Annotated in this window: 54 protein-coding genes (1 of these 54 cut by a window edge); 23 read left to right on the plus strand and 31 right to left on the minus strand. The window is 73.3% G+C overall.

What is annotated here, in order from left to right:
- Positions 1–66: 66 nt before the first annotated feature.
- From MRBLMG1_RS22635 to MRBLMG1_RS22645, 3 genes are all read right to left on the minus strand, one after another.
- Positions 67–798 (minus strand): class III extradiol dioxygenase subunit B-like domain-containing protein, encoded by a 732-nt coding sequence (locus MRBLMG1_RS22635; RefSeq protein ID WP_367825922.1) that lies wholly within the window; start codon positions 796–798, stop codon positions 67–69.
- Positions 799–965: 167 nt separating this feature from the next.
- Entirely contained in the window at positions 966–2489 is a 1524-nt protein-coding gene (miaB, locus tag MRBLMG1_RS22640) for a tRNA (N6-isopentenyl adenosine(37)-C2)-methylthiotransferase MiaB (protein WP_367825923.1), read from the minus strand.
- Positions 2449–2739, minus strand: a complete 291-nt coding sequence (locus MRBLMG1_RS22645; RefSeq protein WP_367825924.1) for a hypothetical protein — start codon at positions 2737–2739, stop codon at positions 2449–2451. Before MRBLMG1_RS22645 ends, miaB begins: the two co-directional genes overlap by 41 nt.
- Before the next feature lie 247 nt (positions 2740–2986).
- Between MRBLMG1_RS22645 and MRBLMG1_RS22650 the strand changes: the two genes are divergently transcribed.
- The 3 genes from MRBLMG1_RS22650 (at position 2987) to MRBLMG1_RS22660 (ending at position 5664) form a co-directional block, all read left to right on the plus strand.
- Positions 2987–3661 carry a DedA family protein gene (locus tag MRBLMG1_RS22650; RefSeq protein ID WP_367825982.1) on the plus strand — a complete coding sequence of 225 codons (675 nt, stop codon included), beginning with the start codon at positions 2987–2989 and terminating at the stop codon, positions 3659–3661.
- A gap of 192 nt (positions 3662–3853) precedes the next feature.
- Complete coding sequence (locus MRBLMG1_RS22655; RefSeq protein ID WP_367825925.1) at positions 3854–5029, plus strand: sensor histidine kinase; 1176 nt, start codon at positions 3854–3856, stop codon at positions 5027–5029.
- Positions 5020–5664, plus strand: a complete 645-nt coding sequence (locus tag MRBLMG1_RS22660) for a response regulator transcription factor (RefSeq protein WP_367825926.1) — start codon at positions 5020–5022, stop codon at positions 5662–5664. Before MRBLMG1_RS22655 ends, MRBLMG1_RS22660 begins: the two co-directional genes overlap by 10 nt.
- Positions 5665–5683: 19 nt before the next feature.
- On the opposite strand, the gene MRBLMG1_RS22665 is transcribed toward MRBLMG1_RS22660, so the two are convergent.
- A complete protein-coding gene (locus MRBLMG1_RS22665) occupies positions 5684–6784 on the minus strand; it encodes a CaiB/BaiF CoA transferase family protein (protein WP_367825927.1) in 1101 nt (366 codons plus the stop codon).
- 164 nt (positions 6785–6948) lie between these two features.
- On the opposite strand from MRBLMG1_RS22665, the gene MRBLMG1_RS22670 reads away from it, so the two are divergent.
- Positions 6949–7365: an organic hydroperoxide resistance protein gene (locus tag MRBLMG1_RS22670; RefSeq protein WP_367825928.1), complete on the plus strand. Its 417-nt coding sequence runs from the start codon at positions 6949–6951 to the stop codon at positions 7363–7365.
- A 68-nt stretch (positions 7366–7433) separates the two neighbouring features.
- On the opposite strand, the gene hemL is transcribed toward MRBLMG1_RS22670, so the two are convergent.
- The 13 genes from hemL to MRBLMG1_RS22735 form a co-directional block, all read right to left on the minus strand.
- A complete protein-coding gene (gene hemL, locus MRBLMG1_RS22675) occupies positions 7434–8735 on the minus strand; it encodes a glutamate-1-semialdehyde 2,1-aminomutase (RefSeq protein ID WP_367825929.1) in 1302 nt (433 codons plus the stop codon).
- Positions 8732–10786, minus strand: a complete 2055-nt coding sequence (locus tag MRBLMG1_RS22680; protein ID WP_367825930.1) for an acetate--CoA ligase family protein — start codon at positions 10784–10786, stop codon at positions 8732–8734. The genes hemL and MRBLMG1_RS22680 overlap by 4 nt, the downstream gene beginning before the upstream one ends.
- Complete coding sequence (gene hemA, locus MRBLMG1_RS22685) at positions 10783–12273, minus strand: glutamyl-tRNA reductase (RefSeq protein WP_367825931.1); 1491 nt, start codon at positions 12271–12273, stop codon at positions 10783–10785. Before hemA ends, MRBLMG1_RS22680 begins: the two co-directional genes overlap by 4 nt.
- A gap of 4 nt (positions 12274–12277) precedes the next feature.
- Positions 12278–13297: a porphobilinogen synthase gene (hemB, locus tag MRBLMG1_RS22690; RefSeq protein WP_367825932.1), complete on the minus strand. Its 1020-nt coding sequence runs from the start codon at positions 13295–13297 to the stop codon at positions 12278–12280.
- A 61-nt stretch (positions 13298–13358) separates the two neighbouring features.
- On the minus strand, positions 13359–14159 hold the full coding sequence (locus MRBLMG1_RS22695) for an aspartate/glutamate racemase family protein (RefSeq protein ID WP_017237779.1): 801 nt from the start codon (positions 14157–14159) through the stop codon (positions 13359–13361).
- A complete protein-coding gene (locus MRBLMG1_RS22700; RefSeq protein ID WP_367825933.1) occupies positions 14128–15420 on the minus strand; it encodes an FAD-dependent oxidoreductase in 1293 nt (430 codons plus the stop codon). The genes MRBLMG1_RS22695 and MRBLMG1_RS22700 overlap by 32 nt, the downstream gene beginning before the upstream one ends.
- Positions 15417–16202 (minus strand): maleate cis-trans isomerase family protein, encoded by a 786-nt coding sequence (locus tag MRBLMG1_RS22705; RefSeq protein ID WP_367825934.1) that lies wholly within the window; start codon positions 16200–16202, stop codon positions 15417–15419. Before MRBLMG1_RS22705 ends, MRBLMG1_RS22700 begins: the two co-directional genes overlap by 4 nt.
- Positions 16203–16382: 180 nt before the next feature.
- Positions 16383–16802, minus strand: a complete 420-nt coding sequence (locus tag MRBLMG1_RS22710; RefSeq protein WP_367825935.1) for a tautomerase family protein — start codon at positions 16800–16802, stop codon at positions 16383–16385.
- Positions 16803–16850: 48 nt separating this feature from the next.
- Complete coding sequence (locus MRBLMG1_RS22715) at positions 16851–17441, minus strand: LuxR C-terminal-related transcriptional regulator (protein ID WP_367825936.1); 591 nt, start codon at positions 17439–17441, stop codon at positions 16851–16853.
- Between the two features lie 200 nt (positions 17442–17641).
- Positions 17642–18574 carry a DMT family transporter gene (locus MRBLMG1_RS22720; RefSeq protein WP_367825937.1) on the minus strand — a complete coding sequence of 311 codons (933 nt, stop codon included), beginning with the start codon at positions 18572–18574 and terminating at the stop codon, positions 17642–17644.
- Between the two features lie 166 nt (positions 18575–18740).
- Positions 18741–19709, minus strand: a complete 969-nt coding sequence (locus MRBLMG1_RS22725; RefSeq protein ID WP_367825938.1) for a LysR family transcriptional regulator — start codon at positions 19707–19709, stop codon at positions 18741–18743.
- Complete coding sequence (locus tag MRBLMG1_RS22730; protein WP_367825939.1) at positions 19706–20623, minus strand: TIGR03619 family F420-dependent LLM class oxidoreductase; 918 nt, start codon at positions 20621–20623, stop codon at positions 19706–19708. The genes MRBLMG1_RS22725 and MRBLMG1_RS22730 overlap by 4 nt, the downstream gene beginning before the upstream one ends.
- Complete coding sequence (locus MRBLMG1_RS22735) at positions 20620–21879, minus strand: MFS transporter (protein WP_367825940.1); 1260 nt, start codon at positions 21877–21879, stop codon at positions 20620–20622. The genes MRBLMG1_RS22730 and MRBLMG1_RS22735 overlap by 4 nt, the downstream gene beginning before the upstream one ends.
- 195 nt (positions 21880–22074) lie before the next feature.
- On the opposite strand from MRBLMG1_RS22735, the gene MRBLMG1_RS22740 reads away from it, so the two are divergent.
- Entirely contained in the window at positions 22075–23724 is a 1650-nt protein-coding gene (locus tag MRBLMG1_RS22740; protein WP_367825941.1) for a glutamate--tRNA ligase, read from the plus strand.
- Positions 23725–23746: 22 nt separating this feature from the next.
- Here MRBLMG1_RS22740 and MRBLMG1_RS22745 read toward each other — a convergent pair whose 3' ends face one another.
- The 3 genes from MRBLMG1_RS22745 to MRBLMG1_RS22755 all read right to left on the minus strand — a co-directional run bounded on the left by MRBLMG1_RS22745 (position 23747) and on the right by MRBLMG1_RS22755 (position 26766).
- A complete protein-coding gene (locus MRBLMG1_RS22745) occupies positions 23747–25132 on the minus strand; it encodes a hypothetical protein (RefSeq protein WP_367825942.1) in 1386 nt (461 codons plus the stop codon).
- 18 nt (positions 25133–25150) lie between these two features.
- Positions 25151–26116: a hypothetical protein gene (locus MRBLMG1_RS22750; protein WP_367825943.1), complete on the minus strand. Its 966-nt coding sequence runs from the start codon at positions 26114–26116 to the stop codon at positions 25151–25153.
- A gap of 164 nt (positions 26117–26280) precedes the next feature.
- The gene (locus MRBLMG1_RS22755) at positions 26281–26766 is read right to left on the minus strand and encodes a hypothetical protein (RefSeq protein WP_367825944.1); all 486 of its coding nucleotides are present in this window, start codon (positions 26764–26766) and stop codon (positions 26281–26283) included.
- A 663-nt stretch (positions 26767–27429) separates the two neighbouring features.
- Between MRBLMG1_RS22755 and MRBLMG1_RS22760 the strand changes: the two genes are divergently transcribed.
- From MRBLMG1_RS22760 to MRBLMG1_RS22775, 4 genes are all read left to right on the plus strand, one after another.
- The gene (locus MRBLMG1_RS22760) at positions 27430–28668 is read left to right on the plus strand and encodes an RCC1-like domain-containing protein (RefSeq protein WP_367825945.1); all 1239 of its coding nucleotides are present in this window, start codon (positions 27430–27432) and stop codon (positions 28666–28668) included.
- 16 nt (positions 28669–28684) lie between these two features.
- Positions 28685–29851, plus strand: coding sequence for an RCC1 domain-containing protein (locus tag MRBLMG1_RS22765; protein WP_367825946.1), 1167 nt, complete (start codon positions 28685–28687; stop codon positions 29849–29851).
- A 19-nt stretch (positions 29852–29870) separates the two neighbouring features.
- On the plus strand, positions 29871–31055 hold the full coding sequence (locus MRBLMG1_RS22770; RefSeq protein ID WP_367825947.1) for an RCC1 domain-containing protein: 1185 nt from the start codon (positions 29871–29873) through the stop codon (positions 31053–31055).
- A gap of 123 nt (positions 31056–31178) precedes the next feature.
- Positions 31179–32177: a TAXI family TRAP transporter solute-binding subunit gene (locus MRBLMG1_RS22775; RefSeq protein ID WP_367825983.1), complete on the plus strand. Its 999-nt coding sequence runs from the start codon at positions 31179–31181 to the stop codon at positions 32175–32177.
- Between the two features lie 24 nt (positions 32178–32201).
- Here MRBLMG1_RS22775 and MRBLMG1_RS22780 read toward each other — a convergent pair whose 3' ends face one another.
- A complete protein-coding gene (locus tag MRBLMG1_RS22780) occupies positions 32202–33623 on the minus strand; it encodes a sensor histidine kinase (protein ID WP_367825948.1) in 1422 nt (473 codons plus the stop codon).
- Positions 33624–33641: 18 nt separating this feature from the next.
- Positions 33642–34355: a response regulator transcription factor gene (locus tag MRBLMG1_RS22785; RefSeq protein WP_367825949.1), complete on the minus strand. Its 714-nt coding sequence runs from the start codon at positions 34353–34355 to the stop codon at positions 33642–33644.
- A 274-nt stretch (positions 34356–34629) separates the two neighbouring features.
- Here MRBLMG1_RS22785 and MRBLMG1_RS22790 point away from each other — a divergent pair, with 274 nt between their 5' ends.
- The 8 genes from MRBLMG1_RS22790 (at position 34630) to MRBLMG1_RS22825 (ending at position 41166) form a co-directional block, all read left to right on the plus strand.
- Positions 34630–35415 carry an amino acid ABC transporter ATP-binding protein gene (locus MRBLMG1_RS22790; protein WP_367825950.1) on the plus strand — a complete coding sequence of 262 codons (786 nt, stop codon included), beginning with the start codon at positions 34630–34632 and terminating at the stop codon, positions 35413–35415.
- Positions 35416–35468: 53 nt separating this feature from the next.
- Positions 35469–36290: a glutamate ABC transporter substrate-binding protein gene (locus MRBLMG1_RS22795; protein ID WP_367825951.1), complete on the plus strand. Its 822-nt coding sequence runs from the start codon at positions 35469–35471 to the stop codon at positions 36288–36290.
- 120 nt (positions 36291–36410) lie between these two features.
- Positions 36411–37085 (plus strand): amino acid ABC transporter permease, encoded by a 675-nt coding sequence (locus MRBLMG1_RS22800; RefSeq protein WP_367825952.1) that lies wholly within the window; start codon positions 36411–36413, stop codon positions 37083–37085.
- On the plus strand, positions 37082–37972 hold the full coding sequence (locus MRBLMG1_RS22805; RefSeq protein ID WP_367825953.1) for an amino acid ABC transporter permease: 891 nt from the start codon (positions 37082–37084) through the stop codon (positions 37970–37972). Before MRBLMG1_RS22800 ends, MRBLMG1_RS22805 begins: the two co-directional genes overlap by 4 nt.
- 192 nt (positions 37973–38164) lie before the next feature.
- Complete coding sequence (locus MRBLMG1_RS22810; protein WP_367825954.1) at positions 38165–39844, plus strand: FAD-dependent monooxygenase; 1680 nt, start codon at positions 38165–38167, stop codon at positions 39842–39844.
- 32 nt (positions 39845–39876) lie between these two features.
- A complete protein-coding gene (locus MRBLMG1_RS22815; protein ID WP_315986099.1) occupies positions 39877–39963 on the plus strand; it encodes a putative leader peptide in 87 nt (28 codons plus the stop codon).
- A gap of 103 nt (positions 39964–40066) precedes the next feature.
- A complete protein-coding gene (locus MRBLMG1_RS22820; protein ID WP_367825955.1) occupies positions 40067–40627 on the plus strand; it encodes a cysteine dioxygenase in 561 nt (186 codons plus the stop codon).
- A gap of 131 nt (positions 40628–40758) precedes the next feature.
- Entirely contained in the window at positions 40759–41166 is a 408-nt protein-coding gene (locus MRBLMG1_RS22825; protein ID WP_367825984.1) for a rhodanese-like domain-containing protein, read from the plus strand.
- A 320-nt stretch (positions 41167–41486) separates the two neighbouring features.
- Here MRBLMG1_RS22825 and recX read toward each other — a convergent pair whose 3' ends face one another.
- The 4 genes from recX to MRBLMG1_RS22845 form a co-directional block, all read right to left on the minus strand.
- Positions 41487–42053: a recombination regulator RecX gene (gene recX / locus MRBLMG1_RS22830; protein ID WP_367825956.1), complete on the minus strand. Its 567-nt coding sequence runs from the start codon at positions 42051–42053 to the stop codon at positions 41487–41489.
- Between the two features lie 4 nt (positions 42054–42057).
- Positions 42058–43191, minus strand: a complete 1134-nt coding sequence (recA, locus tag MRBLMG1_RS22835) for a recombinase RecA (RefSeq protein ID WP_367825957.1) — start codon at positions 43189–43191, stop codon at positions 42058–42060.
- A 287-nt stretch (positions 43192–43478) separates the two neighbouring features.
- Entirely contained in the window at positions 43479–44501 is a 1023-nt protein-coding gene (locus MRBLMG1_RS22840; RefSeq protein ID WP_367825958.1) for a zinc-dependent alcohol dehydrogenase family protein, read from the minus strand.
- A gap of 128 nt (positions 44502–44629) precedes the next feature.
- Entirely contained in the window at positions 44630–45859 is a 1230-nt protein-coding gene (locus MRBLMG1_RS22845) for an MFS transporter (RefSeq protein ID WP_367825959.1), read from the minus strand.
- A gap of 136 nt (positions 45860–45995) precedes the next feature.
- Here MRBLMG1_RS22845 and MRBLMG1_RS22850 point away from each other — a divergent pair, with 136 nt between their 5' ends.
- The 5 genes from MRBLMG1_RS22850 (at position 45996) to MRBLMG1_RS22870 (ending at position 51277) form a co-directional block, all read left to right on the plus strand.
- Complete coding sequence (locus MRBLMG1_RS22850) at positions 45996–46985, plus strand: helix-turn-helix domain-containing protein (protein WP_367825960.1); 990 nt, start codon at positions 45996–45998, stop codon at positions 46983–46985.
- 44 nt (positions 46986–47029) lie between these two features.
- Positions 47030–48316 carry a sensor histidine kinase gene (locus tag MRBLMG1_RS22855; protein WP_367825961.1) on the plus strand — a complete coding sequence of 429 codons (1287 nt, stop codon included), beginning with the start codon at positions 47030–47032 and terminating at the stop codon, positions 48314–48316.
- Positions 48313–48981, plus strand: a complete 669-nt coding sequence (locus MRBLMG1_RS22860) for a response regulator (RefSeq protein ID WP_367825962.1) — start codon at positions 48313–48315, stop codon at positions 48979–48981. The genes MRBLMG1_RS22855 and MRBLMG1_RS22860 overlap by 4 nt, the downstream gene beginning before the upstream one ends.
- Positions 48982–49156: 175 nt before the next feature.
- Positions 49157–50458, plus strand: coding sequence for a cytochrome ubiquinol oxidase subunit I (locus MRBLMG1_RS22865; RefSeq protein WP_367825963.1), 1302 nt, complete (start codon positions 49157–49159; stop codon positions 50456–50458).
- Positions 50459–50497: 39 nt separating this feature from the next.
- Positions 50498–51277, plus strand: coding sequence for a cytochrome d ubiquinol oxidase subunit II (locus MRBLMG1_RS22870; RefSeq protein WP_367825964.1), 780 nt, complete (start codon positions 50498–50500; stop codon positions 51275–51277).
- A 20-nt stretch (positions 51278–51297) separates the two neighbouring features.
- Here the strand turns inward: MRBLMG1_RS22870 and MRBLMG1_RS22875 are convergent, their stop codons facing one another.
- Both MRBLMG1_RS22875 and MRBLMG1_RS22880 read right to left on the minus strand, forming a co-directional pair.
- Positions 51298–52428 carry an AI-2E family transporter gene (locus MRBLMG1_RS22875; protein WP_414721628.1) on the minus strand — a complete coding sequence of 377 codons (1131 nt, stop codon included), beginning with the start codon at positions 52426–52428 and terminating at the stop codon, positions 51298–51300.
- Positions 52429–52876: 448 nt separating this feature from the next.
- Entirely contained in the window at positions 52877–53071 is a 195-nt protein-coding gene (locus MRBLMG1_RS22880; RefSeq protein ID WP_367825965.1) for a DUF3046 domain-containing protein, read from the minus strand.
- A gap of 79 nt (positions 53072–53150) precedes the next feature.
- Between MRBLMG1_RS22880 and MRBLMG1_RS22885 the strand changes: the two genes are divergently transcribed.
- Complete coding sequence (locus tag MRBLMG1_RS22885) at positions 53151–54080, plus strand: hypothetical protein (RefSeq protein WP_367825966.1); 930 nt, start codon at positions 53151–53153, stop codon at positions 54078–54080.
- 100 nt (positions 54081–54180) lie between these two features.
- Here the strand turns inward: MRBLMG1_RS22885 and MRBLMG1_RS22890 are convergent, their stop codons facing one another.
- The 3 genes in view from MRBLMG1_RS22890 to MRBLMG1_RS22900 are tightly spaced (at most 58 nt apart) and all read right to left on the minus strand, a layout consistent with a single transcriptional unit that may run on beyond the window.
- Positions 54181–54489 carry an AzlD domain-containing protein gene (locus tag MRBLMG1_RS22890; protein ID WP_367825967.1) on the minus strand — a complete coding sequence of 103 codons (309 nt, stop codon included), beginning with the start codon at positions 54487–54489 and terminating at the stop codon, positions 54181–54183.
- A complete protein-coding gene (locus tag MRBLMG1_RS22895) occupies positions 54486–55253 on the minus strand; it encodes an AzlC family ABC transporter permease (RefSeq protein WP_367825968.1) in 768 nt (255 codons plus the stop codon). The genes MRBLMG1_RS22890 and MRBLMG1_RS22895 overlap by 4 nt, the downstream gene beginning before the upstream one ends.
- A gap of 58 nt (positions 55254–55311) precedes the next feature.
- Positions 55312–55705, minus strand: partial view of an AraC family transcriptional regulator gene (locus MRBLMG1_RS22900; protein ID WP_367825969.1) — the end only. Its footprint extends 473 nt past the window's final position; only the last 394 of its 867 coding nucleotides appear in the window; its start codon lies beyond the right edge, outside the window — the gene reads right to left on this strand; the stop codon is at positions 55312–55314.

Below are 55705 nucleotides of genomic sequence, written 5' to 3' on the forward strand. Positions count from 1 at the left end.
GACGGCCGCGGAGCATCTCGCTCCGCGGCCGTCCGCCGTTTCCGTGCCCAGGGCCCGCGACCCGTGTCAGGACCAGGCCGCGACGAAGTACCCCACCCCGTACGGCGCGGCCTCGAAGAGCAGGCGCCCGTCGAGCCCCGCGCCCTCCGCCGCGCCCGCGAGGACCTGCCAGGGGGCCCGGCCCGCTGCCTTCAGCTCGTACGCGAGCTCCGTGTCCATCGCGAGGAGGGCGGCCACGTCGGCCGTGCCCAGAGCCCGGCCGGCCGCCGCGTCGAACCCCTCGGCCCGCTCGTCCAGGTAGCCCGGCGCCTTCACCGTCCGGCACGCGCTGCCGTCGCCCATCACCAGCAGCGCGACCCTCCCGGCCGAGTCCGCCAGCCCGCGGCCGAGTCCCGCGCAGACGTCGGGCGTCGCCGTCTCCTCGACCGCCAGGCCCTCGATCGGCGCGGCGGCCCATCGGGCGCGGTCGAGCAGCCAGGCGCCGACGGTGAGGGAGGCGGGCAGGGGCCGGTGGCCATCGGCAGCCGCTGCTCCGCCGCCGGTCGGGCGTTCGCCGAGCCGTACGGAGACGTCGACGCCGAACCCCGCGAACGATCCCGCCGAGCCCGCCGGGTACACGCCGTGGCCGCCCTCGGGCACCGCGCCGACGACGTAGAGCCGGTCGGGGCGGGCCGCGGCGAGCAGCCCCACCGCGTCGGCGCACGCCGCCCTCGCGGCGTCCAGCTCTTGGGCGGCGCCCGTCGCGACCTCGGGCACGAGGAGCGGGGGGCAGGGGCAGACGGCTGCGGCGACAAGCATGATCGGCAGCCTACTGCGCGGGGGTGCCGCGGTCGGGGTGCGGCTCGGAACCGGCGGGGGCCCGTCGGGAAAGTCGAGCCGGACGGACTCTCCGGACAGGGGTCGCCTCGCGACCTGCCGGGGCGCGCACCCACCGGGGTGGGCGCGCGCTCGGGGCGGGGGTGGTGTCAGTGGGCGCCGCAGGCGGGGGCGTCGGCCGCGGGCAGGGGGGCGGGGGCGCCGATCCCGGGGAGGCCCAGGAGGACACCGGTGGGCTTGGGGGCGGAGGTGCGGCGCTCCCAGGCGTCGCCGGCGCGGGTGCGGCGGACGGAGCCGACGGGGCCCTCGGCGAGCAGGTGGTGGGGGGCGGCGTAGGTGATCTCGACGGTGACGACGTCGCCGGGGCGGACGTCCTCGTCGGGCTTGGTGAAGTGGACGAGGCGGTTGTCGGGGGCGCGGCCGGAGAGGCGGTGGGTGGCGCCGTCCTTGCGGCCCTCGCCCTCGGCGACCATGACCTCGAGGGTGCGGCCGACCTGCTTCTTGTTCTCGTCCCAGGAGATCTCCTCCTGGAGGGCGACGAGGCGGAGGTAGCGCTCCTGGACGACCTCCTTGGGGATCTGGTCGTCCATGTCGGCGGCCGGGGTGCCGGGGCGCTTGGAGTACTGGAAGGTGAAGGCGTTCGCGAAGCGGGCCTCGCGGACCGCGTGCATGGTCTGCTGGAAGTCCTCTTCGGTCTCGCCCGGGAAGCCGACGATGATGTCGGTGGAGATGGCCGCGTGCGGGATGGCCGCGCGGACCTTCTCGAGGATCCCGAGGAAACGCTCCTGCCGGTAGGAGCGGCGCATCGCCCGGAGGATGGTGTCCGAGCCGGACTGCATGGGCATGTGCAGCTGCGGCATGACGTTCGGGGTCTCGGCCATGGCGGCGATCACGTCGTCGGTGAAGTCGCGGGGGTGCGGCGAGGTGAAGCGGACGCGCTCCAGGCCCTCGATCTGCCCGCAGGCGCGCAGGAGCTTGGAGAAGGCCTCGCGGTCGCCGAGGTCGGAGCCGTACGCGTTGACGTTCTGGCCGAGCAGGGTGATCTCGGAGACGCCTTCGGCGACGAGCGCCTCGATCTCGGCGAGGATGTCGCCGGGACGGCGGTCCTCCTCCTTGCCGCGCAGGGCGGGGACGATGCAGAACGTGCAGGTGTTGTTGCAGCCGACGGAGATCGAGACCCAGGCGGCGTAGGCGGACTCGCGGCGGGTCGGCAGAGTGGAGGGGAAGGCCTCCAGGGATTCGGCGATCTCGATCTGCGCCTCCTCCTGGACGCGGGCGCGCTCCAGGAGGACCGGCAGCTTGCCGATGTTGTGCGTGCCGAAGACCACGTCGACCCAGGGGGCCTTCTTGACGATGGTGTCGCGGTCCTTCTGGGCCAGGCAGCCGCCGACGGCGATCTGCATGCCGGGCCGGGTGGTCTTCATCGGGGCGAGCCGGCCGAGGTTGCCGTACAGCTTGTTGTCGGCGTTCTCGCGGACCGCGCAGGTGTTGAAGACGACGACGTCGGCGTCGCCGTCGGCACCCTTGGGGGCCCGGACGTAACCCGCCTCTTCCAGCAGACCGGAGAGCCGCTCGGAGTCGTGGACGTTCATCTGGCACCCGTAGGTGCGAACTTCGTAGGTCTTGGATCCGTCAACGCTCACTGCGGTGCTCCGGTCGCTGCTGCTCGTCATGCCTCCAAGGGTAGGCGGTCCGCGGAGAGCCCCCGCCCGCGCGAGCGCTCCCCGGGGCCGTGGTGGCCGGCGGGGTGGGGGCGGGGTCCGGGGCGAAGGGGCCGGCGCGGTTCCCCATGAGCAGGAGCATGACGAAGACGAGGACGACCGTGAGGACGATGAGGGCGAGGCCGACGGGGTTGTCCGCGTTGTAGACGTAGCGGCTGGTGCCCCAGCGGCTCTTCCTGAAGACGGGCTCGTCGCCGTTCACGCGGCGCGGCCCTTCGTGGCCCGGCGGCGTCGGCTTCCCGCTGTCCGGTCGTTCATGGCTCCCCCTCGGTGTTCGTCGAACGCTCCGGCCGACCCTAGGGGGCGTCGTCGGGGCCCCGCCTGCGGTTTTCCGCAGGGTGGCCGGGTGGGAAGCCCCGTACCGGCGGGGAGCCGTGATTCCTAGCGTGAAGGGGTGCCGGGGCGAGGGGCCCCGGGACCCCGTCCACCACCTGGAGGCCACCGTGCCGATCACCGCGCTCGTCCCCCGTACGACCCTGGCCCTGGCCGGGGAGCCCGCCGACGGGTTCGCCGGGTGGGCCGCGGGGCTCGTCGACACGATGGGCGGGCCGGGGGCCGGGCTCGCCATCGCGCTCGAGAACCTGTTCCCGCCGCTGCCGAGCGAGGTGATCCTGCCGCTCACGGGCTTCGCGGCCGGTCAGGGCGTGCTGAGCCTGGCGTCGGCGCTGTTCTGGACGACACTCGGATCCGTGGTCGGCGCGGTCGCGCTGTACTGGATCGGGGCGCTGTTCGGCCGGCAGCGGATGCACGCGCTGTGGGCGCGGCTGCCGCTGGTGAAGGTGTCGGATCTGGAACGCACCGAGCGGTGGTTCGCGCGGCACGGCACCAAGGCGGTGTTCCTGGGCCGGATGGTGCCGATCTTCCGGAGCCTGATCTCCGTGCCGGCCGGTGTCGAGCGGATGCCGATGCCCGTCTTCCTGATGCTGACGACGCTCGGCAGCCTCGTGTGGAACAGCGTGCTCGTGCTGGCCGGGTACTGGCTGGGGGACGGCTGGGACGTGGTCGAGGGGTACGTGGGCGTGCTGTCGAAGGCCGTCCTCGCGCTGGTCGTCGTGGGGCTGGCCGCCTTCCTCGCGGTACGTCTCCGGGGGCGGGGGCGCGCCCAGCACCGCCGCACCTCGTGACGGCACGCGGGGCGGGGACGCACCCGGCACGGCCGCTCGTCGTGACGGGCACGGGGGGCCGGGACGCACCCGGCACCACCGCACGTCGTGACAAGCACGGGGGCCGGGACGCACCCGGCACCGCCGCACGTCGGGACGAGCACGCCGGACCGGGCGCCGCGCGGTGCCGTGCCGGCGTTAGGGTCGGTAACCGTGGGGGATGACGAACGGGCCGGTGGCAGGGCCCACTTGACGGGGCTGCGGGCCGCCGGTGTCGTACTCGGGTGCCTCAGCGCCCTGCTGGGCGCCGGGTACTTCCTGGTCGTGGGAACGGCCCTCGGGCCCTTTCTGCTGTGGCCGCGCACCCGGCCGCACGCCCTGGAGATCCTGGTGGCCGGGGCCCGGCGGCTGACGTCGCTGGAGCGGACGCGGCGGTCCGCCTTCTTCGGGGACCGCTTCCCCGGGTCGTACGAGATCCCCGGCCCGCGGCTGCTGCGCCATCTGGCGCTCCGCAGCTGGACGGGGCTCGTGTGCGGGGTCGTGCTCGGGCTCCTGGGCTTCGGCGTCGTGCTGGCCGGGCTGCTGGCCCGGGGCGTCGTCCGGGGGACGCTCGGCTGGGAGGAGCTGCTCACGCAGGTGCTGCTCGGCGGGGTCCTGCTCTTCCTCGACGTGCAGGGGCTGTACGCGCTGGCGGGCCTCGACGCCCGGCTCGCCCGGGAGTACCTCGGGCCCTCCGAGCGGGAGCTGCTGCGGCGCCGGGTCGAGGAGCTGGCCGTCAGCCGGGCCGCGGTGCTCCAGGCCGTGGACGCCGAGCGCCGGCGGATCGAGCGCGACCTCCACGACGGCGTCCAGCAGCGGCTGGTGGCCCTGGCGGTGCTGCTCGGGCGGGCACGCCGGAGCAGGGACGGCGAGCGGGACCCCGGGCGGGCGGACGAGCTGCTGCGGCAGGCGCACCAGGAGGCCCGGGACGTGCTGACCGAGCTGCGGGAGGTGGCCTGGCGGGCGTACCCGTCGGCGCTCGACTCCCTGGGGCTCGAAGAGGCGCTGGGCGGGGTGGCGCAGCGCTGTTCCGTCCCGCTGCGCCTCCGGTACGAGGTGGGGGACGCGCCGCTGCCCCGGCCGGTGGAGACGGCCGCCTACTTCGTGGTGTCCGAAGCGGTCACGAACGCCGCCAAGCACGCCTCGGCCTCGGCCGTCGCCGTGCGGGTGTCCCGCTCCGGCCCCCTGCTCACCGTGCGCGTCGAGGACGACGGCACGGGCGGCGCGGACCCGGCGGGCAGCGGGCTGACCGGGCTGCGCATCCGGGTCGCCGCGCTCGACGGCGTTCTGCGCGTCGACAGCCCTCTCGGGGGTCCCACCACTCTTGTCGCGGAGCTGCCGTGCGCCTGATCCTCGCCGAGGACTCGACCCTGCTGCGGGAGGGCCTGGTCCGGCTGCTCGCCGAGGAGGGCCACGAGGTCCTCGCCGCGCTCGGCGACGCGGAGACGCTGGTCGCCGAGGTCGAGGCGCTGCGGCCGGACGTCGTCGTCGCCGACATCCGGATGCCGCCGACCCACACCGACGAGGGGCTGAGGGCGGCCGTGGAGATCCGCGAGCGGCTGCCGCAGACGGGGGTGCTGGTCCTCTCGCAGCACGTCGAGCGGAGTTACGCGGCCCGGCTCCTCGCCTCCGGCGCGGAGCGCGTCGGCTATCTCCTCAAGGACCGGGTGGCCCAGGTCGAGGAGTTCCTCGACGCGCTCGACCGGATCCACGGGGGCGGCGCGGCGATCGACCCGGAGGTCGTGCGGCAGCTGGTCGTCCGCAGCGCCCGCGCCGATCCGCTGGCCCGCCTCACCCCGCGCGAACGGGAGGTCCTCGAGGTGCTGGCCCAGGGGTACACGAACGCGGCCATCGGGCGGCAGCTGCACCTTTCGCAGAGCGCGGTGGAGAAGTACCTCAACTCCGTCTTCGACAAACTGGAGTTGCCCAGGACCGACGGCTACAGCCGCCGGATCCTGGCCGTACTGCGCTATCTGGAGGCCTAGGACACTTGGCCGCGGAGGCCTAGGGGATTTTCGGAAAGTCCCGCCACTCGGCGAGGACCTCGTCGGTGTGTTCGCCGGGGAGCGGGGCGCGGGCGGGGGTGGCGGTGGGGGTGGTGCCGAAGCGGGAGGCGGGGGCGGGTTGGAGGGTGTCGCCGATCGCGACGAAGGCGCCGCGGGCGGCGAGCTGGTGGTGTTCGGCGGCCTCGGCGGCGGTGAGGACGGGGGCGACGCCGGCGTCGACGGCGTCGAAGAGCTTCACCCAGTGCTCGCGGTCGCGGGCCGCGAAGCGGGCGGCGATGAGGGTGCGCAGCGCGGGCCAGGCGGCCGGGTCGGCACGGTCGGGGAGGTCCTCGGTACCGGTGAGGCCCAGTTGGTCGAGGAGGTGGGCGTAGAGCCGGGGTTCGATGGCGGCCACGGCCAGGTACCGGTCGTCGGCGGTGCGGTAGAGGGAGTAGTGCGGGGCGTCGGTGACGGTGTGGTTGCCGGGGACCTCCCGCCACTGGTGGACGAGGGTGGAGATCAGGGCGGCGCCGTCCGCGAGGGCGGTGTCGACGACCTGGCCGCGTCCGGAGCGCTCGCGGGCGTGGAGCGCGGCGAGCAGCGCGTGGACGTGGGCGTTGGCGCCGCCGGCGAAGCTGGAGAGGTACGCGGTCGGCGGCGGCACGGGGGCTCCCGTGGCCGGGTCGGTGTCGAGGGCGCCGGTCAGGGCGAGGACCGCGAGGTCGTGGGCGGCGCGCCCGGCCCACTCGCCCTGCTGGCCCCAGCCGCTGATCCGGCCGTACACGAGGCGGGGGTTGCGGGCGAGGGCCGCTTCCGGGCCGATGCCGAGGCGGTCGGCGACGCCGGGGCGGAATCCCTCGACGAGGAGGTCGGCGTGCTCGGCGAGGGAGAGCGCGTGCTCCACGCCTTCCGGGCTCTTGAGGTCGAGGGCGACCGAACGGCGGCCCCGGGACAGGGGGTTCTCGGGTGCGCGGTCGCCGCCGGGCTCCGGTGCGGTGGCGGGAGTCCGGTCGACGCGTACGACGTCGGCGCCGAGGTCGGCCAGGACGGTGCCGACGAACGCGGTGGGCGCCGAGCCCGCGAATTCCAGTACCCGTAGTCCGGTCAGCGGTCCCGCCATGGCCAACTCCCTTTGATTTACCGGTTTTCGATGACGTCCACGGTAATTCGGCGGCCTTCGGAGAGGACTGCGGAATTCCGTAGCGCCCGGAATTCGGCGGCGTTCGAGACTGGCGGGAAGGCTGGGGGAATCTCCCCCTTCTCCGATTCGGAAAGGCAGGACACATGGCCGTCGTCTACACCGCCGAGGTCGCCTCCACCGGAGACGGGCGCAACGGCGCCGTGCGCTCCTCCGACGGGCTCCTCGACCTTCCGCTGTCGAGCCCGAAGGCCGTGGGCGGTTCCGGCACCGCCACCAACCCCGAGCAGCTCTTCGCCGCCGGCTACGCGGCCTGCTTCCACAGCGCGCTCCGGGTCTCCGCCCGCGAGTCGCGGATCGCCATCGCGGACGACACCGTCACCGCCGAGGTGGCCCTGCACAAGGAGGCGGACGGATTCCGCCTCTCGGTGGTCCTCACCGTCGAACTGCCGGGTCTCGACGCCGTCGAGGCGCGGCGCCTCGCCGACGCCGCGCACGGGCGGTGCCCGTACTCCAAGGCGGTCCGCGGGAATGTCGAGGTGCTCGTGCACCTGGCCGCGTAGGCGAGGGGAAGGGGAATGCCCCCGTGGTCCAAGACCACGGGGGCATTCCCCTTCCCGCGTCCCCGGCGTCAGGGTTTCCCGGCCGCGGCGGCGGCCGCGGCGGCCGGGAGTGCCTCCACGACGCGGCTCACGGCGCGGTCGTCGTGCGCGGCCGAGACGAACCAGGCCTCGAAGGGCGAGGGCGGCAGATAGACGCCGCGCCGGAGCAGTTCGTGGAAGAAGGGCGCGTAGCGGTACGACTCGGTGGCGCGGACGCCTTCGAAGTCGACGACCTCGTCCTCGGTGAAGAAGACCGAGAACATGGTGCCGGAGTACTGGACCCGGTGCGCCACGCCCTCCTTGGCGAGGGCGGCGGACACCTCCCGGCCGAGGGTGTCCGAGACGTGGTCGAGCCGCGCGTACACCTCGGGGGTGGTGTGCCGGAGGGTGGCGAGGCCGGCGGCGGTGGCGACCGGGTTCCCCGAGAGGGTGCCCGCCTGGTAGACGGGTCCGGCAGGAGCGAGGTGGGCCATGACGTCCGCGCGGCCGCCGAAGGCCGCGGCCGGGAAGCCGCCGCCCATGACCTTGCCGAAGGTGAGCAGGTCGGGGGCGACGCCGTCCCGGCCATACCAGCCGGAGCGGCTGGCCCGGAAGCCGGTCATGACCTCGTCGGAGAGGAACAGCGCGCCGTGGCGGGCGGTGATCTTCTTGAGGCCGGCGTTGAAGCCGGGCAGGGGCGGGACGGCGCCCATGTTGCCCGGGGCGGCCTCCGTGATCACGGCGGCGATCTCGTCGCCGATCTCGGCGAACACCTTCTCGACGGCCGCCAGGTCGTTGTAGGGCAGGACGATGGTGTCGCTCGCCTGGGCGCCGGTGACGCCGGGGGTGTCGGGCAGCGCGAAGGTGGCGAGGCCGGAGCCGGCCGAGGCGAGGAGGGCGTCGACGTGGCCGTGGTAGCAGCCGGCGAACTTCACGATCTTGCCGCGGCCCGTGAAGCCGCGGGCGAGGCGGATCGCCGACATCGTGGCCTCGGTGCCGGAGCTGACGAGCCGCACCTGCTCGACGGGGTCGACCCGGTCGACGATCTCCTCGGCGAGTTCGACCTCTCCGGTGGACGGCGCCCCGAAGGAGGTGCCGTTCTCCAGGGACCGGGTGACGGCCTCGACGACGGCGGGGTGCCGGTGGCCGAGGATCATCGGGCCCCAGGAGCAGATGAGGTCGACGTACTCGTTGCCGTCGCTGTCGGTGAGGTACGGGCCCTGGGCCGAGGCGATGAAGCGCGGGGTGCCGCCGACGGCGCCGAAGGCGCGGACCGGGGAGTTGACGCCACCGGGGGTGACCTTGCGGGCGCGCTCGAAGAGCGCCTTGCTGCGGGTCTCCGCGCCGCTCATCGGCCGGCCTCCTCGGGGGCGTCGAAGGTGAGCGCCGCGTCCAGGACGACGGCGCCGTCCGGCAGGACGCGCACCGGGTTGAGGTCGAGGGCGAAGCCGGCGGGCCAGTCCTGGACGAGCTCGCCGACCCTGTGCAGGAGTGCGGCGGCGGCCTCCACGTCGGCGGCGGCCCGGCCCCGCGCCCCGGCGAGGATCTTCGCGCCGCGCAGCCCGGCGAGGAGCTCGGCGCCCTCTCCGGGGGCCAGCGGCAGGAGGCGGTGGCCGACGTCGTCGAGGACCTCGGTGAAGATCCCGCCGAGTCCGGCGGTCAGTACGGGGCCCAGGTCGGTGGTGTGGACGCCGACGATCAACTCCACTCCGTCGCCGACGAGTTCCTCGACGAGCACCTGACCGCCGAGCGCGGCGAGCCGCGCGTACGCCTCGGGTGCGGTGTCGGCGGTGACGCCGATCTCGACCCCGCCGGCCTCGGTCTTGTGGAGGAGGCCGGGGACCACGGCCTTGAGCACCGCCGTACCGCCCGCCTCGGTCACGGCACGGGCCGCGTCCTCGGCGGACTCGGCGATCCGGCCCTTCGGCACGGCGATGCCGGCCTCGGCGAGGAGCCGCTTGAGCTCGGGCTCGGTCGCCTCCGCGCCCGGGCCGGGAACGGTCCCGGGGCGCGGGGCGTCCGGCAGCGTCCGGGGGCGGCTGACCTCCCAGAGGGCGGCGGCGGCGCGCAGGGCGCGGGCCGGCGTCGGGTACTCGGGGAGTCCGGCCTCGCGCAGGTCGCGGGGGGCGTCGGGGGCGAGGAAGTCGGCGCCGGTGCGGGCGACGAGGATGGGCTTGCCGCCCTTCTGGGCGGCCCGGGAGAGGGCGTTGACGGCCTTCTCGACGTCGGGTCCGGCCATCACGCAGAAGGCGGCGACGATGATGTCGACGGTGTCGTCGGCTATCAGGACGTCCAGGGAGCGGTCGTAGAGCGAGGGGTCGCTGAGGACCGTGGCCGTGATGTCGACGGGGTTGTCGATGGCCCCGAAGGCGGGGACGATCTCGGCGAGCGCCTCCTTGCTGCGGGGTTCGAGGGCGCTGAGCTCCAGGCCGTGGGCCTCGACGGCGTCGGCGGCGAGGATGCCGGAGCCGCCGGAGGTGGTGACGACGGCGACGCGGTTGCCGGTGGGCCGCCGCTCCGACTCGAAGACCCGGGCCACGTCGAGGAGTTCGTCGATGTCGTCGACGCGGACGATGCCGAGGCCGCGCAGGGCGGCGTCCAGGACCCGGTCGTCGGTGGCGAGGGCTCCGGTGTGCGAGGCGGCGGCGCGGCCGCCGGCTTCGGTTCGGCCCGACTTGAGGAGGGCGACGGGCTTGCCGGAGCCGGCCAGGGCGCGGAGGGTCCCGATGTCCGGGGTGTCCTCCAGGTAGCCGAGGAGGCCGGTGACGTCGGGGACGGCGGCGAGTTCGCGGAGGACTTCGAGCGCGGTGACGTCGGCGTCGTTGCCGGTGCTGACCACCCAGCCGGGGCGCAGGCCCCGTTCCAGGGCGAGGCTGGCGGCGCCGAAGCCGAGGGCGCCGCTCTGGCTGACGAAGGCGAGGGTGCCGGGCTCGAAGGGCACGGAGTCGGCGCCGAAGAGGGGGCTGAAGGTGGCGAGGACGCGGTTCTCGTAGCCGACGGCGCCGATGCAGTTGGGGCCGATGATCCGCAGGCCTCCGGCGCGGGCCCTGGCGACGACGTCGGCCTGGAGGCGGGCACCGTCCTCGCCGGTCTCGGCGAAGCCGGAGGAGGCGATGACGGCGAGCTTGACGCCGGCGGCGACGCAGTCGTCGACGGCGCCGGGGACCCGCTCGGCGGAGACCATGATCAGCGCCAGGTCGACGGGGCCGGGGGCGTCCTTGACGCTGGGGTACGCGGGGACGCCGAGGATCTCCGGGGAGCGCGGGTTCACCGGCAGGATGCGGCCCTTGTAGCCGTACCGGAGGAGGTAGTCGAGCGGCTTGCGGCCCAGGGCGCCGGGGCGCTCGCTGGCGCCGATGACGGCGATGGATTCGGCTTCCCAGAGGGCCGAGATGTCACTCATGCGATGGCCTCGATCTTCTTGTCGTTCGTCGCGTTCTTGTCGTTCTTGTCGCTCTTGTCGCTCTTCGCGTTCGTGCCGTAGGCGTCGTTCGCGTCGTTCGCGTTGTTCACGTCATTCGCGTCGTTCGTGGCGTCGGTGCGGTCGCGTCCGTCGCCACCGCCGCCGTCGCCACCGCCACCCCCGCCGTCGCCCTCGGCGGCGGCGAAGAGGCGGGTGAAGGCGGCGATGTGCCGGGCTCCGTCGGGATCGGCGGCCAGTTCCCTGACGAGGACGGTCGGTTGGTGCAGTGCCTTGTCGACGATCCGCCGCACGCTGCGGCCGATCTCCTGCCGTGCGGCGCCGTCGAGCCCTTCGAGGCGGCGTACGAGCCGGTCGAGTTCGGCCTCCGCCGCCTCGGTGGCGGCGGTGCGGAGCGCGGTGAGGACGGGCTTGGCGCCGGCGAGGCGGAGGCCGGTGCGGAACTGCTCGACCTCGGCGTCGATCAGTTCGTGCGCGGCCTGGACGCTGGCCGCCGAGATCTCGTCCTCCTGGCCCTCCTCCGCGATCCGGCGCAGGTCGACGAAGGTGACGCCGGGCAGTTCGGCCGATCCGGGGGCGATGTTGTGCGGCAGCGACAGGTCGAGCAGGAACAGTTCGCGGCCGTCGCGGGCGGCGAGCGCCTCCTCGACCTGCCGGGCGGTGACGAGGTGGCCGGTGGCGGCGGTGGCGCCGACGACCACGTCGACCTCGGTGAGCAGCCGGGGTACGTCCTCCAGGCCGTAACCCGCTCCCCCGGTGGTGTCGGCGAGGCGCTGGGCCTTGTCCGGGGTGCGGTTGGCGACGTGGACCCGGTCGAGGCCCGAGCGGCGCAATGCGGCGACGACGACCCCGGCGAAGGCGCCGGCGCCGATGACCAGGGCGGTCTTGCCGTGCAGCGAGCCGACCTCGCGTTCGAAGAACCCGAGTCCGGCGGTGGCGAGCGAGCGGCCGGCCTCGTTGAGTCCGGTCTCGTTGCGGGCTCGTTTGCCGACGCGCAGGGCGGTCTGGACGGCCTTGGCGAGGACCCGGCCGGTCCGGTCGAGCCGCTGGGACCGTTCGAGGCCGAGCTTCACCTGGCCGAGGATCTGGTCCTCGCCGACGACGACCGATTCGAGTCCGGAGGCCACGGCGAAGAGGTGGCGTACGGCTCCGTCGGCGTGGTGGCTGTAGAGGTGCGGGGCGATCTCCTCGCGGTCGACGCCGGTGTGCTGGGCGAACAGCTCGCCGAGGTCGCCGTGGACGGAGGAGAAGGGGTCGCCGGGTCCCGATGCGCCGCCGCGGGTCTCGGCGTAGATCTCCAGGCGGTTGCAGGTGGAGACGACGACGGCGGCGTCGATGCCGTCGACCGAGGTCGCGTCGGAGACGAGGTCCTCGGCGGGCCGGTCGGTGCCGGCGAGTCTCTCCAGGAGGTCGAGCGGGGCGCTGGCGTGGCTGATGCCGAGGACCAGCATGGTGGCGGACGAGGTCACCGGGTCACCGGTCCAGACTCTGGGCGAACTCGGAGGCCCAGTAGGTGATGATCTGCGTGGCGCCCGCGCGGTGGATGGAGGCGAGGCTCTCGCGGACGACCTGGTCGCGGTCGATCCAGCCCTTGGCGGCGGCGGCCTCGACCATGGAGTACTCGCCGGAGACCTGGTAGGCGGCGACGGGCACCTGGACGTGGTCGGCGATGAGCCGGACGATGTCGAGGTAGGCGAGGGCGGGCTTGACCATGACCAGGTCGGCGCCCTCGGCCACGTCCAGCGACACCTCGAGGAGGGATTCGCGGATGTTGCCGGGGAACTGCTGGTAGCCCTTGCGGTCCCCGCGCAGGGTGGACTCGACGGCGTCGCGGAAGGGTCCGTAGAAGTGCGAGGCGTACTTGGCGGAGTAGCCGAGGATGGCCACGGACTGGTGGCCGGCCCGGTCGAGGGCCTCCCGGATGCGGCGGACCTGGCCGTCCATCATGCCGCTGGGGGCGACGATCTGGGCGCCGGCGTCGGCCTGGACGACGGCGGCCTGTGCGTACAGCTCGATGCTGGCGTCGTTGTCGACGTCTCCGTGCGCGTCCAGGACGCCGGTGTGGCCGTGGTCGGTGTACTCGTCGAGGTTGATGTCGCCGATGATCACCGTGGAGTCGCCGACCTCGGCGACGACGTCGCGCAGGGCGACCTGGAGGATGCCGTCGGGGTCGACGGCGCCGGTGCCGGTGGGGTCCTTGTGCTCGGGGATGCCGAAGAGGATGAGTCCGCCGACGCCGTTCGCGACCGCCTCGGCGGCGGCTTTGCGGAGGGTGTCCCGGGTGTGCTGGTGGACGCCCGGCATGGAGGGGATCTCCCGCGGTGCGGTGAGGCCCTCGCGGAGGAACAGCGGCTGCACGAGGTTGGCGGGCCCGACCCTGGTCTCGGCGGCGAAGCGGCGCAGCGCGGGCGTGCGGCGCAGCCTGCGGGGGCGGTAGTAGGGGGCGGCGGGGTCGGTGGCGGCGGTGTTGCGGCCGTAGGCGTCGTACGTCATGGGCGTGACTCCTTCGAGGGCGTGGCGGCGAGCGGGTCTCGGTGCGGGGACACGGCATCTCCTAGAGGGCCTCGCCGAGGAAGACCTGCTCCAGGTGCTTGGCGACGGGCTCCTCGGGGCGGCTGAACCAGTAGCCGTGGCCGCTGCGCTGGAAGAGCTTCAGCTCGCCCAGCTGGACGAGGGTTTCGGCGAGCTTGACGGCGAGGCCGGCGGGGTCGATGACCGGGAGACCGTGGAGTTCGTGGATGCCGAGGTGCCAGAGGATCTCGTTGGGGATGCCCTCGGCGGGGATGATGACCTCGGCGCCGGCGCGGGCGGCCCGCTCGGCGGCGGCCGAGTAGACCTCGACGAACTCGTCGAAGTCCCCTTCGAGGGAGCGGTGTACGGAGTCCCAGCCGCCGGGGACGACCTCGTAGGAGCTGAGCGAGGACTCCAGGCGGTAGTGGCGGATGTTGGCCCGGATGGGCTCCTCCAGGGGCGGCATGAAGCCGAGGACGCCGAAGCGCTGCCCGGTGAGCGCGGAGAGGAAGAAGGCCGTCTCGCCGTAGCCGAGGGTCGGGATGGAGGCGAGGTGGCGGGCGTCGCGCAGGCCGGGGTCCTGGCCGGCGGCGATCACCCAGGCGTCGTAGCCCTCCCGCTCCGCGACGAGCGCGGACTCGGAGAAGTGGCGGCTGAAGAGGACCTGGGCGGAGTGGTGGCCGACCAGGCCGAACGGCGTGCGGTCGGGGTACGTGTCGGCGGGGAGGGTCTTGATGTCGACGGTGGTGCCGGGTGCGGCGATGGCGTCGAGGTGTTCCCGGTACCACTGGTCGAGGAGCGGCAGGCGTCCTTCAACGGTGTGCTTGTGAAACCAGATCCGCATGTGCGTCACCTTTCAGGGGTCGTGGTGCGACGTCGAGAAGTGATGCCTTGATCAGGTAGTCGGCGGCCGAGCGGGGGTCGGCGGCGGTGCGCCGCAGGGCGGCGAGCCCGGCGGGGAGGGCCCCGGGCTCGGCGAGGCCGGCGGTACGGGCCTCGCTGCGCGGGATGACCGCCGTCTCGACGACGGTGCGCCGCCGCTCCAGGGCCTCGTCGAGGAGGGCCTCGCCGCCGGTGTCGCCGCGCAGGACGGCGGCGAGGGCCCGGCCGGTCTCCACCGCGTCGTGCAGACCGCAGTTCATGTTCATGCCGCCCGCGGTGGAGGTCAGATGGGCCGCGTCGCCGGCGAAGAGCACCCGGCCGGCCCGGTAGCGGGGCAGCAGGAACCGGGCGAGCCGGTAGGTGTGCGCGTCGGCGACCCGTACGGCCCGCCCGGCGGCGCCCGGCAGGGCCTGGGCGACCCGGGCCCGTACGGCGTCCGGGTCGAGCACCCCGGCCCGTTCGGTGCCGCGGGGGATGCGGAAGATCAGCCGCCAGTGGTCGGGCATCCCGAGCACGCTGTACGAGGCCCGCGGGTCGCGGACGTACGCCAACGGGGCGAGTCCCGGCACCAGTTCGTCGAGCGGGGTGTCGGTGACCACCCGGAGCGCGTAGTCCGGGTACTCCTCGGCCGTCCCCGGGAGCCCGGCGAGCTCGCGCAGCCGGCTGCGGCTCCCGTCGGCCGCGAGGACGTACGGGTGGTCGGTGCGGGTGACCCGTCCCGTCGCGTCCTCGGCGCGCAGCCGCACCCCGCCGCCGGTCTCCTCGGCGCCGGTGACGGTGGCGCCGAACCGCACGTCGGCGAGGCCGGTGGCGGTCAGCTCGGCGAGCAGCAGCGGGGTGAGCCTGGCCTGTTCGACGTGGAGGCGGTACGGGTGGCCGGTGTGCCCGGCGAGCACCGCGTAGTCGAGCTCCGCGTGGACGCCGCCGTCCAGGTCGCGCCACTGGACGCGGTCGACGGTACGGCCCTGGCGGCGCAGGGCGGCCGCGACGCCGAGTTCGTCGAGGAGGTCGAGGGTGGCGGGGTGGAAGGTGGAGGCGCGGGATTCGGTGGCCGGCTCCTCCCGTGCCTCGAACACGGTCACCGGTGTCCCGGACCGGGCCAGGACGAGGGCGGCGGTGAGCCCCACCGGGCCGGCGCCGACGACGGCGACCGGCGCGTGGGCTCCGGGGCGGCCACCTTCCGGCGCGCCGGGCGCGCCCGCCGGACCGGGCCGGCCGCTCACGGCGTCGCCACGGCGACCGGGGCCGCGCCGGGGGCACCGGTACGGGTCCCGGTCCGCTCGGCGAGCCGGTGGAGCAGCGGGTGGGTGTCCGGGCCGTCCGCCGGGATCCCGAGGGCGTCCCGGGCCCACCAGGCGCTGGCCAGGTTGGAGGTGAGGAGGGTGTGTCCGCCGTCCCGGCCGAGTTCGGCCAGCGCGTCGAAGGTGAACATGCCGGTGCCGGTGAACAGCAGCAGCGCGTCCTCGGGCAGTTCGGCCTCCCGGACCTGTGCGACGAGTTCGTCGGTGGTCACGTCGTACGGGGAGAAGCGGGCGCCGGCCCGGATCTTGACGACCCGGTCGACGGTGAGGCCGGCCGACTCCCAGTAGGCCCGGGACAGCTCGGTGAGCCAGGGTTCGTACGGGGAGATCAGGACCAGCCGCTCCGCGTCCAGGGCCCGCGCGGTGTCGAGGATGGCCAGCGCGGCGGACCGCACGGGCGCTCCGAACCGCTCGGAGAGTTCCGCGCAGAGTGCCAGGTCGCCGTCCGGCGTGAGGAGGTAGTGGGATCCGGTGCAGGAGACGACGGCCGCGTCGAGGCGCAGTCCGCCGAAATTCCCGAGCACTTCGGGAAGCACGTCGTTGTACGTCTCCAGGCGGCCGCGCAGGTCTTTTCCGGGAAGCACGGGAAATCGCGAGGTGTGCACGTTGAATGCGGGGCTGACGAGGCTGCCGATCTCGGGTTCGGCTGCGGCATTTCCCGAGGGAACCACCACGCCGAGTCGCGGCGCCGAATGCAGAGCCATGAACGAGTCCCTCCCGTCCGTCGTTGTCGATGACACGACCGTACGGCCGGAACGGCCCGTCCATCGATACGGGATTCCGCACCCGCCCCCACACCCGGGAATGCGGAAATACGGAAGGCGCCGCACCGTGGATACGGTGCGGCGCCGGATAACGCCGAAGTGGTCTGCGAAAAGCGGAATTCAGTGGGCCCGGGCGGCCTCGGCGACGAACTCGTCGATCTTCGCGCGGCGGGTCAGTCCGCCGTTCACGGCCCAGTTCCCCTCCGGGACCTCGTGGACGACGAACCAGACGACGGTGTCGGGCCCCGTGGCGTCCCGGACCTGGCGGGTGACCTCGGCGGAGAGCACCTCGTTCCGCTCGGGGGTGAGGAAGCCCTCCAGCGGGGTGACCACGACCAGGACGCCCGGGGGCGTGCCGGCACCGGTGGTCGCGAGGCCCTTGGCGGCCTCGCGGACGTAGACCCAGGTGGCGGCGGCGAAGAAGTCGGTGCGGGGCAGTTCCATGGCCGTCAGCACGGAGTCGGCGACCTGCTGTTGCAGGACTCCGGCGGCGGCTTCGGAGAGGGTGCCCTCGGGAACGGTTATCTCGACCAGTGGCATGGTGACTCCCATCGTGCGTGCGGGGTGGGTGCGAGGAGAAGGAGACGGTCAGCAGGCCAGTGCGGCTTCGAACCGGTCTATGGCGGCGGCCAGTTGGGCGCGCCGGCGGATGTCGAGCTTGCGGTAGATCCGGGTGATGTGCAGCTCCACGGCCCGGGTCGACACCGTGAAGGACTCGGCGATCTGCTTGTTGGTCAGACCGTCGAGCATCATCGTGGCGATGCGGCGCTCGTGGGCGGTCAGTTCCTCACGGGCGCGTGCCGGGACGATCGGTGCGACGGGCGCCGGGACGCCCCCGCGTATTCGCTCGTGGGTGCCGGCCCCGCCGGTGGAGCGCTCCAGGCCGGCGAGCACCACGTGCCCCATGACCGCGTTCCATTCCCGGACCCGCAGCTCCCCGATGACCTGGGCCTGCGCGTACGGGTCGGCGTACAGCACCCGTAAGAGGGTGCGGCGGTCGGGGGACTCACAGACGAGGAGTTCGCCGGTGCCGTCCCGCCAGGGTCCGCCACCGAGCAGGATGCCCCGCGCGGCCATCCTTTTCCAGTAGGTCCGGTGCGCCTCTCCGAAACTCAACCGGTCCGTCTCATTGCCACGGAAAACGAGTTCGACCACAAAAGCCACGTGCGACTCCCCCATAAAGGCCGGGTGTTTCCGTTTCCGACGCTACCACCCACTACCGGCCCGAAGAATGAACACAATGTTGCGGTCGGCGGCCCGGCATTAACGGAGATCCGGAGGGGGATTCGAAGGGAAGGCCCGACGGGGGAATGGCGTCCACCCGGCCGCCGAAAACGGCCGGGTATCGCCTTGCGCTGCCGAATTTCGACGGTGTCCGGTTAATCGGCCGCCGCTGCCGTCGGTACGGGGGCGGCCTCGGGAGCCGGTGCGGCCGCGGCGGGCTTCGGCTTGCGCCGGAGGAGGCCGGTGGCGGCGAGGACCGCCGCCGCCCCGAGCCACACCGTCCAGCCCAGCGGCTCGCTCAGCACGACGGCGCCGAGGGCCACGGCCACGGCGGTCATCAGATAGGTGACGGTGGAGGCCACCGTGGGCCCGTCCTTGATGATCAGCTCGAAGTTGAGCAGCGCGGCGAAGCCGGTGCACACCACGCCGAGGACGAGGACCGCGATCACCGAGTCGGTGCGCCAGGTGATCGTCTGGAGGCCGAGGAACGGGAAGGCGACCAGGAGGAGCACGGTGGCCGCGCTGAGCTGGCCGCCGGCCAGCATGAGGGGCGGAACGCCCCGGCCGACGAGGAACCTGCCCATGTAGGCGAAGCTGGCGCCGAAGCTGATCGAGCCGAGGACGAAGCAGAGGATGCTCCAACCGGTGCCCGTCGAGGCCGAGTTCCAGGGCGAGGCGATGAGCGCGGTGCCGCCGAGGCCGAGCAGCACCCCGCCCGCCTTGAGGCCGGAGACCTTCTTCTCCTGGCCGAGCAGCAGGGCGGCGGCCAGCGTCCAGATCGGCGCGCTGCCGTTGACCACGGCGGCGACGCTGCTGGACCCGGCGATCTCGCCCTCGGCGTACAAGGTCCACGGCACGGCGTTGCCGAGCAGCGCCGCGACCGTCAGATGGCCCCAGGTCGCCGCTTCCCTGGGCAGCCGGAGCCCTTTGGCGTACCCGATGGCGAGGATGACGACGGCGCCGAGCGCGAGCCTGATCAGGACCATCTGCACGGGCGAGAAGCCGTACCCGGCGATCTTGATCCACAGGAAGACGGAGCCCCAGATCAGGCTCAGCGCGGCCAGCCGCGTGTACGTGGCTTTGGACATGGGTGTTTCCCGCTCTACGAGAAGAGGAGTGAGGGAGGAGGCAGGGGGGACGCGCGCCCGGCGGTCCGCGGTACGGCAACGAGCCTCGCAGCGGCGGCCGGGCGGGTCCAGCAACGGCTCGTGGACGGTACCGTCCACGAGCCGTGGCGAATCGCGTTCCGCCTGGTCAGGCGGCGACGGCCGCCCCAGCCACGGTGCGCAGCGCGTCCAGGACGGCGGCGATCTCCGGAGAGGTCTGGCTGCCCTCGCGTACGGCCGCGAAGACCGTGCGGGACGGGGCCTGCTCGCTGAACGCGCGGATCGTCACCTCGGGCCGCGGCGCCGGCTTGGCGAGGCGCGGGACGAGCGCGACCCCGAGGCCGAGCCGCACCGCCGCGAGCGTGGCGTCCCAGTCGCCGATGGCGTGGGAGGCCTGCGGGGTGAACCCGGCCGCCGTACAGGCGGCCACGCCGATGTCGTGACACATGCCGGTGGTGGCGAAGATCCACGTCTCGTCGGCGAGGTCGGCCAGCCGCAGGCGCGGAGCGTCCAGGAGCCGGTGGCCCGCCGGCAGGGCGATGTCGAAGGGGTCGGCGCAGAGCGCGACCCGGTGGAACCGGCCGTCGAGACGGCCGTCGTCACCCGCCGGGCCCGGATTGCTCGTGGTGTCCGCGGAGATGACGACGTCGGTCTCGCCGCGGTGCAGCAGGGAGAAGCTCTCCGGCGGGTCGACCTCGGCGAGCGAGGTCCGCAGCAGCGGCCGGGTCTCCCGCAGCCTGGCCACGGCGGGCAGGATGAGCGCCGACAGGGTGGTGGAGAAGCCGGCCACCGCCACCTCGCCGCGCTCGCCGCTCTGGTGGGCGGCGAGCTCCGCGCGCATCTGCTCGACCTGGGTGAAGACGGCGTCGGCGTGCCGGAGCACGATCCGCGCCGCACCGGTCAACCGGAGCCTGCGTCCTGACGGTTCGGTGAGCGGGACGCCCAACTCCCGTCCCAGGGCGCTGATCTGCTGGGAGACGGCCTGCGGGGTGAGGTGGAGCGCCTGGGCGGCCGCGCTGACGGTGCCGCGCTCGCTGAGCTCCCGCAGCACGCGCAGCTTGCGCAGGTCCGGATCGGCCACGTCACGCCCTCCCTCCCGCTCCCGCCGTTCGGTCATCGTACGCAGCCGGCGTCCACGTCGATGACCTCCTTGGCCAGTGTCTCCAGGACGTCGAGGTCCCGCGCGGTGCGGCCCGCCTCGCGCCGGTCGCCCGGGTAGGTGGGGTCGAGGACGACGGCCCGCGCGCCGAGGTCCTGGAGCAGTCCGAGGTCGTCGGCGATCTGTGCCCGGGTGCCCTCGCCGAGCAGCCGGCCGGGGCCGAGCGGCCGTGGGGTGACCCGGAGTTTGATCCGGGGGCAGACGTCGGGGACGGGACGTTCCTGTTCCTCGGCGACCTGCCGGAGCGCGGGCAGTCCCACGCCGAGCAGCCAGTCCCCCGAGACGGACGTGGGGTGCCAGGCGTCGCCGAGCCGGACGGCCCTGCGCAGCGCGCCGTAGCTGTGCCCGCCGACCCAGACGGGCGGCCCGGGGCGCTGCACGGGCAGCGGCCCGGTGTGCACCTCGCGGAAGGAGACGTGGGCGCCGTCGAAGGAGGCGACCTCGTCGGCCCAGCAGGCCTTGATCGCGGCGAGGTACTCGTCGCTGATGGCGCCGCGCTTGCGGTACGGCACGTCGAGGACGGCGAACTCCCGGGCGGCCCAGCCGGCCGCCGCGCCGAAGACGAGCCGGCCGTTGCTGAACCGGTCGATGTTGGCGGCGACGCGGGCGGTGTGCACGGGGTGGCGGTACGGGAGGATCGTCACCGTGGTGCCGAGTCCGACGGTCCTGGTGACCCCGGCGAGCCAGGCGAGGGTCGCGAAGGGGTCGTAGAACGGGGCGGGGAACAGGTGCTGGACGTCCGGGGTGAGCGCCACGTGGTCGGAGACCATGGCGTAGTGGTAGCCCATCGACTCGACCCGCAGCGCCCAGTCGGCGAGGGCGTCGGGGGTGGCCTCGGGCCCGTAGTTGGGCAGATTGACGCCGAATTTCATGGCGTGTTCCTTTCCAGGGGCTGGGCCGCGGTCGCGTCCGCGGCTCCGCCCCCGTGGGTGACGTCGTCGTCCGGGGGGTGCGGGCCGGGCCCGGTGTCGCGCCGGGCGACCGTCCGGGCCACGGTGAGGTGGAGGAGGACTCCCGCGAGCGCGACCCCGGCGGCGGGGAGCGGGAGCCAGCGGGCGTCGAGCCCGTGGGCGAGGGCGAGGCCGCCCAGCGCGGAGCCGACCGCGCCGCCGAGGTAGGTGGCGGAGCTGTTGAGGCCGACGGCGGCGGCGCCCGCGGAGCCTCCGGAGCCGTCCTGGGCGAGCAGCCGGTGCTGCTGCGGCACGACGAACGCCCAGCCGACGGCGCCCCAGAGGAGCAGGGGCAGCAGGACGAGGCCCGGCGGGGTTCCGGTCCACGGCAGCAGCGCCAGGGCCCCGCCGAGGGTGCCGAGCAGCGTGACCGCGAGCAGCGACGGTCTCCCGGTCCGGTCGACGAGCGTCCCGGCGAGGAGGCTGCCGCACACCCCGCCGATCCCCCACACCCACAGGTACGGGACGGCGCTCCCCACGTCGGCGACCCGGTGTAGGACCGGTTCCAGATAGGTGTAGAGCCCGAGGCTGGCCACGGTCTGGGTGAAGGTGACGGCGACGACGACCGCGACCCGGGGCCGGGCGAGTGCGCCGAAGCGGGCCCGCAGTGTGGGCGCCGCGACTCCCCGGACCTCCGGGAGCGCCGTCGTGACGCCGAGCAGCGCGACCAGGCCGAGCCCCGTGATCAGCCACAGGGCGGACCGCCAGCCGGAGCCGGCGGCGACGAGCAGGCCGAGCGGGACCCCGAGGACGGTGCCCGCGCTCATCCCGCCCAGGACCAGTCCGAGGGCCCGCCCCCGCCGTTCGGGCGGCACGAGCGCGACGGCGGCGGTCGCCGCGGCCGGGGTGAAGAGGCCGGCTCCGGCGCCGGCGAGGGCCCGGGTGCCGAGCAGGGCGGCGTACGAACCGGCCAGCGCGCTCCCGGCGTTGGCGACGGCGAAGACGACCAGCGCGGCCACGATGAGCGTGCGGGTGCCCCACCGGGCGAGTACGGCCGAGAACAGCGGCGCGGCCAGCGCGTAGCAGAGGGTGAAGGCGGTGACGGACTGGCCGGCCAGCGACACGGAGACGTCCAGGTCCGCGCCCATGGCCGGGAGCAGTCCGGCCATCGCGTAGGCGTCGGTCCCGACGGCGAAGGAGCCGAGTGCCAGCGGGGCCACCGCGCGCGTGCCGCCCATCACGTCCCCCTCGTCGTGCGTCTCCGTACGTCCTACGGAGCGGTCCTCGGGACGCTACCGACCGGGTGCGGCCCGCACGGCCCACACCGCCGAAGAGGGTTCGGAGTTCCGCAGCCTCCCGACCTCGCGCCCCTCGATCAGGCCGGTCACCGGCCTACGGTGGATCACTCAAGGAACCCCAGGAGGGAGTCCACCGTGCTCGACCTGTCCGTCATCAACGCGATGTTCCCGCCCGACCTGCCGGAACCGGCCGACTGGGAGCGCCGGTTCCGGCCGCGCGCCCTGCCGGACGGCGCGGAGGTGACGCGGTTCGCCCCGAGCCCCACCGGACATCTGCACATCGGCGGCCTGTACACGGCGGCCGTCTCCCGGGCGCTCGCCCACCAGTCGGGCGGCGTGCACGTGCTGCGCGTCGAGGACACCGACCGTGCGCGGCGGGTCGCGGGCGCCGCCGAGGAGTTCTCCCGGCTCCTCGGCGCCTTCGGTCTCGCGCCCGACGAGGGCGGCGCCGCCGGTGACGGCGAGTGGGGCCCGTACCTCCAGTCGGCGCGGCGGGACGTCTACCTCAGCCAGGTGCGCGAGCTGCTGCGGCGGGACCGCGCCTATCCCTGCTTCTGCGGCAAGGAGCTGCTGGCCCGCAGCGGCGAGGAGCAGCGGGCGGGCCGGTCGCCGCTGGGCTACTACGGCCGCTGGGCGCCGTGCCGGACGCTCGCCCCGGCGGAGTCGGCGCGCCGGATCACGGCGGGCGAGCCGTACGTGGTGCGGTTCCGCTGCCCGTACGAGTTCCCCGGCCGGGTCCGCTTCGCGGACCGCATCCGAGGCTCCGTCACCATGCGGGACAACGGCAACGACATCGTTCTGCTCAAGTCGTCGCAGGACGAACTGCCGCTGCCCACCTACCACTTGGCGCATGTCGTCGACGACCACCTGATGCGGGTGACCCTCGTCGTGCGCGGCGAGGAGTGGCTCTCCTCGACCCCGGTCCACCTCCAGCTGCACACCGCGCTGGGCTTCGAGCCGCCCGCGTACGCGCACCTCGCGCCGCTGATGAAGGCCGAGGGCGCCTCGCGCCGCAAGCTCAGCAAGCGCAAGGACCCCGAGGCGTCGGTGGACTACTACCTGTCCGCCGGCTATCCGCCGGCCGCCGTCCAGCACTATCTGCGCGGCCTCGCCAACAACGCCCTGATGGACGTCCCCACGGCCCGGGCACTCGCCACCCCCGTCCGGCTCGACGGCATGCGCCCTTCGGGCCCCCTCCTCGACCTGCCCAAACTGCACTCCCTGAGCCGGGAGTTCATCGCCTCCCTCACCCCGGCGGAGGTCTACGCGCAGCTCCTCGCCTGGGCGGAGGAGTACGACCCCGAGCTCGCGTCCGTGCTCGCCCGCCACGAGCGGCTCGCCCTGGCGGCCGTCGCGGCGGGCCGGCCGGAGGGTGCGCCCGCCCGGAAGGACCTGGAGCGCTGGTCGTGCTTCCGCGACCGCTACGGCTTCTTCTTCGCGGAGCTCTTCGGGGCGCCGCCGGCCGCCGGGGACGACCGCTACGGCGGGCTGGCACCCGACCTGGTGCGCGGGATCGCCGCCGGCTTCGCCCGGGAGGGCCTCGACGCGGCCACGCCCGAGGAGTGGCGCGGAAGACTCGCGGAGCTCGCCGTCCGGCACGGCTTCGCCCCGGACACCGCCACCTGGCGCCGGGGGCCCGCCCGCTGGGCGGGACCGCCGAGGCAGGTCGCGAACGTGGTCCGGGTCGCCCTCACGGGCGCCACCCGAAGCCCGGACCTGTTCGCCGTGTCCGGGGCCCTGGGCCGGGACGAGGCGCTGCGCCGCCTCACCGCCGTGGCGGGGTGAGGGGGCGCGGCGCCTCCCGGGTTCATCCCAGCGGCAGGCTGCGGGCCAAGGCGCGGGCGCCGGGAGCCGTCGGCGCGGACGTCCTGAGGAGTCCCTTGTCGCTGGAGCTCGCGGGCGCGGTCGCGCCCACCGGGGTGGTGGTCATGGGCCGGGCGGCGGCACAACGCTGCTTCTCCGCCTCGGACATGGGTCCGGTGCGTTGGAGCAGCCGGTCGGGCACGGTCCGGGAGGGCCCGTCGACGACGGCGTGCAGCCGGTAGTCGTCCTTCTTGCTGACGAACCAGCCCTCGACCCGCTCACGGCTCGGCTGCAGCTCGACCCAGCTCACCTCGCCGGGCTGGATCCGCTCGACGACCGTCCGCTGGTCGCTGCTGAACCACTGCCAGGGCCGCTGCCAGCCCTTCTCGTACGCCAGGGCGAACTGGGCGGCCATCGGCCGCTCCCTGGCCCGCTTCTCGTCCTCCTCCCGCACTCCGCTGGTGGGCAGTCTGGCCACCTCGTTGAGCGCGAGGCCGGCGTCGGCGTACGTCTGGGAGATGCTGTCGTGGCTCCGCTCGGCGTACGAGACGAGCCGGCTGTGCTCCAGTGTGTTCCGGGTGCAGTTGACGAAGGCCTCGCCGACCACCCGCGCCTCGTCGTAGTAGCGGAAGGACATCCGGGTGTCCGGCCGGAAGACGCAGGCGTTCTCGCCGTTGCAGGCGGCGGCCGCGTTGTGGAGGGTGCTCTCGCGCTCGTTGCCCTTGTACGCCTCCGAGGTGCCGAGGCGCGTCTTGTCGACGGTCTCGTCGAGGGCGGGCGGCACCTCGACCGCGCGGATGCGGGCGATCATCGGCGAACAGGTCACATGTGTACGGGAGTCGGCGACCCGGGAGGTGAAGGTGAGCACCGGGTCGTTCTCGCCGGCGGTGAACACGTAGGCGCGGCCGGTCCAGCGGCCCTTGCCGGGGGTGCCCTTCACCCGGTCGGGGTCGCCCGCGGTGGTGACCTCCTGGACGGGGCCGCCGGAGCCGTTGACCGCGTACGGCTGGCCGTCGACGACCTGTTCGCCGGTGCACTCCTTGGAAACGGCGGGGCTGTCCTCGTAGGTCACGGTGACCTTGGCCCCCGCCCGGACGCCGCGGAGCCGCTGCCGGAGGGTGTTGCCGTCCTTCTGGAGGGCGACGCCGTGGGAGGCGTCGGTGCGGCCCGAAGCGGCGGGCGAGTAGCGCTGGTTGAGTCCGGTCCAGAAGTCGATGCCGACGGTGGTCGGGCCGTCGCCCTTCATGACCGGGTCGGCGAAGTCGCCGTTGAGGACGTTGACGGCCTGCTCGGCGGGGGCGGCGTGGGCCGCGTGCGCGTCGGGGACGACGGGCAGCAGCAGTCCCGCGGCACCGAGGACGGCGAGGGCCGGGAGCGTGGTGCGGTTCATGGGGGTTCTCCTCCCGGGTCAGGAAGCGGCGGGCAGGACGACGACGCGCTTCGGCTCGGCGCCCGGGGGCACCGCCCGCGCGGCGGGGACCTCGGCGGCGGAGACCGGACCGGGTCCGGGAGCCGGAGCCGGGCCGGGGCCGGGAGCCGGCGCGGGGGCGGTGGACCCGGTGGGCCGCGTGCCGCCGCAGACGCCGGCGGGTGCGGCGTACGTCTGGGCGATGAAATTGCTGCTGGTGACCATCGAGGGGCTGTCCACGACGATGCCGAGGATCCGCTCCCCGGTGTCGGTGACGAGGCTGCCGACCACGCGCCGCATGGCGGCGCTGGCACCGAAGACGAGCATGTCGTGTGCGTTGACGGTGGTCTTGTAGACGGTCGTCTCGGTGTTCTCGATGGTCCAGGACTTGGAGTACGTGGCCTTGAACGCCGCCTCGAAGGCGAGCTTCGCGCTCAGGGAGCCGGACACCTTGGCGCCGCCGGAGACCGAGGTCTTGGTCCCGTTCGTCGAGGTCGGCCCGTCCTTGAGGTTGGGTGTCTTGTTCTCGCTGGTGATGTCGTTGGCGAGGTTGGTGGTGACCTCGCCGGAGGCGCTGACCGTGCCCTCGGCGGCGATCTTCCCGGAGATCTCGCCGCCGATGTTGTCGGTGCTGGCGGTCTTGAGGGTGACGGTCCGGTCGACGGTCATGTCGTTCTGGGTGCAGTTGATCACCGCGTTGCCGAGCGACTTCACGGCGGTGACGTACTCGCGGCCCAGCTTGCGGTCGATGGTGAAGGTGCAGGCGGAGCGCTTGGTGCCACAGCGCTCCAGGACGTCGGCGACCTTGGCCGGGCGTCCGTCGGCGGTGAGGGCGCGGGGGGCGGGGGTCTCGCCCGGCCCCTCCTCGGGGGCGGCGACGGCGGGCGGCGCGAGGGCGGCGGCGGCGAGGCCGAGGAGGACGGAGAGGGCGGGCAGCAGGGCGGCGCGGCGAAGGCACGCGGGCATGACGGGGGATCCCTTCGGGGACGGAGGGGAGCGGGGAGGGAACGGGGGTGGAGCGGCGGGAGCCAGGGGGAACGGGCGCGGGAGTGCTTGGGGGGAGGCGCGCGGGGGTGCTTGGGGGGGAGGTGCGCGAGGGTTCTTGGGCGGATGCGCGCGCGGGGCGCGGCTCAGCTGCCGAGCAGGGTGCAGAGCTGGTCGACCGGGAAGGGGGACCGTCCCGGGTCGGTCGAGCCCTGGGGCAGGGAGCCGGGGAAGGACTCGCAGGTCGAGGTCACGGCCTCGGCGGCGTTGTTGCCCGGCTCGGGCTCGTTCGAGGAGATCGTGTCGGTCATGTCCTTGAGGCCCTGCTCCTCGGCGGCACCCTTGCCGCCCGTCAGTTTGCTCATGCAGGAGGACGAACCGGGCGGGCACTCCTCGAGTTTGTCGCCGGCCGCCTTGATGTCCTTGTCGGCCTTGCCGGCCGCCTCCTGGGTCTTCTTCTGCTGCTCCTCGATCTCCTTGGCCTCCTTGGCGTTGGCCTCCTTGTCCAGACAGGCCTGGTCGTCCGGCTTGCACTCCTCGGCGTGCGCCACGGAGGTCATGGGCAGGGCGAGGGTGGCGGCGAGGACGGCGGCGGTCAGCACACGACGTGCCGATGCCTTCAGTGCAGGCATGGAAACTCCCTTGGGACTGAGGCGAGTTGGGGCGCTCGGGCGGAAATGCCAGGGGCGGACAGGGGACTGTCCTCAAGATCACCGAGCGCATCCCGACGCTAGCCGCCGGGGCCCCGGCGCCCCGGCGCGACACACGGCGCGAGACGCACCGACGGGCCCGCTCACCACTTCGGCGGAGCGCACTCGGAGCCGCCCCGAAGGGCCTGATCAGGGGCGTCGGCGAGCCGGTGCGGGGACCCGCAGGTCCACCCGTTCGTAGGGAATCGGGGCGGCGGGCGAGAGGGCGGGCGGCCGTACACGGCGGGCCCCTCACTCCCCCGGACGCCGCCGTTCGGCCGCCGTCCGGATCCGGCCGCGACGACCCTCACCGGGCGGGCCGGGAAGCCGAACGCGCCCCCGGGACCACAGCTCCGAACGGCTGTCCGTCAGACGGGTGTTTCACCGCTCCCGGCTCGCCGCGGTGATCATTCTCGGACAGTCTGCTCATGTGCCCGGCGGCCCGTCCCGGCCGCCGCACCCGGCCGTGGGCGCCCCATGCCCAAGGGCCCGGCACGGCCTGTCCGCATGACCCGCGCCCACCCCGCACGCGCCCCCGCCCTCCCCGCGGGGCCGCCGGACCGGGCGCAGCGCTCCCGTATGTCCCCATCGAAGGAGAGCAGAGCCATGTCCCGTACACGCCGCAGTCCCCTGCGTACCCCGTTCCCCCGAAGGCCCTTCACGGCCGCCGCCGTCCTCACGGCCACCGCCGCGCTCGCCGCCGTGCCGGCCCTGGCGCTCGCCCCGGCCGCGACCGCCAACGAGGGCAACCCGACGGTCCTGAGCTGGGGCGCGGGCCGCACCGGCCAGCTCGGCAACGGCACCCTGTCCGACAGCCTGAGCCCGTCCTCGGTCACCAGCCTCTTCCGCGGCGACGTCGACCAGCTCTCGGCCGGCGGCACCTCGTCGGCCGACTCGTTCGCCCTCGCCCGTACCGACAAGACGGTCAAGTCCTGGGGCCACAACTCCTCCGGCCAGCTCGGCAACGGCGGCAACACCAACCAGACCGTGCCCACCACCGTCCCGCGCCTGAGCAACATCAAGGACATCGCGGCCGGCGGCAAGCACGCCCTCGCCCTCGACACCAGCGGCCAGGTCTACTCCTGGGGCGACAACGCCTACGGGCAGCTCGGCAACAACCGCACCGGCGACAGCCGCACCGTCCCCGACCGCGTCCAGGGCATGCCCAAGGTCAAGCAGATCTCGGCCGGCTGCGACTTCAGCCTCGCCCTCCTGGAGAACGGCAAGGTGTACGCCTGGGGCCGCGGCATCCACGGCCAGCTCGGCACCGGCAACCGCTCCACCAGCTCCGTGCCCCGGCAGGTCACCGGCCTGGAGAACGTCGTCGAGGTCGACGCCGGCTGCCACCACGCCCTCGCGCTGACCGCCGACGACACCGTCAAGTCCTGGGGCTACAACCTCTACGGCCAGCTCGGCAACTCCTCCACCAAGTCCTCCACCGTCCCCGTCGACGTCGACTGGGTGGAAGGCGTCTCCGACATCGAGGCGGGCGCCTTCCACAACTACGTCATGACCAGCGACAGCCACGTCTGGGGCTGGGGCAACAACCAGTACGGCCAGCTCCTGGAGTCCGACGAGGCCTTCGACTCCAACGTCTCCCGCACCAACCGCACCGCCCCGGTCGAGATCCCGCGCCTCGAAGGCGTCCAGCACCTCGCGGCGGGCGCCCGGCACGGCGTCGCCGTCACCGCCGACGACGTCTTCACCTGGGGCCACAACGGCGAGGGTCAGCTCGGCAACGGCACCACGGTCTCCCGCTACGAGTCGGTGAAGATCCTCAACGAGGGCTCGGCGGTCAAGAACGTGGCCGTGTCGCTGGGCGGCAACACGACGTACGCGTACTGAGCGGGAGCGTGCTCCGATGACGTACGCGTACGCACGCGGTGTCGCCGCGGCGCTCACGTTCCTCGCCCTCGCCGGCACCCCCGCCCACGCCGAGCCCCGCGACCCCTGGGCCCGCGCCTGGGGCCAGAACAACTCCGGTCAGCTCGGCAACGGCTCCACGCTCGACCAGCTCACGCCCTCCTCCGTGAAGGGCCTCGCCCGGAACGACGTGCGCGAGCTGACGAGCGGCGGCTGGTCCAAGGACCAGGTGTTCGCCCTGGCCCTGCTGCACGACGGAACCGTCCAGTCCTGGGGCGGCAACGTCAACGGCCAGCTGGGCGACGGAACGACGGCCAACCGGCCGTACCCGGCCCCGGTCGCCGGTCTGTCCGGGGTGTCCGACATCGCGGCGGGCCTCGACTTCGCCCTGGCTGTACGGGGCGGCCGGGTGCTGTCGTGGGGGAACGACACCTACGGACAGCTCGGCGACGGCCTCCCCGACCCGACCTCGCCGGTCACCCGGCCCATCGCCGTCCAGAGCCTGAACAAGGTGAAGGAGGTGGCCGCCGGGTGCCAGTTCGCCGCCGCCCTGCGCGAGGACGGCACGGTGTGGACCTGGGGCCGGAACCACGAGGGCCAGCTCGGCATCGGCTCCACGACGGATCGGAACACGCCCCAGCGCGTCCCCGGTCTGGACGACGTCGTAGCCGTGAGGGCCGGTTGTCGGCACGTCCTCGCCCTGACCGCGGATCACCAGGTCAAGGCCTGGGGCCGCAACGGCGGCGGCGAGCTCGGCAACGACAGCACCGATCAGAGCACCTCTCCCGTCGACGTGAAGCACCTCGACGACGTCACCTCGATCCACGCGGGCCCGTACCACAACTTCGCGCTCCTGGGCGACGGCACCGTCCGTGCCTGGGGCGAGAACTGGGCCGGCCAGCTCGGCGACGGCACCAAGGTCAAACGGACCACCCCCGTCCCCGTCCCCGGGCTCGCAGGCGTCTCCTCGCTGCTCGGCGGATGGGGCTTCACCCTCGCCCTCCTCGACGACCAGTCCGTCCTCTCCTGGGGCGAGAACGACGTCGGCCAGCTCGGCGACGGCACCACCGCCTCCTCCCTGTCCCCGGTCGTCGCGCTGCCCCCGGGCAGCGGCACGACCCGCCTCGCGAGCGCCACCGCGTGGAAGACCAGCTATGCCTACTGAACCCCGAAAGGTTCCGCGGATGTCCCCCACCCTGCGCAGCACCCTGCTCGCCGCCCTCACGGCGGCCACCGCACTCGCCGTCCCCTGCCTCCCCGCCCACGCCGCCGCCGGCACCGACCCCTGGGTCCGCGCCTGGGGCGAGAACGCCCAGGGGCAGCTCGGCAACGGCAGTGTCCTCGCCCAGCAGACCCCCGCCGCCGTCACCGGCATCGCCCGCGACGACGTGCGCGAGCTGTCCGGGGGCGGGGGCGGCGCCGGCACCGCGGCCAACGGCTTCGCCGTCGCCCTCCTCAAGGACGGCACCGTGAAGAGCTGGGGCTCCAACACGACCGGCCAGCTCGGCAACGGCACCACCACCGCCCAGTCCTTCCCGGCGACGGTCGTGGGCCTCTCCGGGGTCAGCGAGGTCTCGGCGGGCCTCAACCACGTCCTCGCCGTCAAGGGCGGCCGGGTCCTCGCCTGGGGCAACAACGCCGCGAAGCAGCTGGGCACCGGCCAGGACACCACCAGCCCGTACAAGGCCCCGATCCCCGTGCAGAGCCTGGACAAGGTCAAGGACGTCGGAGCGGGCTGCGACTTCAGCGTGGCGCTCCGGCAGGACGGCACGGTGTGGACCTGGGGCAAGGGCGACAACGGGCGCCTGGGCACCGGTAGCAACACCACGCGCGAGACCCCGCAGAAGGTCCCCGACCTGACCGACGTCGAGTCCGTCGCCGTGGGCTGCGAGTACGTCCTCGCGCTGACCGCCGACGGCATCGTCAAGGCCTGGGGCAAGGGCGCCGAGGGGCAGCTGGGCAACGACTCGACCACCGACAGCAACAAGCCCGTCGACGTCGCCTACCTCGACGCCGTGGCCAGGATCTTCGCCACCTCGGCGTCCGGCTTCGCCGTCCTCGACGACGGCAGCCTGGCCGGCTGGGGCAAGAACACCGACCGGCAGCTCGGCGACGGCACGAACGCCAACCGCACCACCCCGGTCGTCCTGGACACCCTCAAGGGCGTCCAGAGCATCTCGGGCGGCGTCGACTTCACGGTGGCCGCGCTGGACGACGGATCGGTGATCGGCTGGGGCGCCAACGGCGCCGCCCAGCTCGGCGACGGCACGACCACCACCCCCACCGGCACCACGGTGGCCCTGCCGCCCGGCAGCGGCATCACCCAGGTCGCCGCGACCATGACGGGCAAGTCGGCCTTCGCCTACTGACCCGCCCCACGGCGTGCCGGGGGCCCGCGCGCGCACCCGCGCGGGCCCCCGGCAGCGCCCGCGAGGGGCCCGTCACACGGTCGAGCCTGGTCAGGGACGGCGGTGAGCTGGCAGGATCGCGGCATGTTCGCCTCGCTCTCCCGTGCCGCCCGCCGCCGTGTCCTCGCGGTGTCGGCCGCGCTGCTCGCGGTGTGCGGGGTGCTGGTGTGGTGGCTGGTCCCGTTCGGGTCACCGGCACCGAGCGGCTCGGTCACGTTCAGTACCGGGGTCCCCACCGGCGTCTACCAGCAGTACGGGGAGCTGCTCAAGGAGGCCCTGGCCCAGGACCTGCCCGAGGTGTCGATACGGCTCACGGACAGCGAGGGATCCCAGCAGAACCTGGCCCGGGTGGCTTCGGGCGAGGCCGACTTCACGATCGCCACGGCGGACGCGGTGGCCCAGTACCAGCGGGAGCGCCGACCCGGCTTCGAGCGGCTGCGCGGCTGCGCCCGGCTCTACGACGACTACGTGCAGCTCGTGGTGCCCAAGGACTCCCCGGTGCGGTCGGCGCGGGACCTCAAGGGCCTCCGGGTCGGCGTCGGCCAGGACGGGTCCGGCGTACGGCTGATCGCCGACCGGGTGCTCGCGGCGGCGGGCATCGCGCCGATCAGCGACATCGAGCCGGTCGCGGCGGGCATCGACACCATGCCCGGCCTCCTGGAGCAGGGGCGGCTCGACGCCTTCTTCTGGTCGGGCGGCCTCCCCACCCAGGCCGTGCAGGCCCTGGCCGACCGCTTCCTGGTCCGGCTGGTCCCGCTGGACTCCCGCGTGGTGGACCGGCTGCACGACGTCGGCCCGTCGACCCGGCACTACCGGTCGGCGGTGATCCCGGCCGACGCGTACGCGAAGGCGCAGGACGGCCGGCCGATCGAGACGCTGGCCGTGGCGAACCTCCTGGTCACCACGGACAAGACGGACGCGGACCTGGTCGAGGGCTTCACCCGTACGGTGATCCGGAGCCGTGACCGGATCGGCGCCCAGGTCCACCCCGCCCAGCTCGTGGATCTCCGTACCGCCGTGTACACCGAGCCCCTGACCCTCCACGACGGCGCCCGGCGCTACTACCGCTCGCTGAAGCCCTGACCTTCCGGGGCGCCCCGGCCGGGACTACGCCTCCCGGTCCCTGTCCCGGTCGGCGGGCGCGTACCGGGGCACGGTGACCGTGACCCGGAGGCCGTGGGGCTCGTTCGGCGCGAAGGCGATGCCGCCGCCGCCGGCCGAGAGCAGGACGCGCGTGATGGAGAGGCCGAGTCCGGAGCCCTTGACGTTCTGGTGCCGGCCCGAACGCCAGAAGCGGTCGCCGACCCGGGCCAGCTCGTCCTCGGTGAGGCCGGGGCCGCGGTCTGCGACGACGATGTCGACGCTCTCGCCGCCCGGGGACAAGGCGACGGAGACCGTGACCTCCTCGCCGGCGGGGGTGAACTTGAGCGCGTTGTCGATCACCGCGTCGAGGCCGCTGGACAGGGCGACGGGGTCGGCCCAGGCCGTCAGGGCCCCGCACTCCCCGGTGAGCAGGACGCCCTTGCCGTCGGCGACGGGCCGCCAGGACGCGACCCGCTCGTCGGTGAGCGCGCCGACGTCGGTCAGCCGCAGCTCGGCTTCGGCGTGCTCGGCGAGCGCCAGGTCGAGGAGGTCGTCGAGGACCTGGGCGAGGCGCTTGCCCTCGGTCCGTACGGACGCGATCTCCTCGTTGCCCTCGGGGAGTTCCAGGGCGAGCAGCTCGATGCGCAGGAGCAGCGCGGCCAGCGGGTTGCGCAGCTGGTGGGACGCGTCGGCGACGAAGGCCCGCTGCTGTTCGAGCGCGTCCTCGACGTTGTCGGCCATCTCGTTGAACGAGCGGGCGAGGCGTCGCAGTTCGGGGGGCCCGCCGGCGGCGGCGACCCGGGAGTTCATCCGCCCGGTGGCGATGTCGTGGGTGACGGAGTCGAGCACGCGCACCGGCCGCAGCACCCAGCCGGTGAGCCGGAACGCGGCGCCGACGGCGAGCAGCATCGCGGCGGACTCCCCCGCGAAGATCACGAGCCAGCCGCGCAGGACGCGCAGGCGGAGCTGTCCGGTGGGCGAGTCGGTGACGACGACGGCGACGACGTCGCCGTCCCGGACGACCGGGGAGGCGATGGTGAGCCGCGCGTGCCCCTGCCAGGGCCACACCTGCGGCGGGTCGTGGCTGCGCCGGCCGAGGAGCGCCTCGTTGAAGGCGCGCCTGCCCTCCCCCTCGTCCGGGACGGTCCAGTCCTCGGGCGCGGAGGCCATGGAGCGGTTGTCCCGGTAGAAGATCCCGGCCCGGATGCCGTACACGTCGTGGTAGCTGGCGAGTTCGCCGCTGAGGGTGGTGCGCCGCTCGTCGGTGCCGGGGCTGGTCTCGTTGACGAACTGGGCGAGCGCGGCGAAGCGGGCGGCGTCGTCGAGCCGGTCGACGACGACCCGTTGCTGTTCGGAGGCGGCGAGGCTGGCGGCGAGCGGGAAACCGAGGGCGAGGAGCACCCCGGCCATCAGGATGATGAGGAGCGGGAGGAGTCGGGTGCGCACGGGTCGGGGGTCCGGGGGTTACGCGGCGGGGGCGACGAGGCGGTAGCCGACGCCCCGCACGGTCTCGATCAGGGCGGGCATCCGCAGCTTGGAGCGCAGGGAGGCCACGTGCACCTCCAGGGTGCGGCCGGTCCCCTCCCAACTGGTGCGCCAGACCTCGCTGATGATCTGTTCGCGGCGGAAGACGACTCCGGGGCGCTGGGCGAGGAGGGCGAGCAGGTCGAACTCCTTGCGGGTGAGCGCGACGCTCTCGCCGTCGACGCTGACCCGGCGGGTGGGCAGCTCGATGGTGACGGGGCCGAGGCGCAGCTGCGTCCCGTCGGCGGCTCCGGTGGCTCCGGCCGTCTCCTCGGGCCCCGCGTTGCGCCGGCTGACGGCGTGGATCCGGGCGAGGAGCTCGCCGGGGTCGTAGGGCTTGACGACGTAGTCGTCGGCGCCGAGGTTGAGCCCGTGGATCCGGGAGCGCACGTCGGCGCGCGCGGTGACCATGATCACCGGGGTGGTGGTGAGCTTCCGGATGCGGCCGCAGACCTGGTAGCCGTCCTGGTCGGGCAGGCCGAGGTCGAGCAGGATCACCCCGTACGAGGGGCGCTCGCCCTGCGCGGTGGGCAGGACGGCCTGCAGGGCCTCCTCGCCGTTGCGGGCGTGCGTGACCGTGAAGCCGTGCTTCGCGAGGATCGCGGAGAGGGCGGCGGCGACGTGGTCGTCGTCCTCGACGAGCAGCAGTCGCATGCGTACCTCCTCCGTGGTGATCTGTTGATCGGCGGCTCTCTGTGTACCAGGTGGTACCAGGGCATGAACACCGAACATGGGTGTCACAGTCAAGTGTCCCCCTGTGACGCCGGCGTTTCCGTTATGCAGCCGGTACGGCCCGAGGTGCGGCGTTCACGTACGGTGCACGGCCGCAGCCGGATCGTTATCCTCAATTTCCGCTCAGATGTGATGACGGTCGTCACATCAGGTCTCTAGTGTCCTCCCCAACCGAGGAGGACGGAGCAAGAGGCCGATGAGCGGAGAGTCAGTGTCCAAGGGTCCCGAGGACACCCCGCGCGGCGCGGACGACCTGGTCGTACTGTCCGACGTGAACAAGCACTTCGGCGCACTGCATGTCCTCCAGGACATCGATCTGACGATCGCGCGCGGCGAGGTCGTGGTCGTCATCGGACCGTCCGGGTCCGGCAAGTCGACGCTGTGCCGCACGATCAACCGGCTGGAGAGCATCGACTCCGGCGCCATCACCATCGACGGCAAGGCGCTTCCGGCGGAGGGCAGGGAGCTCGCCCGACTGCGTTCCGACGTCGGCATGGTCTTCCAGTCGTTCAACCTCTTCGCGCACAAGACGGTGCTCGAGAACGTGATGCTGGGCCAGATCAAGGTCCGCAGGACGGAGAAGAAGGCCGCCGAGGCCAAGGCCCGTGCCCTGCTCGACCGGGTCGGTGTCGGCACCCAGGCGGACAAGTACCCGGCGCAGCTCTCGGGTGGTCAGCAGCAGCGCGTGGCCATCGCCCGCGCCCTCGCGATGGACCCGAAGGTCATGCTCTTCGACGAGCCGACCTCCGCGCTCGACCCCGAGATGATCAACGAGGTCCTGGAGGTCATGCAGCAGCTGGCCAGGGACGGCATGACGATGGTGGTCGTCACGCACGAGATGGGTTTCGCGCGCTCCGCCGCCAACCGGGTCGTCTTCATGGCGGACGGGAAGATCGTCGAGCAGGCGACACCCGAGGAGTTCTTCAGCAACCCGCGCAGCGACCGGGCCAAGGACTTCCTCTCCAAGATCCTTCACCACTGAGCGAGTTCGGGCCTATTCTTCCCAACTCACTTCTAGACCAAGGGACATTCTCGATGAAGCTTCGCCGCACCCCCGCCGCCGCCGCGGCCGCCGTCGTCCTCGCGCTCACCGCCACCGCCTGTGGCGGCGGCTCCGACTCGGGCAGCAACGGTGACAAGATCACCGTCGGCATCAAGTTCGACCAGCCCGGCCTGGGCCTGAAGACCCCGGACGGCACGTACGCCGGCTTCGACGTCGACGTCGCCCGCTACGTCGCCAAGGAGCTCGGCTACGCCGAGGACAAGATCAACTTCAAGCAGGCGCCGAGCGCCGAGCGCGAGAACCTGATCAAGAACGGTGACGTCAAGTTCGTCGTCGCCAGCTACTCGATCAACGACAAGCGCAAGAAGGAGGTCGACTTCGCCGGTCCGTACTTCCTGGCCCACCAGGACCTGCTCGTGCGCGCCGACGACAGCTCGATCACCAAGGTCGACGACCTCAACTCCAAGAAGCTCTGCTCGGTCACCGGCTCGACCTCCGCGCAGAACGTCAAGGAGAAGCTCGCCCCGAAGGCCGACCTCCAGCAGCTCGGCGGCTACTCCGAGTGCCTGACCGGCCTCGAGAACAAGGCCGTCGACGCCCTGACCACCGACGACTCCATCCTCGCGGGCTACGCCTCGCAGAAGGAGCACCAGGGCAAGTTCAAGCTCGCCGGCCTCCGGATGAGCGACGAGAAGTACGGCATCGGCGTCAAGAAGGGCGACGACGAGCTGCGCGGCAAGATCAACAAGGCGCTGGAGAAGATGGTCTCCGACGGCACCTGGGAGAAGCTCGTCAAGCAGCACTTCGGCCCCTCCGGCTACAAGTACGAGCCCGCGCCGAAGGTCGAGAACTGACCTGACCCGCTCCGGCCGTGACGGCCGCCGCCCGCGAGGGGCGGCCGTCACACCGGCACCGGCCGCTGCCCACGCACCGGCCGTCCCACCGACCGACCACCAGGGGAGAGCGCGGGCATCGTGTTCGACTTTCTTGATTCCGGGCAGTACGACCTGCTCGGCGCCTTCTGGGTGACGGCGCAGCTCGCCCTCTACTCGGCGATCGGCTCGCTGATCTGGGGCACGGCCCTGGTCTCCATGCGCGTCAGCCCGATCCCGCTGATGCGCGCCTTCGGCACCGCGTACGTGAACATCGTCCGGAACACTCCGCTGACGGTGGTCCTCGTCGCCTGCCTCCTCGGCCTCAACCAGACCCTGCTCATCACGCTCGGCGCGGACCGCTCCGAGGACATCGGCTTCCGACTCGCCGTCCTCGGACTCGTCGCGTACACCGGCACGTTCGTCTGCGAGGCGCTGCGCTCCGGCATCAACACCGTCCCGCCGGGCCAGGCCGAGGCCGCCCGCGCCCTCGGTCTGAGCTTCACCCAGGTGCTCACCCTGGTGGTCCTCCCGCAGGCCTTCCGCGCGGCCGTGACCCCGCTCGCCAACGTCCTGATCGCCCTCACCAAGAACACCACCGTGGCGGCCGCGATCGGCGCCGCCGACGCGTCGCTCCTGATGAAGACGATGCTCGAGAACGAGGCCGACGCGCTCTTCGCCGTCTTCGCGATCTTCGCCTTCGGCTTCATCGTCCTCACCCTCCCCACCGGCCTGATCCTGGGCTGGGCGGCCAAGCGACTGGCGGTGAAGCGATGAGCTCCGTCCTGTACGACACTCCCGGCCCGCGCGCCAAGCGGCGCAACGTCCTCTACACGGTCGCCTTCCTGGCGGTCCTCGGCCTGGTGGCCTGGTGGGTGCTCACCGCCCTGGCCGACAAGAACCAGCTGGACGCGGACAAGTGGAGCCCGTTCGTCACCGACTCCAAGGTCTGGACGACGTACCTGCTGCCCGGCCTGGTCGAGACCCTCAAGGCCGCCGCCCTCTCCATCGTGATCGCGCTGCCCCTCGGTGCCGCCCTCGGCATCGGCCGGCTGTCCGACCACCGCTGGGTGCGCGTGCCCGTCGGGGCGCTCGTGGAGTTCTTCCGCGCCATCCCGGTCCTGCTCCTGATGATGTTCGCCAACCAGGCCTACCGGGAGTTCACGACCGTCAGCTCCGACTTCCGCCCGCTGTACGCGGTCGTCACCGGCCTGGTGCTCTACAACGCCTCGGTGATCGCCGAGGTCGTCCGGGCCGGCGTCCTCTCGCTGCCCCGCGGCCAGGGCGACGCGGCCGTCGCGCTCGGCCTGCGCAAGGGCCAGACCATGCTGTACGTCCTGCTCCCGCAGGCCGTGACCGTCATGCTGCCCGCCCTGGTCAGCCAGCTCGTCGTGATCGTCAAGGACACCGCGCTCGGCGGCGCCCTGCTCGGCTTCGCCGAGCTGCTCAGCCAGAACCGGCAGATCACCGCCAACTACGGCGCCAACACGATCGCCACGCTCGTGGTCATCGCGCTCATCTACATCGGCATCAACTTCGCCCTCACCACCTTCGCGGGCCGCCTCGAACGGCGCCTGCGGCAGGGCAGGAAGTCCGCCGCGGTGACCCTCCCGGCCCAGGCCGGAGCCGCCGAGGCGAAGGCGAAGGCCGCCAGCGACGCCTGACTCCGACGGGGTCCCCGGGGCAACAGGGGTGGGCCGGAGCGGTACTGACTCGATGTCGACCGCACCGCGCCCACCCCGTCGCTTGACGCAAGCACCCTCAGTGGGTTGCATACGGTCTGTGATCAACCACCGGGCTCGTGCCACACTCGACTGTGCTGCCCCCATGACCGTCCGGCCTTCAGGAGCCGCGCCGTGGACCCGGTGATCATCGTGGGCGCGGGGCCCGTCGGCCTCGCGCTCTCCCTCGCCCTCGCCGCCCAGGGCGTGCCCAGCATCGTCCTCGACGAGGGCTCCGGCAAGGACGAGCCACGACCCGCCCGCAGCGTCCTGCTGCGCGCCGACATGGCCGCCATGGTCGAACGCCTGGGCTGCACCACCCTCCGTGACGAGGGCGTCCGCTGGGTCGGCTGGCGCAGCATGCGCCGCGGCCGGCTGGTGCGCCAGATCCCGCTCGACCTGGGACTCAGCGGTACGGAGGAATGGGCGGAGGACCCGGACGCGCCCGCCTCTCCGGCCGCCCCGCTGCACATCCCCCAGCACGCCCTCGCGCGCGGCCTGCGCGACGCCATCGGCCGCGAGCCACTGGTCCGCCTCGTGGCCGAGGCCCGGCTCGACACCATCGAGCAGGACCCCGACGGGGTCACCGCCCACACCCGCGGCCCCGAGGGCACCTGGTGGCGCGGCAGCCACCTCGTCGGCTGCGACGGGGCCCGGTCGACCGTCCGCAAGCTGCTCGGCATCCGCTTCCCCGGCCGCACCGCGGTGGAACGGCACGCGGTCGCCGCCTTGCGCACCGAACTCCCCTGGCCTGGCGAGGCCTTGATGCACCGCCAGCCGCCGTGGCGGGGAGCCCCCGACGAGATCACCGCCCGCCCGCTGCCCGACGGGGTGTGGCGGATCGACTGGCTGCTCCCGCCCCGCGGCGACCTCGTCACCCCGGACGCGCTGGTCGCCCGCATCCGCGAGACCCTCGCCGGCTGGTGCGACGGGGTGACGCCCCCGTACGAACTCATCGACACCGGCGTCCACACCCTGCACCACCGGCTCGCCCGCCGGTGGCGGGTCGACCGGGTCCTGCTCGCCGGTGACGCGGCGCACCTGCTCGGCGCGGTCGGCACGCAGGGCCTCGACGAGGGGTTCCGCGACGTCGACAACCTCGCCTGGAAGCTCGCCCTCACCTGGCACCACGGCGCCTCGGACCGGCTCCTCGACAGCTACCAGAGCGAGCGGCGGACGGCCGTCGCCTCCCGGCTGCGCGCGGCGGACCAGTCGCTGCCCGCGCTGCGCGGCGGCGGCGGCCTGCGGACGTACCTCCCCGGCGGTGCGCGCGGTCACGACGCCCTGCTGGCCGAGGGCCACGTGGGGCGCGGCCCGCTCGGCGCGCCCCCCGCGTACCCGCACTCCCCCCTCGCGCCTCCGCACTCCGACGGGCTGACGCCGATCGGCACCCCGCCCGGCGCCCCGGTCGAGGACGTCCGCGTGACCGCCCCGGACGGCACGACCGTACGGCTCCGGGACCGGCTCGGTCAGGGCCGGCTCCTGGTCGTCCTCGTCGCACCCGGCACCGGGGTGTGGGACCGCCGCCACTGGCGGAGCGCGGGTCTCATGCCCCGGCTCGAAGAGGCGGTCGCCGCCCTCCCGGCCAAGGCCGAGGTCCTGGTGACGGAGGCCTACCCGGGCGCCCCCGCCCACGCCGTCCTGCTCGTACGCCCCGACGGCCACCTCGCCGCCTCGTTCTCCGGGGTCCTCCCCGAGGAGCTGTACGCCGCGGCGGACGCGGCCCGCGGCGGCTCCCCCTCCGACGACCCCACGCCCGCCGCGGCGCCCGCCGCGGTGTCCACCGCCGATGACCGCACGGCGGACATGCATTGATTCCCGCGGGCGCGCATGGTGTACTCCGGAGCGTGACCGACACCTATGCGCGCCTGTGGCGGAGGGTCCACATGGACCTCGTCCGCTACGCGGGCTGCGTGTGTCGCCCCTCCTGCTGATCTCGCCTCCTTCCCCGCGCGCGCCCCGCCGCGGACGCCCCCAGGGCTGTCCGCGGTGCCGTGAGCCGTCGCGCGCCCTTCGCGAACCTCAGGACGGTCACCCGTGTCCCCACACGTCTCCGCACCCTCTCCCGCCCCCTCGGACACCCCTGCCGGCACGGCGGCCCCCGCGGGGCCGTCTGCGGCAGACCTGCTCGCCTTCGTCCGCCGCACGGCCGCCGACCGCGACCTCGTCGACTCGCTGCCGCTCGACCCCGAGGGCCGTACCTGGGTGCGCCTCGACGGCCCCGGCGGCAGTGAGGCCTGGCTCATCGGCTGGCCGCCCGGCACCGGAACCGGCTGGCACGACCACGCCGAGTCGCTCGGCGCCTTCGCCACCGCGCGCGGCACCCTGACCGAGAACGCGCTCGCGGTCCGCCTCCCCGCGAGCGGCTGGAAGACCCTCGAACTGGCCGACGGCCTCGACCGCACCCGCCGCCTGACGGAGGGCGGCAGCCGGGCCTTCGGCCGCCACCACGTACACGAGGTCCTCAACGAGTCACCCGACACCCACGCCGTGTCAGTGCACGCGTACTACCCGCCGCTCCCCCTGATCCGCCGCTTCAGCCGGACGGGCGCGGTGCTCCGCCTCGAACAGGTCGAACGCCCGGAGGACTGGCAGTGAGCGACGAACACGTGAGCCACGGACGAGTAGGCGGTAGGCGAGTGGGCGGCGGACCAGTGACCAACGGACAAGTGGCCCACGGGCGAGTGGCCGACGCACAAGTAGCCCGCGAGCGAGTGGCCGACGCACAAGTGACCCACGGGCGAGTGGGCATCGACGACCTCCTTGAGCAGGTCAGGTCGGGCCTCGACCGGATCGAGCCCCGGGCCGCCCACGAGGCGTACGAGGCGGGTGACGCGCTCCTGGTCGACACGCGTTACGCGGCCCTGCGGGAACGGGACGGCCTGATCCCGGGCGCGCTGATCGTCGAGCGCAACGAACTGGAGTGGCGGCTCGACCCCCTGGGCAGCCACCGCGCGACCGAGGCCGACAGCCACGACCTGCGGGTGGTCGTCCTCTGCAACGAGGGCTACGCCTCCTCCCTCGCCGCCGAGTCCCTGCGCCGCCTCGGCCTGCACCGGGCGACCGACCTCATCGGCGGCTTCCAGGCCTGGAAGGCCGCCGGCCTCCCCGTCCTCCTCCCGGCCACCCGCGCCTGACCACACCCCCCACCCCACCCCCGCTGCCGAGTGTCGAGTCCTTCTGTCCCCCCGCGGCAGAAGGACTCGCCCCAGCACAACAGGGCTCGCCTCGGCACGCCCCGTCCTACGAGGGCCCGTCCCGCCATCAGACCCATCCCCCACAGGCCCGTCCCCACAGGCCAGTCCTCCTAGGGCCCCCAACAGGCCCGTCCCCACAGGCCAGTCCCCCGCAGCCCCGTCCCCACAGGCCCGTCCTCCCAGGGCCCCCAACAGGCCCGGCCCCGACAAGCCCCGCACCGGCAGACCCGCACCGGCAGACCCGCACCGGCGCACCCGCCTCAGTAGGACTCGTCCAGCCCGTCCGTGTCCTCGCCCTCGGCCTCCAGGGCCTGGCGGACGACGCGGAGGGCCATGCCCTCGGGATAGCCCTTGCGGGCGAGCATCCCCGCGAGCCGGCGCAGGCGCCGGTCACGTTCGAGGCCGCGGGTGGCGCGCAGCTTGCGGTCGACGAGTTCGCGCGCCGTGGCCTCCTCCTGCTCGGAGTCGAGCCGGCTCACCGCCTCCTGGATGAGGGTGGGCTCGACGCCTTTGGTACGCAGCTCCCGCGCCAGTGCCCTGCGCGCGAGGCCCCGGCCGTGGTGCCGGGACTCCACCCACGCTCCCGCGAAGGCGGCGTCGTCGATCAGCCCGACGTCCTCGAAGCGGGAGAGGATCTCCTCCGCCACCTCGTCGGGAATCTCCCGCTTGCGCAGCGCGTCGGCGAGCTGCTTGCGCGTGCGGGGGGTCCCGGTGAGCAGGCGCAGGCAGATCGCGCGCGCCCGCTCAGCCGGATCCTGGGGTGACAGCTCCTTCTCGGCCCTCGACGAGTCGGGGCTGTCACCCGGCCATTCGGTACGACCGGTCACCGGTTCAGCTCTTGACCGCGGTGGCCTTGGTCGCCTTCGCGGTCTTGGCCGCGGGCGCGGGGACGGTCTTGGCGTCGTCCGCGCCGGCCGTGTCCGCGGCACCCGCCGCGTCCGTCGGCGCCTCGGTCTTCGCGGCGTCGGGCCGGACGCCGACGCCCAGCTTCTCCTTGATCTTCTTCTCGATCTCGTCGGCGAGGTCGGGGTTGTCCTTCAGGAAGTTGCGGGCGTTCTCCTTGCCCTGGCCGAGCTGGTCGCCCTCGTACGTGTACCAGGCGCCGGCCTTGCGCACGAAGCCGTGCTCCACGCCCATGTCGATCAGACCGCCCTCGCGGCTGATGCCCTGGCCGTAGAGGATGTCGAACTCGGCCTGCTTGAACGGCGGCGCGACCTTGTTCTTGACGACCTTGACGCGGGTGCGGTTGCCGACCGCGTCCGTGCCGTCCTTGAGGGTCTCGATGCGGCGGATGTCGAGGCGCACCGAGGCGTAGAACTTCAGCGCGCGACCACCGGTCGTGGTCTCCGGCGAGCCGAACATCACGCCGATCTTCTCGCGGAGCTGGTTGATGAAGATCGCGGTGGTCTTGGACTGGTTGAGCGCGCTGGTGATCTTCCGGAGGGCCTGGCTCATCAGTCGGGCCTGCAGACCCACGTGCGAGTCGCCCATCTCGCCCTCGATCTCCGCACGCGGGACGAGCGCGGCGACGGAGTCGATGACGATCAGGTCGAGGGCGCCGGAGCGGACCAGCATGTCGACGATCTCGAGGGCCTGCTCGCCGTTGTCCGGCTGGGACAGGATGAGGTTGTCGATGTCGACGCCGAGCTTCTTGGCGTACTCGGGGTCGAGGGCGTGCTCGGCGTCCACGAAGGCCACCTGGCCGCCGGCCTTCTGGGCGTTGGCCACGGCGTGCAGGGTCAGGGTCGTCTTACCGGAGGACTCCGGTCCGTAGACCTCCACGACACGGCCGCGCGGCAGGCCGCCGACGCCGAGGGCGATGTCGAGGGCGGTCGATCCGGTGGAGATCACCTCGATCGGCTCCTGGACGCGGTCACCCATGCGCATCACGGCGCCCTTGCCGAATTGGCGTTCAATCTGTGCGAGCGCGGCGTCGAGCGCCTTCTCGCGGTCGGTTCCTGCCATGGGTTCCACCCGGTTTGCTTGAGTCGATCGCTTCATGTGAAAGACGCTAACCCCTGCCACTGACAATGGGCCCCGGCGTCCCCTCCGACCTGTGGACAACTCGTCGACAACCCAGTGATTCCAAGGGCCGGACTTCCATAAGAATGGATGTTCGATTTTAGTGTCAAGCGTGCCACGCCCACCTCGCGGCGCCCGTCCGGAGACTCGCCCGTGGCTCCCCGCCGCCGTGCAGCAGGAGCACCGGCGCGACGATCCGGGCGCCGCACGTCGTCCGCGCGGGGGATGACTCAGGGGCGCAGGAGCACCTTGGTGGCGCGGCGTTCGTCCATGGCCTTGTAGCCCTCGGCGGCCCGGTCGAGCGGGAGTTCGAGGTCGAAGACCTTGCCGGGGTCGATCTTGCGGTCCCAGATGAGCTGGATCAGGTCGGGCAGAAAGCAGCGGACGGGGGCGGGGCCGCCTTCCATGTGGATGCCGGCGAGGAACAGCTCGAAGCCGGGGATGTGGACGTCGTAGTTGACGCCGACGAAGCCCATGTGGCCGCCGGGGCGGGTGGCCCCGATGGCCTGCATGGTGGATTCGCGGGTGCCGACCGCCTCGACGACCGAGTGCGCGCCGAGCCCGCCCGTGAGTTCCTTGATCTTCGCCACGCCGGCGTCGCCGCGTTCCTCGATGATGTCGGTGGCGCCGTAGAAGCGGGCCAGCTTCTGTCGCTCGGGGTGGCGGGACATCGCGATGATGCGCTCCGCGCCCAGTTCCTTGGCGGCCAGGACCGCCATCAGGCCGACGGCGCCGTCGCCGACGACCGCGACGGTCTTGCCGGGGCCGGCTTCGGCGGCGACGGCGCCGTACCAGCCGGTGCCGAGCACGTCGGACGCGGCGAGCAGCGAGGGGATCAGCTCCTCGTCCGGCTGCCCGGGCGTGGCGACGAGGGTGCCGTCCGCGTACGGGATGCGGGCCTTCTCGGCCTGGGTGCCGATGTTCCCTGCCACGAACTCGCGGTGGACGCATCCGGACTGGTAGCCCGATCGGCAGATCTCGCAGGTGTTGTCGGAGATGACGAACGAACCGACGACGAAGTCGCCGACCTCGACGTTCCTCACCTCGGAGCCGATTTCCTCGACGACTCCGACGTACTCGTGGCCCATGGCCGTGTGGTCGGCGGGCTCGATGCCCCGGTACGGCCACAGGTCGGAGCCGCAGATGCAGGTCGCGGTCAGCTTCACGATCGCGTCGGTGGGTTCGATGATCTTCGGGTCCTCTCGTTCCTCGACCCGGACGTCTCCGGCGGTGTGCATGACTACTCCACGCATGGTGGTGCTCCTTGCTTCGTGTTCCCGGCGCCTCGGGCGCCTGTGTGTGACCAGGAAGGCATGGCTTCCTGCGGAATGAGGGGAAATGTTCCCGTGTGGCGTCGTCGCGCGGTCCCGGGGCCGGTGGCCTAGCCGTGGGCGGGCCCGCTGCGGCGACGCTGGACGAGCGCGATGGTGATCGTGGGGACGAGGGTCAGCGCGGCGACCGCGGCACCGACCGTGGCCGGTCCGGCGGCCTGGAAGGGCGAGTCGAGGGCGAGTCCGGCGATCCAGGAGCCGGCCGCGGTGCCGAGGTTGAAGGCCGACACGGTCAGGGCCGAGCCCAAGGTGGGTGCCCGGCCGGCGAACCGGACGCCCAGGGCGATCAGGACCGGGGTGCCGAGGAACCCGGCCAGTCCGAGCAGGGCGACCAGCAGCACCGTCGGGACGGCGAAGCCCGACAGCAGGGCGAGCGCCGACAGCATCACCGTGGCCGACGCCGCGGCCGTGATCGTGGTCGCGTAGGGGCGGACGTCACCGAGTCGACCGCCGGCGAGGAAGCCCGCCAGTGCGCCGGCGCCGAACCCGACGAGGACGAGCGGCACGAGACCCGCGGCGATTCCCGCCCGGTCGGTCAGCAGCGGCGCGATGTAGGTGTACGTGCCCAGCACGCCGGCGCTTGTGGCGGCGCAGGCCGCGAGCACCAGCCAGAGCCGGCCCGCGCGCAGCGCGGACAGCTCCGACCGAATCGACACCGCCTGCCCGCCGCGGGTCTCGTGCGGGACCCAGCGCGCGATGAGCGCCACCGCGGCCACCGCCAGGACGGCCAGCATCCAGAAGGGGCCGCGCCAGCCCATCAGCTGCCCGGCGAACGCGCCGAGCGGCACGCCGACGACGTTGGCGAGCATGGCACCGGAACCGACCACTCCCACGGCGCGGGAGCTCGCGGCCGGGCCGGCGGCCCGGGTGGCCACGACGTTCGCCACCGCCCAGAACGCCCCGGTCGCCAGCGCGGTGAGGAACCGCGCGGCGAGCAGCAGCCCGAAACCGTCACCGGCAGCGGCGATCGCATGTCCCGCGGCGAAGACGCCCAGGGCCAGCACGAGCGTCCACCGGGCGGGCAGCCGCAGCGTCAGCATCGACATCAGCGGCGCACCGATGATCATCCCGACCGCGAACACGGTGATCGCCAGACCGGCCCGGGCCACGCTCACCTGGAGGTCGCCCGCGATCTCCGGCAGCAGACCCGCCACCACGAACTCGCTCGTGCCCATCAGGAACGTCCCCAGGGCCAGCACGTAGACCACGACGGGAAGCCGGCGGGAGGCAGGCGGACGTGGGCGCGCTTCGACGGAGGCGTGGAGGGTCGCTCCTTGCATGGTGGTTCTCCAAGGGGTGTCGCTGGGGGTCGTCCATCCCAGAGAATCGGTATCCACGCAGGTCAGGAAGGTCGCGGTTATAGGGGGTACAAGCTCCACCTCCCCTCCCTCGGCGGCACGCGCCTACCGTGGAGGCATGGACAAGCGCCCCGACAACCGCTCCGACATCCGGGATTTCCTCGCCGGCCGACGCGCCAGGATCACACCGGAGCAGGCCGGGCTGCCCACCAGCGGCCGGCGCCGTGTCCCCGGCCTGCGTCGGGAGGAGGTCGCCGTTCTCGCCGGCGTCAGCACCGAGTGGTACACGCGCCTGGAGAAGGGCCACATCAACGGCGTGTCCGAAGACGTCCTCGACGCGGTCGCCCGCGCGCTCCACCTCGACGACGACGAACGCACCTACCTCTTCGACCTCGCCCGCGCCGCCCAGCCGGCCGGCCGCGCGCCCCGGCGCCGCAAGGCCGTCGACGTGCCGCCCCGCGTCCAATGGCTGCTCGACTCCATGACCCTGTCCGCGGCCTTCGTCACCAACGGTCGCCTCGACATCGTCGCCACCAACGCGCTCGCCCGGGCGGTCCTGTCCCCCATGTTCCACAGCGACACGGTCGACGACCACGGCCGCCCCAACTGCGCTCGCTACTACTTCCTCGACCCGGGCGCGCAGCACTTCGTAGCCGACTGGGACCAGGCCGTCACCATCACCGCCGCCTTGCTGCGCGCCGAGGCCGGCCGCTACCCGAACGACAAGGCGCTGAGGGAACTCATCGGGGAACTGTCCACCCTGAGCACCGAGTTCCGTACGCGCTGGGCCGCCCACGACGTCCGCATCCACCACGGCGGCGTGAAGACCTTCCACCACCCCGACGCCGGCCCGCTGGAACTCACCTACCAGCCGCTGGACCTGCCCCTGTCCGCCCGCGAGGCGCACTCCCTCACCCTTTACACGGCCGAACCGGGCTCACCCGACGAAGACCGGCTCAAGCTCCTCGCCAGCCTGGTAGCCACCCCTGCCGGCCCTGCCGGCCCTGCCACCCCCGCCGCCCCTGCCGGCCCGCAGGCAGCGCCCTCCCCCGCTGCTCCCGCAGACCCCCGGAACAGGGCAGCCGGCACCGGCGACTCACCTCCGTAACGGAGCCGGCGCCGAACCGCCGCCCGCCGCCTATCCTTCGACGCATGCCCCTCCCCCTCCGCGCCCCCGGCGGCGGCCGCCCGTCCCCGCGGACCGCCGACGCGCTCGTGGCGGGTGTCGTGCTGCTCGTCGTGGCGGTGTGGACGCTCGTCTCGGCTCGGTACGCGAGCGAACCGGCGCCGCGTACGGTGCTCGGCTGGGCGCTGATCCTGGTCGGCTGCGGAGCCCTGTACTTCCGGCGGCGGCAGCCCGTCGCCGTCGCGGTCGTCACACTCCTCGCCTGCGCCGTCTACTACCCGCTGTCCGCCCAGGACGGCCCGCTCATGATCGCCTTCGCGCTCGCGCTCTACACGACCGCCGCCGAGGGCCGGTTCGCCGCCGCCGTGGCGCTCGCCGCGGTCACGCTGCTCGCGGTGGGGCTCGGCGAGATCCGGCAGCAGCCCGGGCACCGGCAGATCGACGACACCTCGCTCGCCATGCTGGCGGGCTGGCTGATCAGCCTCGTCGCCGTGGGCCGGGCCCAGCGCACCCGCATCGCCTATCTGCACGAGGTGGAGCAGCGGGCGCTCGCCGCCGAGCGCGAGCAGGAGGCCCGGGCCCGGCAGAGCGCCACCGAGGAGCGGCTGCGGATCGCCCGGGAGGTGCACGACGTGCTGGGCCACAGCATCTCGCTGATCAACGTCCAGTCGGGGGCCGCGCTGCACCGGCTCGGCAAGGGCCCGGCGCCCGAGGCCGGCCTCGCCACCGCGACCGAGGCGCTGGAGGCCGTGAAGGCCACCAGCAAGGACGCGCTGCGCGAACTCCGGGCGACCCTCGGGATGCTGCGCCGCGCCGACGAGGCCACCCCGACCGCCCCGGCCTCCTCCGGGCTCGCGCTCCTCGGCGACCTGGTCGCACGCGCCCGCGCCGCCGGGCTCGACGTCCGTACGAGCGTCACCGGCACCCCCGTACCGCTGCCGCCGCCGGTCGACCTCGCCGCGTACCGGATCGTGCAGGAGTCGCTGACCAACGTCACCCGCCACGCGGGCGCGGGGACCGTACGCGTCACCCTCGACTGGGGTGCGGACGCGGTGCGCCTGCGGATCGCCGACGACGGCGCGGGCGCGCCCGAGGGCCGGCCGCTGGGCAGTGGCATCCGGGGCATGGCCGAGCGGGCCCGCGCGTTCGGCGGGGACCTGACCGCCGGGAACGCCGACGGCGGCGGCTTCGTCGTGGACGCCCGCCTGCCGCTCGCCCCAGCGGGAACGGCCGGGCCCCGGCCCGCCTCCCACGAGCCGCCACGCACCCCACCCGCCGCACCACCCGCCACCTCCGAAGGGGACCCCCGATGATCCGCGTCGTGCTCGCCGACGACCAGACCCTGGTCCGGGCCGGCTTCCGGTCGATCCTGTCGGACGAGGAGGACATCGAGGTCGTCGGCGAGGCGGGGGACGGGGAGCAGGCGATCGGGCTCGCCCGTGAACTGCGCCCCGACGTGGTCCTGATGGACATCCGCATGCCGGTCCTCGACGGGCTCGAAGCCACGCGCCGCATCACCGCCGACGCACGCCTCGAAGGGGTCCGGGTGGTCATCCTGACCACGTTCGACGCGGACGACCACGTGTACGGGGCGCTGCGCGCCGGCGCGTCGGGGTTCCTCGTCAAGGACACCGAGCCGATGGAACTGCTGCACGCGGTACGGGTGGTGGCGCGCGGTGACGCGCTGATCGCCCCGGCCGTGACCCGCCGTCTGATCGCCGAGTTCGCCGGTCTCGTCGGGCGGCAGCCGGACCCGAGCCCCCGGCTGAACGCCCTCACCGAGCGGGAGCGCGAGGTCCTCGGCCTCGTCGGCGCGGGCCTCTCCAACGACGAGATCGCCGGCCGGCTCGTCCTCTCCCCCGCCACCGCCAAGACCCACGTCAGCCGCATCATGACCAAACTGGCCGTCCGCGACCGGGCCCAGCTGGTGATCCTCGCCTACGAGTCCGGCATGATCACCCCCGGCTGGCTGGCCTGACCTCCCCGGCGCCACGGGCACCCCACCGGCGGGGCACAGGACACCCTTAGGGGACGGGGCCCGGCGCGGACGACTCACGGGGTACGCGCGCGGGGGGCGGCACAACCGGCGGGGTACGCCCGGTGTCCTCCCCGGGGTGACGCCGGGCGCCTGACCGTGCGCCCACGCTGACCGGGTGAATCAGGACGTACTCGATCTCGCGCGGCTGCAGTTCGCCCTCACCGCAGGCGGCCATTTCCTCTTCGTCGCCCTCACACTGGGGCTCGCGACGGTCGTGGCCGCGCTCCAGACCAGGGCCACGCTGAGCCGGAAGCCGCTCCACGCGCGCATGGTGCGCTTCTGGGGCCAGCTGTACGTGATCAACTACGCGGTCGGCATCGTCACGGGCCTCGTGATGGAGTTCCAGTTCGGCATGGCCTGGAGCGGGCTCACCCACGAGGCGGGCAACGTCCTGGGCGCCTCGCTGGCCGTCGAGACGATCGTGGCGTTCTTCGTCGAGTCGACCTTCCTCGGCCTGTGGATCTTCGGCTGGAACCGGCTCAACCGCTGGGCCCACCTGGCCGTGATCTGGGTCGTCGTCCTGACGGCCTACCTCTCCGCGTACTGGATCCTCGTCTCCAACGGCTTCCTCAACCACCCCGTGGGATACGGCTCCGAGAACGGCGAGCTGGTCCTGGACGACCCGGTCGCGGTCCTGACCAACCCGTCCGCGCTCCTCGCCTTCGGGCACGTAGTCGCGGGCGCGCTGCTCAGCGCCGGGTTCTTCATGGCCGGGGTGAGCGCGTACCACCTGTTCCGGCGCACTCCGGAGTGGGAGTTCTTCGGCCGCAGCCTGCGGATCGGGGTGTTCCTGTCGGCGCCGGCGCTGATGGCGGCGGCGGTGTTCGGCGGGCTCCAGTTCGGCGTCCTCGCCACCTTCCAGCCGATGAAGTCGGCCGTCTTCAGCGGGAAGGCGGCCGAGGTCGCACGACTGCAGGCGGAGATGACGGACCGCTTCGGGCCGGGCGACTACGTGCCGTCGGAGGCGTGGACCCGGGGCGGCGGGCTCGTGATGCTGATCAGCTTCGCCCTGATGATGTACCTGTGCTTCGCCGGGGTGATCCTGGCCTGCTTCAAGAAGGTCGTCTTCCGGTTCCGGCTGTGGCATCTCGTCCTGATGGCGGCCGTACCGCTGCCGTATCTGGCCATGATCGGCGGCTGGGTCTTCCGGGAGGCGGGGCGGCAGCCCTGGGTGGTCTACGGGCTGCTGAGGACGGAGGACGCGGTCTCCGACCTCTCCCCCGGCACCATGCGCCTCTCCCTCACCGTCTTCACCACGGTGTTCGTGCTGCTCGCCGCGCTCAACGCCTGGCTCCTCACCCGGCATGCCCGCCGCGGCCCCGTCGAGTCCGGTCTCGGCCACGACGAGCGGCCCGACACCACGGCGGACGGGACTGCGCCCGACCCCGCCGACACCCTGCCCGCCCCCCGCTACTGACGCGGCCCCGCGCCACCGAGGACCACCCGAGGAGTTCCCGTGGAGACCCTGGCCATCGCCCTGCTCGCCTTCTTCGCCGCGGGCTGGTTCGTGCTCGCCGGGTCGGACATCGGCACCGGCATGCTCACGCCCTGGCTCGGCCGTGACGACCGCGAGCGGCGCCTCGTCCTCGCCTCCTTCGCCCCGTTCTTCCTGGGCAACGAGGTCTGGCTGGTCGCCACCGCCGGCGTCCTCGTCGGCTGCTTCCCCGCCCTCGAAGGGGAGCTTCTGAGCGGCCAGTTCCCGGTCCTGGTGGCCCTCCTGACCGGCTGGATCGTGCGGGACGCGGGGCTCTGGTCACGCGGCCGGGGCCCGGGACGCCGCTGGCGGGCGGGCTGCGACACCGCCGTGACGTGCGGCAGCTGGACCGTGGCGCTGTCCTGGGGGTGGATGCTCGCGGCCCTGCTCACCGGACGGCCGTACGCGCCGGCGACCGGCCCCACGGCCGTCCTCACCGCCCTCGCCGTGGCCGCGCTGTTCACCGCGCACGGACTCGGCTTCGCCGCGCTCCGGCTCACGGGACCGCCGTACGAGCGCGCCCGCAGGCTAGTCGGGCGCGCCGGGCGCCCGTGGCAGTCCTTCGCGCTGACCGGTGTCCTGCTCGCGGGGCTGCCGCTCGGCGCGGGCACCGCGCTCCCGCTGGCCGGGCGGGCCGCCGCCCCGACCACGCTCGGCCTGCTCGTGCCCGCGCTGCTCGTCGTCACCCCGCTCCTGGTGGCCGTCCAGGCCTGGACCTGGCACGCCTTCCGGCACCGGGTGACCCGCCCCTCGTACCTGTGACCCCACGCGCACGGGGCCGGTCAGGACTCGTCGGGCGAGGACTCCTTCTTGTGGTGCAGGGCCTTCTGGAGCCGTGCCACCACCGCCTCGCCGTACCTGCGGTGGCCGTGCACGCGCGGGTCGTCGGTGACGTCGTACCGCTTCACGTACGCGCCCAGGAAGGCCTGGAGGGTGGCGACGACCGGGATGGCGATCAGCGCGCCGACGGCGCCGAGCAGCGCCGTGCCCGCGATGACCGAGCCGAAGGCGACCGCCGGGTGGATGTCCACGGTCTTGGAGGTCAGCTTCGGCTGGAGCACGTAGTTCTCGAACTGCTGGTAGACCACGACGAAGCAGAGCACCCACAGCGCGTACCAGGGGTTGACGGTGAAGGCGATCAGCATCGGCAGCGCGCCGGCCAGGTACGTGCCGATCGTCGGGATGAACTGCGAGACCAGGCCCACCCACACGGCGAGCGCGGGGGCGTACGGCACGCCCAGGATCTCGAAGAGCACGAAGTGCGCGATGCCCGAGATGAGGGCCATCAGACCGCGCGAGTAGAGGTAGCCGCCTGTCTTGTCGACCGCGATCTCCCAGGCCCGCAGCACCTCGGTCTGGCGTGCCGGCGGCAGGACGGAGCAGAGGGCGCGCCGCAGCCGGGGGCCGTCGGCCGCGAAGTAGAACGAGAACAGGAAGATCGTCAGGAGCCGGAACAGGCCGCCGAGGACGGTGGCCGAGACGTCGAGGACACCGGACGCGCTGTTCTGCACGTACTTCTGCAGCCAGTCGGAGCTCAGCACGCTGTCCTGGACCTCGACCCGCGAGAGGTCCGTGTGGAAGTGCTCGTTGATCCAGTTGATCAGCGAGTCGAGGTACTTGGGGAAGTTCTCGACCATGTCCACGATCTGGCCGGCGAGCATCGAGCCCAGCAGGACGACGAAGCCGACGCCGAAGATCAGGACGACGAAGAAGACCAGGAAGGTGGCGAGCCCCCGGCGCATCCCGCGCGCCGCCATGCGCCCGACCGCCGGCTCGATGGCGAGGGCCAGGAAGAAGGCGAGCAGGATGTTGACGAGGAGGCCGACGAGCTGGTGGAAGGCCCAGTTGCCCAGCAGGAAACAGGAGTAGAGCGCGAGCGCCAGGACGAGCGCACGCGGCAGCCAGCGTGGCATCCGCGCCCCCGAGGGCGCGGGCGGCGTCGCCGCGGCCCCGGGAGCGGACGGCGCCAGGGCGCCTCTCCCGCTCCCCCCGCCGGTCCCTTCGCCGGCACCGGCGTTCGGGTCCGCGGGAGCGGGAGCCGTCCGGTCGGCCGGGGACGTCGGTTCGGCCGGCGTCGTCGGTTCGCTCGCTCCGGTCGGTTCGCTCGGGTCTGTCGGGTCTTTTTTGTCGCTGTCGTCAGTCGGGGCCACCACGCCAGTCTCGCGCACCGCGCGGACATTCCACCCGGGGCCCCGCACATCACCGCTTGTCACCCGGCCGTTCGCCGGCCGGTCCCCGTTCGTCGGCCGGTACGCCGCAGACCCGTCACCGCCGGTCGGCCGGTGGGTCGACGATCCGTCACCCGCTCCGCCAGTGGGTCGCCGGTCCGTTACCCGGGTCTGCCGGCGGGTCGCCGGTCCGTCACCGCTTGTCAGCCGGTACGTCGACGGCCGCGCAGACCGCCCGCCACACGTCCTTCGCCTCCCAGCCGGCGTCCAGCGCGTCCATCACCGTCCGCCCGCCGAGCTCCGCCATCACATGGTCACGCGCGAAGGACTCGGCGTAGGACGCACCGAAGTGGTCCGCCATCCGTTCCCAGAAAATCGTCAACCGCATGACCCCAGTATCCCGCTCCCAAGAGTGCAGCCCGCGCCTCAGGCCTTGTCACCGCGACTTTCCGCCCTACGGTCGGAGCATGGCCGAAAAACCCCTCTCCTCCCCGCCCTCGACCCCCCTGACGCGCGCCGAGCGATTCGTCTGGCTGACGGCGCGGGTCCTCGAACAGCGCAGGTTCGCGTACCACTTCCTGCGCGGAGGCCCGGATCAGGTCGAGACGGCCCTCGTCGCCTACCTCAACGAGGACGGCGGTTACGGCCACGCGCTCGAACCCGACCTCCGCGGGCCGGTCAGCCAGCCCCTCCACACCGCGCACGCGCTGCGGGTCCTGGACTCCATCGGCCGCTGCGGCGGACTGCGCGTCGAGCGGATCTGCCGCTACCTCACGGACGTGTCGACGCACGAGGGCGCGCTCCCGGCGATCCACCCGTCCCAGCGCGGCTACCCCTCGGCGCCGTTCGTCCCCGTCGTCGACGCCCCTCCGAGCTCCCTGCTCTCCACCGGTCCCGTGGTCGGGCTGCTGCACCGCAACCAGGTCTGGCACGCCTGGCTGTTCCGGGCCACCGAGTTCTGCTGGGCGGCCGTCGAGTCCCTCGAGAAGTCGCATCCGTACGAGCTCCAGGCCGCCGTCGCGTTCCTCGACGGGGCCCCCGACCGCTCGCGCGCGGAGGCCGCCGCCGACCGGCTCGGCCGACTGGTCCGGGAGCAGGGGCTCGCCGTCCTCGACCCGGACCGACCGGACGACTACCCGGTCCCGGACGGGTACGCGCCCGGCGAGTTCCACTTCCCGCACGACTACGCGCGCGTGCCGGACTCGCTCGCCGCGCACTGGTTCACGGACGACGAGATGACCCGCTCCCTCGACCGGCTCGCGGCCGACCAGCAGGAGGACGGCGGCTGGCCGATCCGCTGGCGCGCCTGGGCCCCCGGCACGGCCCTGGAGTGGCGCCCGATCGTCACGATCGAGGCACTCCGCACCCTCCGCGCCCACGGACGCCCCATCGACTGACGGGTGCGTGCGGCCTGGGCGGATGCCGTACGGGACCGGGGCGGCGCGGGTGCCGTATGAGGCGGCCGGGCATCGGACGCCGTACGGCCACTGCCCGGGCTCACCAGCCCAGGGCCCGTACCCCCGCGGTGACCACGACGGCCGCACCCACGACGACCAGGAACGGGGCCCGCAGGACGAGCGCGACGGCGGCCGCCGCGAGCCCGGCGGCCCGGGCGTCCAGGACGAGCGAGCCGCCGGAGCTGAACGTCTGTTGGGCGGTGAGCGCGGCGAGCAGCGCGACGGGGAGCAGGGCCGCGAGGCGCTGCACGAGGGGTCGTTCCAGCGTCCCGGCGGGGACGAGCAGGCCGACCAGCTTCATCAGGTAGCAGCCGGCGGCGGTCAGGCCGATGGCGATCCAGACGTTCATCGGGAGTCCTCCTCCACCATCGTGTCCCGGTCCGTGCCCGCCGGTGCGGCGCTCGTCCCGCGGCCCCGGAACCAGAGCACGGCCGGTGCGGCCAGGGCGGCGGCGAGGACGGGGACGCCGGCGGGCAGGACCGGGAGCAGCCCGAGTCCGAGCAGGACGGCCAGCGCGGCGGTGGCCCGCTCGGTCGTCGACTTCAGCATGGGGGCGAGCAGGGCCAGGAACACGGCGGGACCGGCCGCGTCGAGCCCCCAGGCCGCCGTGTCGCCGAGTGCCTCGGCCCCGAGCGCGCCGAGCAGCGTGGTCACGTTCCACAGGACGTAGAGCGTGAGGCCGGTGACGGTGAAGCCGACGCGCGCGGCCCGCCGGGACGGCTGGGCGAGCGAGACGGCGGTGGTCTCGTCGATCACCCAGTGCGCGGCGAACGGCCTGACGGCCTTCGGCAGGGCGAGGAGCTGGGAGAGCCGGAGCCCGTAGAAGGCGTTGCGGGTGCCGAGGAAGAAGGCCCCCGCAGCGGCCGTGAAGGGGTTGCCCCCCGCGGCGAGCGCCCCCACGAGGGCGAACTGCGAGGCGCCCGTGAAGACGAGCAGGCTGAGCGCGCAGGTCTGCAGGAGGCTGAGGCCCGCGCCCGCCGAGGTGACGCCGAAGGCGAACCCGGAGAGGCCGACGGCGACGCCGACCCCGAGGGCGTCGCGGACGACGGCCGCGTCGGGTTTCGCCGGTGTGCCGCCGTCGCGTATGACGGGAGGTGCTGTCTGTTCTGCCACGTCAGGGACGTTACGGGAGCCCGAGCCCGCCGGTCTTGTACGTTCTTGCGCCCGGCCGTCACGGCGCGGGCGGCCCGCCCCGCGCACCCTGCCCGCCGCTCCCCCGGACACCCCGCGCGCGCTGGTAGGCGCCCGGCGGCACCCCGACGCTGCGGGTGAAGTGCCGGTTGAGGTGCGACTGGTCGGTGAAGCCCACCGCCGCGGCCGCGTCCGCGGGTGGCGTCCCCGCGTCGAGGAGCCGTCTGGCCCGCCGTACGCGCGCGTCCGTGAGCCAGGTGTGCGGGGGCATCCCGTACGCCGAGCGGAAGGCCCTGAGGAGGGCGAAGGGGCTGGTGTCGAGGTCGGCGGCGAGCCGCTCCAGGGTCGGCGGCTCGGCCATCCGCTCCTCCAGGACGGCACGCGCGCGTGCCGCGTGCCGCGCGCCCGCCGAGCGGGGCGGGAGCGGCGTGATC

The organism is Streptomyces sp. LMG1-1-1.1 (assembly GCF_040815545.1).
Taxonomy (GTDB): domain Bacteria; phylum Actinomycetota; class Actinomycetes; order Streptomycetales; family Streptomycetaceae; genus Streptomyces.

Coding starts and splice junctions, on each gene's coding strand:
- MRBLMG1_RS22860 (WP_367825962.1), top strand. CDS start 48,313: ATGATCCGCGTCGTGCTCGCCGACGACCAGACCCTGGTCCGGGCCGGC.
- MRBLMG1_RS22720 (WP_367825937.1), bottom strand. CDS start 18,574: ATGTCCAAAGCCACGTACACGCGGCTGGCCGCGCTGAGCCTGATCTGG.
- MRBLMG1_RS22680 (WP_367825930.1), bottom strand. CDS start 10,786: ATGAGTGACATCTCGGCCCTCTGGGAAGCCGAATCCATCGCCGTCATC.
- MRBLMG1_RS22785 (WP_367825949.1), bottom strand. CDS start 34,355: ATGCGACTGCTGCTCGTCGAGGACGACGACCACGTCGCCGCCGCCCTC.
- MRBLMG1_RS22715 (WP_367825936.1), bottom strand. CDS start 17,441: ATGGGGGAGTCGCACGTGGCTTTTGTGGTCGAACTCGTTTTCCGTGGC.
- MRBLMG1_RS22635 (WP_367825922.1), bottom strand. CDS start 798: ATGCTTGTCGCCGCAGCCGTCTGCCCCTGCCCCCCGCTCCTCGTGCCC.
- MRBLMG1_RS22770 (WP_367825947.1), top strand. CDS start 29,871: ATGTCCCCCACCCTGCGCAGCACCCTGCTCGCCGCCCTCACGGCGGCC.
- MRBLMG1_RS22705 (WP_367825934.1), bottom strand. CDS start 16,202: ATGGCTCTGCATTCGGCGCCGCGACTCGGCGTGGTGGTTCCCTCGGGA.
- MRBLMG1_RS22805 (WP_367825953.1), top strand. CDS start 37,082: ATGAGCTCCGTCCTGTACGACACTCCCGGCCCGCGCGCCAAGCGGCGC.
- hemL (WP_367825929.1), bottom strand. CDS start 8,735: ATGAGCGGCGCGGAGACCCGCAGCAAGGCGCTCTTCGAGCGCGCCCGC.
- MRBLMG1_RS22840 (WP_367825958.1), bottom strand. CDS start 44,501: ATGCGTGGAGTAGTCATGCACACCGCCGGAGACGTCCGGGTCGAGGAA.
- MRBLMG1_RS22765 (WP_367825946.1), top strand. CDS start 28,685: ATGACGTACGCGTACGCACGCGGTGTCGCCGCGGCGCTCACGTTCCTC.
- hemB (WP_367825932.1), bottom strand. CDS start 13,297: ATGACGTACGACGCCTACGGCCGCAACACCGCCGCCACCGACCCCGCC.
- MRBLMG1_RS22750 (WP_367825943.1), bottom strand. CDS start 26,116: ATGCCCGCGTGCCTTCGCCGCGCCGCCCTGCTGCCCGCCCTCTCCGTC.
- MRBLMG1_RS22875 (WP_414721628.1), bottom strand. CDS start 52,428: ATGCCACGCTGGCTGCCGCGTGCGCTCGTCCTGGCGCTCGCGCTCTAC.
- recA (WP_367825957.1), bottom strand. CDS start 43,191: ATGGCAGGAACCGACCGCGAGAAGGCGCTCGACGCCGCGCTCGCACAG.
- MRBLMG1_RS22880 (WP_367825965.1), bottom strand. CDS start 53,071: ATGCGGTTGACGATTTTCTGGGAACGGATGGCGGACCACTTCGGTGCG.
- MRBLMG1_RS22760 (WP_367825945.1), top strand. CDS start 27,430: ATGTCCCGTACACGCCGCAGTCCCCTGCGTACCCCGTTCCCCCGAAGG.
- MRBLMG1_RS22850 (WP_367825960.1), top strand. CDS start 45,996: ATGGACAAGCGCCCCGACAACCGCTCCGACATCCGGGATTTCCTCGCC.
- MRBLMG1_RS22790 (WP_367825950.1), top strand. CDS start 34,630: ATGAGCGGAGAGTCAGTGTCCAAGGGTCCCGAGGACACCCCGCGCGGC.
- MRBLMG1_RS22735 (WP_367825940.1), bottom strand. CDS start 21,879: ATGGGCGGCACGCGCGCGGTGGCCCCGCTGGCACTCGGCTCCTTCGCC.
- MRBLMG1_RS22710 (WP_367825935.1), bottom strand. CDS start 16,802: ATGCCACTGGTCGAGATAACCGTTCCCGAGGGCACCCTCTCCGAAGCC.
- MRBLMG1_RS22775 (WP_367825983.1), top strand. CDS start 31,179: ATGTTCGCCTCGCTCTCCCGTGCCGCCCGCCGCCGTGTCCTCGCGGTG.
- MRBLMG1_RS22670 (WP_367825928.1), top strand. CDS start 6,949: ATGGCCGTCGTCTACACCGCCGAGGTCGCCTCCACCGGAGACGGGCGC.
- MRBLMG1_RS22665 (WP_367825927.1), bottom strand. CDS start 6,784: ATGGCGGGACCGCTGACCGGACTACGGGTACTGGAATTCGCGGGCTCG.
- MRBLMG1_RS22855 (WP_367825961.1), top strand. CDS start 47,030: ATGCCCCTCCCCCTCCGCGCCCCCGGCGGCGGCCGCCCGTCCCCGCGG.
- MRBLMG1_RS22730 (WP_367825939.1), bottom strand. CDS start 20,623: ATGAAATTCGGCGTCAATCTGCCCAACTACGGGCCCGAGGCCACCCCC.
- MRBLMG1_RS22695 (WP_017237779.1), bottom strand. CDS start 14,159: ATGCGGATCTGGTTTCACAAGCACACCGTTGAAGGACGCCTGCCGCTC.
- MRBLMG1_RS22845 (WP_367825959.1), bottom strand. CDS start 45,859: ATGCAAGGAGCGACCCTCCACGCCTCCGTCGAAGCGCGCCCACGTCCG.
- MRBLMG1_RS22885 (WP_367825966.1), top strand. CDS start 53,151: ATGGCCGAAAAACCCCTCTCCTCCCCGCCCTCGACCCCCCTGACGCGC.
- MRBLMG1_RS22725 (WP_367825938.1), bottom strand. CDS start 19,709: ATGACCGAACGGCGGGAGCGGGAGGGAGGGCGTGACGTGGCCGATCCG.
- MRBLMG1_RS22890 (WP_367825967.1), bottom strand. CDS start 54,489: ATGAACGTCTGGATCGCCATCGGCCTGACCGCCGCCGGCTGCTACCTG.
- MRBLMG1_RS22795 (WP_367825951.1), top strand. CDS start 35,469: ATGAAGCTTCGCCGCACCCCCGCCGCCGCCGCGGCCGCCGTCGTCCTC.
- MRBLMG1_RS22745 (WP_367825942.1), bottom strand. CDS start 25,132: ATGAACCGCACCACGCTCCCGGCCCTCGCCGTCCTCGGTGCCGCGGGA.
- MRBLMG1_RS22755 (WP_367825944.1), bottom strand. CDS start 26,766: ATGCCTGCACTGAAGGCATCGGCACGTCGTGTGCTGACCGCCGCCGTC.
- miaB (WP_367825923.1), bottom strand. CDS start 2,489: ATGACGAGCAGCAGCGACCGGAGCACCGCAGTGAGCGTTGACGGATCC.